Below are 55845 nucleotides of genomic sequence, written 5' to 3' on the forward strand. Positions count from 1 at the left end.
TCCGCCAGGTGGCGGCCGACCGGCAGGCCGGCTTCAGCGTCACCGGCGGGCGCCTGTTCGCGGCCCACCTGTTCCGGGGCACCGACGAGGCGCACCTGCTGCTCGCCGCCCACCACCTCGCCGTCGACGCGGTCTCCTGGCGGATCGTGGTCAACGACCTCAGCCGCTGCTACGACGAGCGCCGGGACGGCCGGCAACCGGGCCGGCCGTACCGGCCCACCGAGTTCGGCGCGTGGGCGGCCCGGCTGCGCCACCACGCCGGCGCGCTGCGCGACGACCTGCCCCGGTTCCCGTCGTCACCCGCCGTGGCGGGCGGGGACAACCCGGAGAAGCACGCCCAGGCGGTGTGGTTCGGGCTGTCCCGGGAGGAGACCCGGGCGCTGACCCGGGCGACCGGTGCCGTGCCGAACGCGGTGCTGCTCGGCGCGTTCGCCCAGGCGCTCGGTGACCGGGAGCTGGTGGCCGACGTGGAGAGTCACGGCCGGGCGACCTTCGACGAGTCGGTCGACGTGTCCCGGGTGGTGGGCTGGTTCACCTCCACCTATCCGGTGCGGCTGCCGGTCGCCGCGGACGTCGCGGCGACCGTGGCGGCCACCTCGGCGGCGCTGGACGACGTACCCCATCTCGGTGTCGCCTACGGCCTGCACGAGCAGCCCCGCCGGGCGGAGATCTGCTACAACTACCTCGGCGCGTTCGCCCTGCCCCGGACCGGTGGGTTGCGGGCGGAGGTCTCGGCGTACTCGGTGGGCCCGGTGCGCGGTCCGGAGAACGATCGGGTCTACCCGCTCAAACTGACCGGGCGCCTGCACGACGGGCAGCTGATCGCCGACCTGTCGTTCACCGCCGGACGGCACGACCCCGAGCAGATGCGCGCGCTCTGCCGGGCCACCCGGGCGCACCTGCTGAGCCTGGCCGGGCTGCCGGCCGGGCGGGCGCAGCTGGTGACCGAGCACGGGTCCAGCACCGGGCTGCTGCTGCAGGTGCCACCGGAGCTGCGGGACCTGACGCCGGTGGCCGAGCCCACCACCCGGGAGTACGCCTCCGTCGTGCTGACCGGGGCCACCGGCTTCATCGGCGTGCACCTGCTGCACCTGCTGCTGACCCGGACCCGCGCGCGGGTGCACTGCCTGGTCCGCGCGCACGCCGGTGGCTCGGCGGCGGACCGGCTGCGCCAGACGTACGCGTGGTATCTGCCGGGGGAGAACCTGGACCGGTACGCGGACCGGCTCGTCGTGCACACCACCGACCTGGCCGGTCCGGACCTGGGCCTGTCCCAGCGGGCGTACCGGACGCTCGCCGGGGAGGCGGAGGCGATCTACCACCTGGCCGCCGACACCCGGCTCTACGGCGACCGCGAGTCGTTCGCCCGGCAGAACACGTCGGTGGTCCGTGCCCTGGCCGGACTCGCCGCCACCGGCCGCCCCAAGCACCTGCACCACGTCTCCACCCTCGCGGTCTGCGGGACCGGGCCGGACGGCCCGCCGGTGGTCTTCTCCGAGGACAGCCTGGACGTGGGCCAGCGGTTCCTCAACGAGTACGAGCGCAGCAAGTTCGAAGCCGAACGCGTCGTCCACGAGTTCGCCGCGGCTGGCGGCGCCGGCTTCATCTACCGCTCCGGCAACGTCAGCGGGCACTCCCGGACCGGCCGGTTCCAGCGCAACGCCGGATCGAGCCGCCTGGTGCAGTTGCTGCGCGGCTGTGCCCACCTCGGCCGGGTGCCGGCGCTCGACGGGGAGGCCCTCACGCTCAGCCCGGTGGACGTGGTCGCCGAGGGCATCCTGGCGCTGTCCCGCAGCGCGGCGATCGAGGGCGGCACGTTCCACGTGGAGAGTCAGCACACGGTCACCTACCGGGAGCTGTTCGACGCGCTCCGGTCGGCCGGGTGCGTGCTGGCGGAGGACCCGGCGCCGAGCTTCGCGGCGCTGTTCCGCCGCCACGTCGCCGACGGCGACGAGCAGGCCGCCCTGGCCTACTTCTGGGCCGGTCGCCCGGAGCGCAACGTCCGGTACGAGCACCACCGGACACTGCGCACCCTGTCCCGGCTGGGCGTGACGTTTCCCGCGCCGACCCGCGAGTGGCTGACCGGATACATGGCAGGACTGATCGACGAAGGTGAGATTCCGGTGGTACGGCAGGCGGGAGTGGGACGTGACTGAGCAGCGGGTGGCGGTCGTCACCGGAGCATCGTCGGGTATCGGGCGGGCGATCGCCGTACGCTTCGCCCGGCAGGGCATCCGGGTGGTGGCGGCCGGGCGCAACGCCGACGAGCTGGCCAAGCTCGCCGGCGAGCTGCCGGAGCTGGTACGCCCGGTGTGCGGCGACGTGACCGACCCGGGTCACCCGGAGCGGCTGCTGGCCGCCGCCGAGAAGTGGGAGCCGGCCAGCATCCTGGTGGTGTCGGCGGGCCACGGGCTGCCCGGCACGGTGCTCGGCTCCGACCCGGACGGCTGGCGCGACCTGGTCGAGGTCAACTATCTGGCGGTACTGCGCCAGCTGCGGGTCGGCGGCGAGTACTTCACCGGCCAGGCCGAGCGCGACAACGGCCGCCGGGTGCGCGACATCGTGGTCATCGGCTCCACCGCCGGGCGCCAGGTCTCCGCCGCGAACCCGGTCTACGGCTCGACCAAGTTCGCGGTGCACTCGCTGGTGGAGGCGCTGCGCCAGGAAGTGTGCGCGCACAACATCCGGGTCACCCTGATCGAGCCCGGCTTCGTCCGCTCCGGTTTCCAGGAGACGGCCGGCTACGACATGGCCTGGTTCGACAAGGTCACCGAGGACAACGGCCCGCTGCTCACCCCGGACGACGTCGCCGAGACGGTCGGCTTCGTCGTCGACCGACCCGCCCACGTCCACCTCGACGACATCCGCCTGCGCCCGACCCGGCAACGTGTATGACTACGGGGCGATCCCCGTAGTCACCGTCGAGGAGGAACTTCTGATGGACGCCGTAGTCGAGAACCTGTTCTCGCTGAAAGGCCGCCGTGCCGTGGTCACCGGGGGCAGCTCCGGGATCGGCCGATCCATCGCGGACGCGCTGTGCCGGGTCGGCGCCGACGTGGTGATCGTCGCCCGCCGCGAGGAGCAGTTGCGCGAGGTGACCGAGGAGCTGCGGGCCATCGGCGGTGCGGCCGGCTGGATCGCCGGCGACCTCGGTGACCGGGCCGGCGTGCACCGCGTCGCCGACGAGATCGTGGCGCGGCACGGCTTCCCGGACATCCTGGTCAACTCGGCCGGCATCAACCTGCGGCCACCGCTGGGTGAGCTGTCCGAGCAGGACTGGGACCGCACCATGCGGGTCAACCTGGACGCCTCGTTCCTGCTGGGCCAGCGGTTCGGCCCGGCGATGGCCGAGGCCGGCTGGGGCCGCATCATCAACCTCGCCTCCCAGCAGTCGATCCGCGCCTTCGGCAACAGCGGGGCGTACGGCGTCTCCAAGGCCGCCGTCGCCGCGCTCACCCGGTCGCAGGCCGAGGCGTGGTCGCCGCGCGGCGTCTGCGCCAACGCGATCGCGCCGGGTTTCGTGCACACCCCGCTGACCGAGCCGGTCTTCCAGGACCCGGCCCGCGCCGAGGCGATGGCCCGGCGCACGATGATCGGCCGCAACGGCACGATGGCCGACTTCACCGGCGTCGCGATCTTCCTGGCCGGCGACGCGTCGGCGTACCTGACCGGGCAGACCATCTTCGTCGACGGCGGCTTCTCCGCGACCTGATCCACCCGACATCCCCACTGGAGGTCCGTTGTTCGTCGTCCTGGTCGACGCCTACACCTCGGGCAAGTACCTGCTGCCCGAGTTCACCGCGCTGGGTGCCGGCGTGGTGCACGTGCAGAGCACCGCCGAGTTCATGGCCTCGATGCCGGCACCGGACCTGAGTGGCTACGCGGCCCGGATCGTCCACCGGGACCTGGCCGGTACGGCCGCGTCGCTGCGGCCGTACGCCCCGGTCCGGGTGCTCGCCGGCCAGGAACCCGGCGTGCTGCTGGCCGACGCGCTCGCCCGGGAGCTGGGCCTGCCGATGAACGATCCGGACCGGTCCGAGGCTCGGCGCGACAAGTACCTGATGATCGACGCGGTGCGGTCCGCCGGGCTGCACTGCGCCGACCAGTTCACCAGCGGTGACCCGGCCGAACTGGCCGCCTGGCGGCCACCCGGCGGCTACCCCGTGGTGGTCAAGCCGCGGCGGTCGGCGGCCGGCGACAGCGTGTTCATCTGCGACACCGCGGACCAGGTGCGCGCCGCCGCGGCGGCGGTGCTCGGCTCCGCGACCATCTACGGCGAGGCCAATCCGCAGGCCCTGGTCCAGTCGTATCTGCGGGGCACCGAGTACGTCGTCGACATGGTCTCGCACGACGGGCACCGCTACGTCTGCGGCGTGTGGGAGTACCGGAAACGACTGCTGCCCTCGGGCCGCAACATCTACGACCGGGAACGCCTGCTCGCCCCGGACGAGGCGCCGGCCGCGGAGCTGATGGCCTACGTGGACCGGGCGCTGGACGCCCTCGGCATCCGGTTCGGCCCGACCCACGCCGAGGTCATCCTCACCCCGGACGGCCCGGCACTGGTCGAGGTCGGCTGCCGGCTCGCCGGGAACATGCATCCCGGTTTCCACGACCACTGTGCCGGCGGCAACCAGGCCACCCTGGCGGCCCTCGAGGTGGTGCGGCCGCGGGACTTCCTCGACCGCTACGCCGGCCGGCACTACGACAAGCGCGCCGAGGCGATCTGCTGCACCACCTCGACCACGCTCGACGGTGTCGTGGCGGAGGTCGACGAGGCGGTGGCCGCGGAGATCGCCGCGCTGGAGAGCGTCCACCGGTTCGACCTCAAGCTCGGGCCGGGCAGCCGGATCCGGCCCACTGTCGACCTCTACTCCAGCACCATGCGGATCTTCATGAGCGCCGCCGAGATGGCTGTCATCGACCGCGACTACCGCCGGATCGAGCAGCTCAAGGACCGGGTGTACCGGCTGCGGGAGGAGGTGGGCGCCCGATGAGCGTGGTCGCCATCACCGTCGTGGCCACCTCGGCCATCCGCCCCGCCGACCTGGCCCGGGCCTGCGACACCTGCCGGTGCGAGCCGGTCTTCCTCACCTCCGCCGGGCTCATGGACCCGGCCGAGCGCGACGAGTACCTGGCCTTCGGACCGGTGCTGGAGTACGACCCGGCCGATCCCGGCGAGGTGGTGCCCCGGCTGCGGGAACATCGCCCGGAGACCATCCTGACCTTCAGCGAGGCGGCCATCCCGGCCACCGCCGAGCTGGCCGAACGGCTCGGCCTGCCCTATCACGACCGGGAGACGGTCACCGTCCTCACCGACAAGTGGGCGCAGCGGCGCCGGCTGGCCGAGCGCGGCGTGGACGCGGTGTGGTCCGCCGTGGTGACCGACAGCGACCAGGCGCGGCGCGTGCTGGCCGCCCGGCCGGGCCCGGTCGTGGTGAAGCCGCGGCGCAGCCAGAGCAGCCGGGACACCTTTCTGGTCGAGACGGGTGAGCTGCCGCCCGGTGTGCGGCCCAGCCCGGACAGCCCGTTCGTGATCGAGGAGTTCCTGCCCGGCCGCGGCGGCACCGAGTTCGGTGACTACGTCTCGGTGGAGTCCCTGGTGTCCGGCGGCGAGCCGGTCACGATGGGGGTGACCGGCAAGTTCCCGCTGCTCCCGCCGTTCCGGGAACAGGGCCAGTTCGTCCCGGCGAACCTCGGGGAGAAGGAGGTCGCGGCGGCCGCCGACCTGGCCTCCGCCGCGGTCCGGGCGCTCGGCGTGCGGAGCGGCCTGACCCACACCGAGATCAAGCTGACCCCGGACGGTCCGCGCGTCATCGAGGTCAACGGGCGCATCGGTGGTTTCCTCGGTGACCTGTACCAGCGGGCCACCGGCCAGGACCTGCTGGCCCTCGGCCTGGCGGCGGCCTGCGGCCGGCCGGTCACGGCCGAGACCCCGCGGGTCACCGGCGGCGTCCACTTCCAGTACTCCAACCAGCCGCCGGTTTCCGGCGGCGTGCTGCGCGAGATCACCGGCGCCGATCTGGTCCGCCGGGAGAGCGGCGTCGCCGGATACACGGTCCGGTTCGGTCCGGGCACCGAGCGGCCCCCCGGCGTGATGACGTTCTTCGTCGACCTGCTGCGCGGCGAGGCCGCCGACCACCAGGCGATGCTCGCGCTCATCGACCGCTGCCTGAGCCACCTGCGGTTCACCTGGGAGCGTCCCGGCGGCACGGTCACCGATTGGCGGGCCGGCCGCGACGGCCTGTACCGCACACCTGAGAAGGGACAGCGATGAAGGGTTCGGTCAGCGTCAACCACCCGAGGATCCGGGCCGCCACGAACTGGATCTTCCTGCGCGCCGCCGGGGGAGCGAAGCGGCCGCGCATCATGGCCCCGCAGCAGTACTTCCCCGAGGTCCGGGCCCTGGAGGAGAAGTTCCCCGCCCTGCAGGCCGAGGTGGAGAGCCTGCTCGCCCGCCGCGAGATCCCCCGGTACGGCGCCTTCGACCCGGTCCGGGCCGCGCAGGTGTCGGAGGACTGGAAGCTGTTCTACGCGCTGATGTTCGGTCAGCCCAACGAACTGGCCCGCGCCGAATGCCCCACGCTGCTGGAGTTCGCCGAGTCCACCCCGACGGTGGTCAACGCCTTCATCTCGATCCTGGAACCCGGCGTGCCGCTGCCGCCGCACCGTGATCCCTACGCCGGCGTGCTGCGTTACCACCTCGCCATCCGGGTGCCGACCGACAAGCCGCCGCGCATCCGCCTCGAGGACGAGTACTACCAGTGGAAGGAGGGGGAGGGTGTGGTGCTCGACGTCAACCACGAGCACGAGGTGATCAACGAGAGCGGCCAGGCCCGGGTCATCGTCATCATCGACTTCCACCGCCCGCTCGGCCCGTTCGCCGGCCTGCTCAACCGCTTCATGCTGCGCCGCAAGCGCAAGTGGGCCCCGCAGTTCGTCGAGGCCTCCCGCTACGACGTCATGCACACCGTCTGAGATCACAACCGGTTTCCGGTACGCGTGGAGCACGGTGCCCCGCCCACGGGCGAGGCGCCGTGCCCGGCCCGGCGAGCCCGGCCGGGCGCCGCCGCGACGGTCAGCTCTGCACCAGCCGGATCAGCAGCAGGACGGCGAAGGCGAGCAGCGCCACGCCGGTGACCGCCTCGATGCCGCGGACCGCGGCCGGGCGAAGGGCCCGTCGCAATCCCGCGATGAGGCCGGCACAGACCAGGCACCACAGCAGCGAGGCACCCATGAAGCCGCCCAGGAACGCGGCGAGCTGCCGCAGCTCCGGCTCCTGACCCAGGGTGCCGGCGACGGCGCCGGCCGAACCGGCCCAGTAGACGATGTTCCACGGGTTGCCCAGCGACATGCCGGCGCCGGTCAGCATGGCGGACGACCGCCCGGCGTTCCCCGGCCCGGCCGGCCGGGTGTCCGGGACGGCCAGCGCGTTGCGGATGCCGGCCGCGCCGAGCCAGGCCAGGATCAGGCAGCCCACCACGGTCAACGGTGTCCGGACCGCGGGCAGCAGGAACAACGCGGCCACCCCGCTGAGGCCCAGAATCGCCCAGACCGCGTCGCCGACCAGGGAACCGATCTGGACGGCGAGGGCGGGGCGGAAGCCGCCGCGGACGCCACGGCGCAGCGACTCGGCGAAGACCGGCCCGGGGACGAGGTTGAACACCAGGCCGATCCCGAGTGCGGCCAGCAGGATCTGCGTCATCCGCCCAGCGTGCCGGTTCCCGCCGTACGGGTCTTGTCAGATGTTGACGCGCGGCGGAACTGCCCGGGCGTCATGCCGTACGCCGCCTGGAAATGCTTGTGGAAGTGCGCCTGGTCGGCGAAGCCGACGGCCGCGGCCGCCTCCGCGATCGGCATGCCCTCGCGCAGCAACCGCTGGCCGCGCGCGATCCGGGCCTGCAGATGCCAGGCGTAGGGCGAGCAGCCGACCGCGCGGCTGAACGACCTGATCAGCTGCTCCCGGCTGAGCCCGACGGTGGCGGCCACCTCGCTCAGGCAGATCGCCGTGGACAGGTCGTCGCGCAGCCGGTCGATCACCTGGGTGATCCGGGCGTCGCCGGGCGGCGGCCCGGCCGGGCGGGGTGCCTCGGCGCCGTGCCCGAGCACGTCGGTGACGATGGCGTCCAGGCCGGTCGGCGCGTCGAGATCGACGGTGAGGATCCGGCGCCGCAACTCAGGCAGGTCCAGCAGCGGCCGGCTGAACTCGACCGGGCTGCCACCGGTCAGCGCCAGCATGTCCGGGACCGGGACGTAGATGCTCACGCACGCCCAGGGGCGGTCGCCGCTGGTCTCCACCGTGCAGGACTGCACCTGACCGGGGTTGTAGACGGTGACCTCGTCGACGCCGACCTCGAACGAGTCGCGGTCGAGCTTGACCCTCTCCCAGCCGTGGAGGTTGGCGCTGATCACGAATTCCTCGTGGCTGTGCCGGGGGAACCCGCCCGGCTCGGGCGTCACCACCGCTATCCGCACCGGCCCCACTGTAGATCAGCGGCGGGACGGTCACCTCGATGGTCAGCACGCGAAGCCCACCGCGGACCGGTTGAGCGGGAGGACGGGGTGTTCGGGCATGGGGATCTCTGTTCTCCGCAATCGGGGGACCGGCGACGCTGCGCCCGGCGCCGGTGCCGGGTCATTCGCGGCGTGCTCACGCCCGGAGCGGGCCGGGGAATCCGGAGACGGCGTCGCCGAACACGCGGGTAAACGCATCCCCCGGATTCACATAAGGGCTCTTGAATGGCAGCGGGACCGGAGTTTCGGGCACGGTCGATCGCTACGGCCGGAAGCGTAATCGGATGATCACTTCGTCGGCAAGGCCGGTCGCTCCACGCTGTGGGCGTCCGTTGAAGCCCAGCTCAGAATGGGTTTCCGCGGGCGTGAGGCGCTCGCATAGATCTAGTGACATGCGTCACCGAGTGGGGACTGTTATCCACAGGAAATCCCAAGATTCCACCTGTTGGACACTCCCGAACGTGAATGGTTCGGCGCGTTCCCGCTGGCTGCGGCCCCATTCCGGGCGTGCCGACCGGCGGAACGCACCGGCGGCCGGGGAGCGGGGTTGACGGAATCCGCCGAGAGCCCGCAGGATTCGGGTCGCCGGAGGAGAAATTGTGCCTGCCACAGCGGACCCCCTCGGCATTCTCATACGTGAGGTCCTGCCTGGGCGGCGTTGCCCGCGGCCATTCACGTGACGTTCTAACGCAGGCCATTACCTCTTTCCCCGGAGGGTGGCCTGCCGTCTGTCCTGATCCCGATACGGAGGGAATCACTCGTGTCACTGGAGTCGGCCGTCGTCGAGCACCTGCGACAGAACGTCGATCAGGAGCAGCTCTGGCTGTCCCGCAAGAGCTTCTACGAGAGCGGCTTCGCCCTCGTTTCCTACCTGCTGCCGGACGAGATAAAACAGCAGATCGCCGCCGAGGTCCGCGACCTGCTCGACGAGCGCAGCATCCGTCGTGACCTGCACCTGGCGGAGACCAGCAACAGCCCGCGGTACATGCGTAACGTGACCGCCGCGGACATCCGGGCGCACGGTGGCGTCACGGTCGGGCTGTACGAGTCGGAGGCCTTCCGCGGCGCCCTCGGCAGCGTGGCCGGCGAGGCGGTGCTGGAGTGCCCGTACGAGCCCGAGCACTACGTCATCACCCACCTGGAGCGCAGCGGCGACACCCACGGCTGGCACTGGGACGATTACAGCTTCGGCGTGATCCTGGTCGTCGACTGCCCCGAGGTGGCCGGCGGCGGATTCGTCCAGACGGTGCCCAACACCTCCTGGGACAAGAGCAATCCCCAGGTCTTCAAACAGCTGGTGAACAACCCGATCAATTCCTACGAATTGCGGCCGGGCGATATCTACCTGCTCCGCACGGATACCACTCTGCACCGGGTCCACCCGCTGGAGCCGGGCGCGAAGCGCACCATCATCAACATGGCTTATGCGGCCGAGCGCGACTTCCAGAAAGAGATCTCCCACGAAACCATGGAAGACCTCTTCGCGGTCTGAAAACCGGTGCCCGCGTCCCGTTCGGCGGGACGCGGGCCGTTATCCGTGCATTGAGACAGGAGCGCCGGCAGTGCAGAAAAGCAACGGGACGGTAGTCATCGTCGACCCGTATTCGACCGGATCATATTTGGAGGCCGAATTCGCGGCGCGCGGCTGGTCCAGCGTCGCGGTCCTGAGTTCGCCGGCCGCCCCGAGTGTCTACGGCCCGCTGAAACACGCGGACCGGTATCGGGAGATCATCACCTTCGAAAGCGTCGACCAGGTGCTCGCCGCGCTCGCCCCGCACCGTCCGGACGCCATCATCCCGGGTACCGAGATCGGCGTCTCCCTGGCCGACGAACTCGCCGACCGCGCCGGGCTGGCCGGGAACGGCACCGCCCTGAGCCGCAGCCGCCGGGACAAGTTCGCGATGGTGGAGGCACTGCGGCGCAACGGGGTCCCGGCACCGGAGAGCATCGTCACCACCGACGCCGACGAGGTGGTGCGCTGGGCCACCGACCGGGACCTGTGGCCGATCGTCGTCAAGCCGGTCGACAGCGCGGGCTCCGACGGGGTCACCTTCTGCGACACCCCGGCCGAGGCCCGTGCCGCCTTCGCGCGCCTGCACGACCGTCCGCATCAGCTCGGCGGGCACAACGACGTCGTGCTCGCCCAGGAACTGCTGCGCGGGCAGCAGTTCTTCGTCAACACGGTGAGCGTCGACGGCCACCACTACGTCGCCGAGATCTGGAAGGACGTCCGGCGCCCGGTGCCCGGAGCCAGTCTCGCCTACGACCTCGAGGAGCTGATGGAGCCGGTCGGCGAGGTGCAGCGGGTGCTGACCGCGTACGTCTTCCGGGTCCTCGACGCGCTCGGCATCGCGTGGGGCCCGGCCCACTCGGAGATCATGCTCACCGACCGCGGGCCGGTGCTCATCGAGACCGCCTCCCGGATGCAGGGCACCATCCTGCCGGACAGCGTCCGCGCCGCCACCGGGCAGAACCACGTGACCCTGACCGTCGACTGCTACACCGACCCGGACCGGCTGCGCGCCCGGGCCGGCACGGCGTATCCGCTGCACCGGCACGTCCGGGTGGTCTCGCTGATCGCGCCGCACGACGGGCACCTGGCCGCCGGCGCCGCCGCCGAACTGGCGAACCTGCCCTCCACGCACGCCATCCTCGGCAGCATCGCGGCCGGCACCCCGGTGAAGCGGACCGTCGACCTGTTCACCTCGCCGGCGTCGCTGTACCTGATCGCCGACGAGGTGGCGGAGCTGACCCGCGACTACGCGCGGATCCGCGAACTCGAGAGGAGCGGGCTCTACGCCGACAGCTCGTACCACGGCAGCGGCGACGACCTCCGGTGACGCAGGTCGCGCAGCGCCCCGGGAACACCTACCTGGCGCCGCTGGCGATCAGCCAGCTGTTCACCGGCACGGCGTCCTGGTCGCTGCTGATCGGGATCCTCGGTTACGCCACCTACCAGCTGCGGGCCGAACCGTTGCAGGCCGGGCTGCTGGGGCTCGCCTGGGGACTGCCGGCCGTCTTCCTGGGTCCGCTCGCCGGCCGGCTCATCGACGGCCGCGGCCCCAAGCCGGTGGCGCTGGTGTCCGGGGCGTTCAGCATCGCGATCTCGCTGTGCCTGGCCCTGGCCCCCGGCTGGGAGCTGCTCCTGGCGCTGGTCCTGCTCGCCGGGGTGGGCCGGGCGTTCATGCAGCCGGCGATCGACGCCATGCCGACCTGGCTGGCCCGGCAGCCGGACGAGCGGGTCGCCAGCCTGTGGCTGGGCTTCGCGACGAACGTGCCCGTCGTGCTCGGACCGGTGGTCGCGGCCGGCACGCTCAGCGCCGGCGGGATGACGGCGATGTTCCTGGTGAACGCGAGCCTGCACGTGCTGTCGCTGCTGATCGTCGGCCCGCTGCCGGCGCGGACCCGGCCGGCCGGCGACGACGGTCCCGCCGGGGCGGCCGGGACCTGGTGGCTGCCGCGGTCACCGCGGACCCGGGCGATCCTGGTCATCTCGCTGCTGGTCTGGCTCTCCTACGGCTGCTACAGCGTGCTGGAGATCCTCTACGTCCGTGACGTGCTGGACTCGCCGGTGGAGACGTTCACCGTGCTCCAGATGATCTTCGGGACCGGGCTGCTGGTGACCAACCTGGTGCTGCTCCGGTTCCCGGACGCCCTGACCTCGTACCGGATCCTGCTCGCCTCGGTGGTCTTCATCGGCCTCGCGGAGATCGTCTACGTCGGCTCGTCGTCGGTCGTGGTATCGGCGATCGGCTCGCTGTGCTGGGGGCTCGGTGCGGCGGTCTTCGGACCCGCCTGCCGGGCCAGCCTGCTGGTGTCGGTGCCGCCCGACCAGCACGGCGCGATCATGGCGCTCTGGCGGTCCGTGCAGTCGGCCGGCAGCGTCGTCCCGCCGCTCCTGGTCGGGGTGGCCGGGCAGGCGCTCGGCACCCAGCTCACCATGATCGTCACCTCGGTGGTGGTGGTCCTCGCCGGCTCGGTCCCGGCTCTCTCCCGGGGAAGGCGTCCATGATCGACGAGATTCTCGACCGGTCCCGCCGCGCGGTACGACAGGGGCCGCCGGTCGGTGACGACGGCTATCGGCGGTACTGCCTGGCGTTCGCCGACGAGATCAAACAGGCCTGGCCGGCCGTGCTGGCGGCCAACGCCCAGGACGTCGCGGCCGCCGCCGGGCGCGGTCTCGCCGCGTCGCTGCTGGACCTGATCCGGCTGCGGCCCGGCGATCTGCCCTCGGTGATCGACTGCGCCGAGGCCGTGGCGGCGGAGGCGGCCGGCCTCGGCTCCACCACGGCCGAGGCGGGCGCCTGGGGGATCCGCCGCCGGTACCCGCGCCCGCTCGGCGTCATCCTGATGGTGCACGAGGCCCGGCCGCTGCTCACCGCCGAGGCCGCGCTGCTGCCGGTCGCCGCCGGCAACGCCGTCCTGGTGCACGGCGGTCCGGAGATCACCGGCACCGCCCGGGTGCTGGGCGAGGTGGCGCGCACCGCCCTCGCCGCGGCCGGGCTGCCCGCCGGCCTGGTCACCATGCTCGAGCCGGCCGACCGCGCCACCCTGCGGCACCTGCTGACCCGGGCGGACGCCGTGGACGCGGTACTGCCCCGGGAGAGCCGGGCGCTGATCGACTACTGCCGGTCCACCGCCCGGCCACCGGTGATCGCCAGCGGTCGCGGCTTCAACCACCTGTACGTGCACGGCAGCGCCGATCCGGTCCTGGCCGCCGCCATCGTGCTGGACAGCAAGGCGCCCAACCCGTCGATGTGCAACTCGCTGCAGGTGGTCCTGGCCGACCGGGCGATCGCGGCGGACCTGCTCGACGGCGTGCTGGCCACCGCCGACGCGAACCGGATGCCGATCACGGTGCGCGCCGATCCGGCTCTGGGCCGGCGCTCCGGCAGCGGCGGCTGGTGGCGGGTCGAGGAACTGACCGCATCCGACTTCGGCAGGGAGTTCCTGACCGCCACCGTCGGCTTCCAGCCGGTCGACGGGCTGGAGCAGGCGATCGAGCACATTCATCGGTACGGCTCGGCGCACACCGACGGGGTGGTCACCGGCGACGACACGGTCGCCCGCCGGTTCGTCGAGGCCGTCGACTCGGCGGCGGTCGTCGTCAACGGATCGCTGCGGATGCACGACGCGCCGACGCTGGGCTGGGGGCGCGAACTCACCCTCAGCTCCGGGCGCACGCACGTGCGCGGGCCGGTGACGATCGGCGCCCTGCTGACCCACAGCTGGGTCATCGAGGCAGGCGGGGGCCTGCGTGACGTACACCCGGCGGGGTCGTCCGCCGCCGCCGTGAGGAAGGAATAGCACCGTGCCCACCGGAACCGCCGATCGCGACACCGTCGCGGAGGCCGTCAAGAGGTTCGTCATCGCGGAGTCCCGGCTGTCGATCGGCACCGGTCAGGTCGGCGAGGACGAGCGGCTGACCGGGCCGCTGCTCAGCGTCACCTCGCTGGGCCTGCTCGGCATGCTGCTCCGGCTCGAGGACGACCTCGGGGTCACCCTGCCCGACGACCTGTTCGCCGGGCCGCCGCCCGGTACGGTGCGCGACCTCGTGGATCTCGTCCAGCGGGCCGCCCGATGAGCGACCCCGGTGCCGCGCTCGGCACCGTCCTCGCCGGCCTGCCCGCCGACCTGTTCGACTGCTTCCAGGTGAACCTGGCCCTGCTCGCCGATCTGCGGCACGGACCGGGCACCCACCTGCGGCTCGGCGCCGTCCTCGACTTCCGGCCCCGCCTCGACGGTGGCTGGTGGAGCGTCGAGCCGGTCCAGGACGCGCACCTGGAGCGCTCCGCCCGGCTCCTGGGACTCCAGGCCGGCCAGCGCTGGTCCGGCTGCCCGGCGGATCGGGTGCCGGAACTGCTCGGCCGCCGCGAGCCGCTCTACGTCGTCGCGGACGCGTACCACCTGCCGTGGCTGCCCTACGCCGGACACGAGCACATGCCGCACAGCTTCCTGGCCGGCGCCCACGACGGCGGGGTACGGGTGTGGGACGCCTACCGCAACGACACCCGGTACGGCCCGGCCGTCCCGGGCAGCTGGGACCTCACCGAGAAGGAGCTGGTCGCCGCGCTCGGCGACACCGCCGAGGTGATCGGCTTCACCGGGACGGCCCTGCCCGAGCCGCGCCCGGCCGTCACCCTCGACGACCCGGCCGCCTTCGTCGACGCCTACGCCGACGCGCCGGACCGTCCCGCCGCGTTCGCCCGGCTGACCCTGCAGACCTGGCTGCTCGCCCGCTCCCGCCGACTGCACGCCGCGTTCCGGGGCCTGGACCGGGCGGTTCCCGATCATCTGGCCGCGTGGCAGGGACTGGCGCAGCAGACGTACGTCGCCTGGCGGATGGTGCAGCGCGGCCGCCCGGCACCGCAGGCCCCGCTGCGGCGACTCGGTGAACTGCTGCGCCGCGACCGGACCGTCTTCGCGACCCGCGCGGCCGCCGGTGAGCCGTGGCGGCTCCCGGTCGCCGAGGCCGCGGCCTCCGTCCTCGGCCTCTCCGTGCCGGCCGTGCTCGGCGGCGCCCGATTCGACACCTCGGCGGCGTACGGCTCGCTGCGGATCGTCGAGATCATCGAGGAGATCGAGCGCTCGGTGGGCGTGGAACTGTCCGCCGACGACCTGGTGCCGGAGAACCTGCAGGACCTCGCCGGCCTCGGCCGCATCGTGGCCCGGGCCTGGGCGGGTCACGCATGACCCTGCTGCACGAGCTCTACGACGCGGCCGCCCGGCGGGCACCCGACGAGGTGGCCGTCACCGCCGGGACCGAGCGGATCACCTTCGCCGAGCTGGCCGCTCTGGGCCGGCGGATCGCGGCGGCCCTGTGCGACGCGGGTCTGCGCCGCGGCGACCGGCTGGTCGTCGTGGCACCGCCGTCGGTGGTCCTGCCCGCCGTGCTGTACGCCGCCGCCCGCACCGGCGTCGTCTTCGTGGTCCTGCACGAGCAGGTCCGCGGCGCCCCGCTGCGGCACGTGCTCGACGACTGCGAACCGGCGCTCGTGCTCAGCGACGACCCGGACGTGCGGGCCACGGCGGCCGCCGCCGGTACCGCCGCCGCCGACCTGAGCGGACTGCCCGGCCGGGCGCCGGCGGCCGGCCTGCCGCCGGGCGGTGAGCCGCTGACCGTCGACCCGGTGTGCCTGGTCTACACCTCCGGTTCCACAGCCCTGCCCAACGCGGTGGTCTGCACCCACGACCAGGTGCTGTTCGCCGTCGCGGCGATTCAGCGGGAGCTCGGCTACCGCCGTGGCGACGTGGTGTTCTGCCCGTCCCCGGCCTCCTTCGACTACGGGCTCTACCAGCTGTTCCTCGGCGCTCTCAGCGGCGCCCGGGTGCATCTGGCCGGGCTGGCCGCCACCGGACCCGGCCTGCTGGGCAGGCTGGCCGAGACCGGCGCGACGGTGCTGCCCGCTGTCCCGTCGACCGCCGAGACACTGGTCCGGCTGGTGTCCCGGGGTGGCCGGCCACCGGCGTTGCGACTGCTCACCACGACCGGCGCGGCGATGCCGGCCGACCTGCTGCGCGCCCTCCGGCAGTGCGTGCCGGGCCTGCGGATCCAGGTGATGTACGGCCTCACCGAATGCAAACGCGTGGCCATCATGCCGCCCGACGGCGACCTGGACCGGCCCGGATCGTGCGGCCGCCCGCTGGCCGGGACGGAGGTGTTCACCGTCGACGGCCGGGGCCGCCGGCAGCCCGCCGGCACCACCGGCGAACTGGTGGTCCGCGGTCCGCACGTGATGTCCGGCTACTGGCGCCGGCCGGAGCTGACCGCCGAGCGCTACCGGGTCGAGGAGGGCCGCGTCGTCCAGCTGCGCACCGGCGACCAGGGCCGGGTGGCGGCCGGCGGCTGGGTCTACGTCGACGGCCGCACCGACGACATCTACAAGGAACGCGGATACCGGGTGAGCGTCACCGAGGTGGAGGCGGCCGCCCGCCTGATCCCGCTGGTCAGCTCCGCCGCGGTGCTGCCGCCGCGCGACGGCCGCCGGTCGGTGCTGGTCGCGGTCACCGCCCTGGCCCCGGCCGAGGTGCTGCACCGGCTGCGCGAGCACCTGGAGGTCTTCAAGATCCCGCAGCGGTGCGCGGTGGTCGCCGGGCTGCCGCTCACCCGCAACGGCAAGGTGGACCGGGCCGCCCTCACCGCGCTGGTGGCCGGCGATGCTTGACGCGGCCCTGGCCAGGCAGGTCGCCGGCGTCGCCGGGACCCCGGCGTACGTGTACGACCTGGCCGCCGTCCGGGACAACCTCGCGGCCCTGCGCGCGGCCCTGCCGGCGGGCACCGACGCGTACTACTCGCTGAAGGCGAACCGTCATCCCCGGCTGCTGAGCGCGCTGTGCCGCGCGGGCAGCCGGGCCGAGGTCTGCTCACCGGGCGAGCTCGCCGCCGCGCTGGCCGCCGGCTGGGAGCCGGCCACCATCCTGTACGCCGGGCCCGGCAAACGCGACGTGGATCTGCGTACCGCCCTGGACGGCGGCGTGCGGTGGTTCTCCGTCGACTCGCCGTACGGCCTGGACCAGCTGGACCGATGCGCCGCGGCGGCCGGCGCGCCGGTGCGGTGCCTGCTGCGGATCAACGACGACGTGCCCGCCTCCCGGGCCGGCCTGACCATGACCGGGGTGCCGGGACCGTTCGGCGCTGACGCCCGCTGGGTGGCCACCGCCCCGGAGCTGTTCCGGCACCGGCCGCACGTCACCGTGGCCGGGCTGCACCTCTACATGGGCACCAACCTGCCCACCGTGGACGACCTGCTCGCCCAGTTCGCCCGCAGCCTGCGGACCGCCGCCGAGCTGCGCGAGGTGCTGCACGGTCAGGGCGTACGCCTGGAGGTGCTCGACCTCGGCGGTGGATTCGGCGCGCCGTTCGCCCGCCGGGGTGACCGCCTCGACCTGTCCGGGCTGCGCGAGCCGCTCACCGCCCTGCTGGACCGGGAGGCGCCCGGCTGGCGTACCGGCCGGCCGCGGATCGTCTTCGAGTCCGGCCGCTACCTGACCGGCACCGCGGGCACCCTGCTCACCAGGGTGCTGGACGCGAAGTGGTCGCACGGCGCCCATCACGTCGTCCTGGAGTCCGGCGTCAACCATCTGGGCGGGCTGTCCGGGTTGCGCCGGCTGCCGCCGCTGGTGCCGGCCCTGATCCCGGTGGACCGGGCGAGCCCGCCCGGCGACCCGGTGCCGACCACCGTGTGCGGACCGCTGTGCACGCCGCTGGACGTGTGGGCCCGGGCCGTCGAGCTGCCCCGGCTGCGGCCCGGTGACCTGCTGGCCGTACCCAATGTCGGCGCCTACGGCCTGGACGCGAGCCTGCTGACCTTCCTCGGTCATCCGGCACCGGCCGAGGTGGTCCTGGACACCACCGACCCGGCACCGGCCGGCTGGGACATCTCCCGGCAGGACCTGGTGCGTACCCCGATCGATCGAGGAGAGCTGTTGTGAGTCCGGACTTCGTCGCGATGCTGTCGCGGTTCCTCAAGTACGCCGAGCCGGGCCAGATCACCGCGGAGGCGTCGCTCAGCGATCTGGGTCTCGACTCGATGCAGTCCATCGAGCTGCTCTTCGCCATCGAGGACGACCTCGGGGTCAGCCTGCCGGACGAGGTGCTCACCGAGAGCACCTTCGCCACCGCCGGCAGTCTCTGGGCGGCGGTGTGCCACGCCGGCGGGGACCGCCCGTGACGGCCGTGGCGGCGCCGTCGCTCGACCTGTCCGCCCGGGTCGCCCGGGTCGCCGCGGTGGCCCTCGAGCACGCGCGGCGCACCGACGACGAGGCGGTCTTCCAGGTCGAGGCCCTGGCCGAGCTACGCGCCAGCGGGCTGCTGGGCCTGCTGGTGCCGGTCGCTCACGGCGGCCTGGGCGGCGGCCCGGCGGACCTGATCGACTGCGCGGAGTCGCTGGCCCGGGCCGACCTCTCGGTGGCGCTGATCTTCGCGATGCACTGCCAGCAGGTCGCGGTGCTGGCCCGGTACGGCGGCGAGGAGCTGCGCGACACCCTGCTGCCCCGCATCGCCGCGGGCGAGCGCTACCTCGCCTCGGTCACCACCGCCCCCGGCAGCGGCGGCCACCTGCTGTCCGCTGCCGCACCGCTGCGGGAGACCGGTGACGGCCTGCTCATCGAGCGGTTCGCGCCGATCGTCACCGGCGGCGCCCACGCCGACGGTTTCCTGCTCACGATGGGCAGCCCGGGCGGATCGGCGCCCGGACAGGTCTGCCTGGTCTACGCCGACCGCGCGCAACTGCTGATCACCGAGTCGGGGCAGTGGCAGCCGATGGGCATGCGGGCCAGCCACAGCGTGGCGCTGCGCCTGACCGGAACGGTCCCCGGGCACCAGCTGATCGGTGGCCCGCACGGATTCCGGGAGATCTCGCTGGCGCTCTTCTCGCCGCTGGCCCACCTGGGCTGGGCGGCCTGCTGGCTGGGCGCGGCCGCCGGTGCGCTGTCCCGGGTGGCCGCGCTGGTGCGCAGCCCGGCCGGCCGGCAACGGATCGACCACCGGTCCGAGCTGCTGCTGACCCGCCTGGCCCGGGCCCGGCACCGGATCGACGCGGTCCACGCCCTGCTACGGCACGCCCAGCACACCGTGGAACGGGGCGGCGACCTGTCCGCGGCGCCGGTGCAGATGCTGCTCAACGGTCTGAAGGTGACCGCGGCGGAATCCTGCCGGCAGGCGGTCGAGGAGCTGATCGACGCGGTCGGCCTGCGCCACGGCTACTTCAAGGACTCCGCCACCTACCTCGAACGGGTGCTGCGCGACCTGCGCTCGGCGGCGTTGAACTACCACAACGACCGGCTCGACCTGGCCGACGGGCGGCTCGTCCTGCTCGACCGGAGCGTGACCCATGTGGCCGGCTGAGCAGACCCTCGCGGATCCCGCACCGGTGGCCCGGGCCCTGGCCGGTGGCGGTCCGGTGTGGCCCGCCCTGGGCGCGGCCGGCCTGATCGCGCCGGTGTACGAGCCCGGCGGACGCCCGCACCCGGACCGGCTCGCCCGGCTGCTGGCCGCCGTCGACGAGCGGGCACCGTTCGGGGCGACGCTCGGCGTCTGCGTGCAGCTCGCCGCCGCGGTGCCGCTGCTGCGCGCCGCCGACCCGGACAATCCGCTGGTGGCCGCCACGACGGCCGGCCGGGCGGTGCTCGCGCTGGCGGCCACCGACAGCGGGCGCGGCTCGCAGCTGGACGAGCTGCGGACAACGGTCGAGACCGACGGTGACCACCTGACGCTGACCGGATCGAAGCGGTGGATCACCAACGCGCGGCTCGCGGACGCGTTCCTGGTGCTGGCCCGGCACGAGCCAGGACGGCACTTCACCGCGTTCAGCTTCGTGCTGGTGCCGGCCGGCGCGCCGGGGGTCACGGTGACCGCGGCCGATACCGACCTGTTCGACGGGGCCGGGCTCGGCGACGTGGCGTTCGACGGCGTCCGGCTCCCGGCGACCGCCCTGATCGGCGGGCGCGGCCGGGGGATGGCCCTGTTCGCCCGGCACATCGCCACCGAACGGCTGGCCGGCGGACTGTGGGCGGTCGCCCTGTGCCGGCGGGTGCTGGCCGACACCGTGCACGTCCTGCGCCGGCCCGGCGCTGGCGGCCGCGTCCTCTGGCAGGACCCGGGCGTCCGCCGGACCGTCGGTCACTGCCTGGCCCGGGTGCACGAGCTGCGGGCACTCTGCGCGACCGCCGGCCCACGGGTCGCCGGCCGCGCGGACCCGGCGGCCGCCGCCCTGGTCAAGACGGCCACCGCCGGCACCGTCGACCACGTGCTCGGGCACTGCGCGCGGCTGCACGGCGCGGACGGCTTCGCCGCCGGCGGGCTGCAGCGGCTGCGCGCCGAGGCGGCGGTGTTCGGCATCGGCGGCGGGGTCAGCGAGGTCGCCCAGGAGATCCTCGCCGGCCGGGCCGACGACCTGCTCCGCGAGCTCGCGTGGTGAGCGTGACCGAGGTCGGGGCCGGGGTGTGGGTGACGGCCGGGCCGTACCCGCCCGGCCCGGACCTGCCCCTCGACCGGGCGGCCGCATACGGCCTGGCGGGCGCCCGCGCCGCCGAGTTCCTGGCCGGCCGCCGCGCCCTGCGGGCGCTGCTGCGGGCGGTGCTGCCGGACGCTGCCGACACCCCGATCGTCAGCACCGGCCGGGGCCGGCCCACGCTGGCGGGCCGGCCCGCGACCGGGGTCAGCGTGTCGCACGACGCCGGCACGGTGGCCGTCGCCGCCGCGGTGAACCGCCGGGTCGGGGTGGACGTGCAGCATCCGCCGGACACCGTCGCGGCCGGTCTGTTGCGCCGCTGCCTGGGTCCGCGGGCCACCCTGCTGGCCGGGCTGCCGCCGGCCGACGCGGCGCGGGAGTTCGCCTGGGTGTGGACGGTGCAGGAGGCGTGCGTGAAGGCGGACGGCACCGGCCTGGCGGGACGGCCGTGGGCGGTCGAGGTGCCGCCGTACCCACGCGCCGGGCAGTGGCGCGGCTACCGCTGGCGCAGCCTGCGCGAGGTGTCCGACGTGCCGCTGGCTGTCGCGCACACCGAGGAGGAACGATGACGAGCTGGGCCGACCTCAGCTGTTACACCAGCAACCTGGCCGCCTACCTGGCGCCGGAACGGCCGCGGCTGCGAGCCGAGTTGGCCGGCGCGGTGCGGCTCGCGGTCCGGCCGGAGACCACCGCCGTCTCCCACCACCGGCGCATCGACGACGGCCGGCTGGCGTACCGCGGGGCGGACCACTGGCCGGACGCGGAGGCGGCCCTCGTCGCCGAGCAGGAGGCGTACGGCGCGGTCCTGGCGGTCGCGAACACCGCCCGGCTGCCCTGGTCGCCCGGGTACCGGACGGCCGCGGCGCCGCATTGGGTGCTGCTGACCGGCCGTCGCGGCGGCCGCTGGTCGGTGGCCGACCACTTCGCGGCGACGACCCCGCTGGGCGAGCACCCGCGGTACGCCGGGCAGGTGTCCGGCGCGGAGCTGGCAGCGCTGCTCGCTCCGGTGGGGACGGTGCCGGCCGAGGTGGCCAACCGGGACCGGTACGCACTCGGCGCCGCCGTCCCGGTGCCCCCGGCGTCGGCGTACCGATGGCTGACCCGGACCGGCGGCGCCGGCCTGCCGGCCGAGACCGGATGGCTCACCGGACCGGACGCGATCGCGCACCTCGCCGTGCTGGCCACCGAGCCGGCCCGGCTCGCCGCGCTGGTCGACGACCTGTGGGCGGCGAGCCGGCACCAGCTGTTCCGGTACCGGGTCCGGTCGGCCGACGGACTGACCGATCCGGCCGCCTCGGCCGCCGCCGAGGCGGCCTGGGCGGAGCTGCCGCGGGCGTTGCGGTTCGCCGTGCAGTCGGCGCGGCGCGGCCGGCCCCGCCCGGGTGTGGTGCGGGCGGCCTTCGACCGGATCGCCGCGGCGGAGGTGCCCGCGTGACCACCCTGTACGACTGGTTCGCCGCGTCCGCCGGTCGCCATCCGGACCGGACCGCGCTGGACTTCGGGCCGGTGCGGATCAGCTACGCCGACCTCGACGACCTGGCCGGGCGCATCGCGGCGGCGATCGTGCGCCGGCTCGGCGAACCGCCGCGGCGGCTGGGGCTGCTGGCCGCGCGCAGCGCCGGGGCGTACGCCGGATACCTGGCCGGATACCGGCTGGGCGCCACCGTCGTACCCCTGAATCCGGCCTATCCGCCCGCCCGGACCACCGCCATCGCGGCCGCTGCCGGAGTCGACGTGCTGCTCACCGATGCCGGCGGCGCCGTCGGCGCGGTCCCGGCGCTGTCCGTCGGCGATCACGCGCTGGCCGCCCTGCCGCCGGCCGGGGCGCTGCCCCCGGTCCCGGCCGACACCGGCCGGCCCGCGTACCTGATGTTCACCTCGGGATCGACCGGCACGCCGAAGGGTGTGCCGGTGACGCACGCCAACGTGCTCGCCTATCTGCGGGCGGTGGCCGGCCGCGCCGGCCTGACCGCCGACGCCCGGGTGTCGCAGATGTTCGACCTCACCTTCGACCCGTCGGTCTTCGACCTGTTCGCCACCTGGGGTGCCGGGGCGACGGTGGTGGTACCCGGACCGGGCGACCTGCTGGCCGCCGTGCGATACGTCCGGGACCGGGAGGTCACCCACTGGAGTTCGGTGCCCTCGGTGGTCGCCATCGCCCGGCGGCTGCGCCAGCTGGCCCCGGGCCGGATGCCGTCGCTGCGGTGGAGCATGTTCTGCGGCGAGCCGCTGCCCACCGAGGCCGCGGCCGCCTGGCGGGCCGCGGCACCCGGCAGCGTCGTGGAGAACATGTACGGCCCGACCGAACTCACCGTCACCTGTACCGGCTACCGGCTGCCGGTGTCGCCGGCCGACTGGCCGCGCACGTCGAACGGCACGGTGCCGATCGGCGAGCCGTATCCGGGTGCCGACTGGCTGCTGCTCGGCGACGACCTGCGTCCCGCCGCCGAGGGGGAGCTGTGCGTCCGCGGCCCGCAGCGGTTCCCCGGCTATCTCGATCCCGCCGACGACGACGGCCGGTTCGTCGCCGAGGCCGGCGGCCGCTACCTGATCCATCGCGGTACGCCGACCGCCGCCCACTGGTACCGCACCGGTGACCGGGTACGCCGCGAGGACGGCCGGCTGGTCCACCTGGGACGGGTGGACCACCAGGTCAAGGTCTCCGGCTACCGGGTCGAGCTGGGCGAGATCGAGGCGGTCGCCCGGCGCTGCCCCGGTGTGCTGCAGGCGGTCGCGCTGGCCCTGCCCGCGCCGGCCGGTGGCGTCGACCTGCACGTCGCCTACGAGGGCGCGGCCGATCAGGCGGCGGTCCTGGCCGAGCTGCGGTCCCGCCTGCCCGCCTTCATGGTGCCCCGGCACCTGCGGCACCACGAGTCGCTGCCGCTCACCCCCAACGGCAAGGTCGACCGGATCCGGCTCGGCCGCGCCCCGCAACCGGTGGAGGACCGATGAACTCTCCCGTCGTGGTCGTCGACCCGTTCTCGTCCGGCACCGAGGTGGCGCCGGCGTTCGCCGCCCACGGGGTGCCGGCCGTCGCGGTGCTCTCGGCACCCGGCCTGTCCGCCCAGCCCTGGCGGCCCGGCGACTTCGCCGAGGTGCTCGAGCACTCCCCGGCGGCGGTGCACCGGCTGCGCGAGCTGCGGCCGCGCTGCGTGCTGCCCGGCACCGAGAGCGGCGTCGCCCTGGCCGAGGAGCTCACCCGGCTGTTGACACCCCGGTTCGCGAACGAGCCGTCGCTCGCCGTGGCCCGCCGCAACAAGGGCGCCATGCAGGCGGCGCTGGCCGGTGCCGGCCTGCCGGCGATCCGCGGCGTCTGCACCGGCGACCCGGCGGTGGTCAGCCGATGGCTGGCCGGCAACGGACTGGACCGCGGCGACCTGATCGTCAAGCCCGCCGAGTCGGCCGGCACCGACGGCGTGACCCTGGTACCGGCCGGCACGCCCTGGCGGCCGGCGTTCGACCGCCTGGCGGGTGCGACCAACCGGCTCGGCCGGGTCAACGACGACGTCGTGGTCCAGGAGCTGCTGACCGGTACCGAGTACGCCGTCGACACCGTCACCGTCGACGGCCGGCACGTGCTGTGCGGGATCGGCAGGTACACCAAGCGCACCCTCGGCGGCAGCGCCGCGGTGTACGACTGCACCGACTTCATCCCGATGGACCCGGCCGTGCACGGGCCGATGGTCGCCTACACGTACGCGGCGCTGGACGCGCTCGGGGTGCGATGGGGTGCCGCCCACTCCGAGGTGATGATGACCGCCGGCGGGCCGCGCCTGATCGAGACCGGCATGCGGGCCCACGGCGGCGGTCATCCGGAGTACTCCCGGCTGGGCACCGGCAGCGGCCAGCTGGAGCGGCTCGCCGAGGCGTTCGCCGGCCCGGGACCGGTCACCGGCGACTATGTCCAGCACACCCGGGTACGGTCGGTCTTCCTGGCCGCGCCGCGCCGCGGCGTGCTGCGCGACCGGGAGTCGTTCACCGCCCTCCGCGGGCTGCGCAGCCACTACACCACCCGGATCGGGTACGCCGACGGCGACGTCGTGCCCCGCACCCGTGACCTGTACACGATCTTCGGCCTGGTGGTGCTCGCCCACCCCGACCCGGACGTGATCGAGGCCGACTACCGGCGGGTGCGGGAGGCCGAATCCGCGCTGCGCCTCATCGATGCCGACCCGCCGCACGAGGAGAAACCTTGACCACCATGGAACCCGGCATCCGCGACGTCGTGGGCATCGGCTTCGGGCCGTCCGGGCTGGCGCTCGCCATCGCCCTGCGGGAGCTCGGCAAGAGCGCGCCGGAGCACGCCGTCAGCGCGGCGTTCGTGGAACGGCAGGCCCGTTTCGGCTGGCACCGCGACATGCTGCTGCCCTCGGCCAAGATGCAGGTGTCGTTCCTCAAGGACCTGGTCACGTTCCGGAACCCGATGTCGCCGCACAGCTTCGTGGCGTACCTGCACGCGGCTGGCCGCCTGGCGCAGTTCGTGAACAACGACGACGTCCTGCCCACCCGCCGGGAGTTCCACAGCTATCTGGAGTGGGCCGCGGCCGGGTACGCCGGCAGTGTCGACTACGGCGTGGCGGCGACCGGCATCCGGCTGCCCGGCGGTGACCCGCGCGCCGGTCACCTGGAGATCGACGTGACCGACGGCGCCGGTAGCCGGCAGCTCCGGGCCGCCAACGTGGTGATCTCCACGGGCCTGGTGCCGGCCATGCCGGCCGGCATCGCGGCCGGCGATCGGGTCTGGCACAGCTCCACGTTCCTCAGCCGCTTCACCGCCGCCGACCCGGCCACGCTGCGCCGGATCGCGGTGCTCGGCGCCGGCCAGAGTGCCGCCGAGATCGTCCGGTTCCTCCGCACGGCACTGCCCGCCGCGACGGTGTACGCGATCCTCCCGTCCTACGGCTACGCGGTCGCCGACAGCACGCCCTTCGCCAACCAGGTCTTCGACCCGGGGGCGGTGGACGACTACCACGGGGCCGGTCCGGGTGGCCGGGACGCGTTCTGGCGGTACCACCGCAACACCAACTACGCCGTCGTCGACGACGAGGTGCTCCGCGACCTGCACCGGATGGCGTACGAGGACGAGGTGACCGGCGACCGGCGGCTGACCCTGCTGCGGCTGTCGCGGGTGCACGCCATCCGGCGCACGGCCGGGGGAGTCCGGCTGCGGCTGAGCTCCCAGCTCGACGCGGAGCACACGGAGCTGGACGCGGATCTGGCGATCTGCGCGACCGGGTACCGGCCCATGCAGCCGACCGGCCTGCTCGGCGACCTCGAGGGTCACCTGCGGCGCGACGAGGCCGGCCGCTACCTGGTCACCCGGGACCATCGGCTGGTCACCGGCGACGAGGTGCCGTGGGCCGTCTACCTGCAGGGCGGCACCGAACACACCCACGGCCTGTCGGCGTCGCTGCTGTCCAACGTGGCGGTCCGGGCCGGCGAGATCGCCGGCTCCATCCTCGGCCGGGTCCGGGTTCCCGCGTTCTGACGGCGAGGACCGGGGTCGCGCCGCGACGCTCCGGCGGCGCGCGGCGGGGTCAGTCGCGCGGGCCGGAGCCGTAGATCAGGCGCAGGAGCGCGTCGGTCAGGGTGTCTAGCAGCTCCTCCTCGTCGAAGGCGTCCGGATCGGCGTAGACCTCGGCGAACATCGCGCTGCGCAGGCTGACGGCCATCTTGGCGAGCAGGTCGGGCGGCCCGCCGACGGTCAGCCCGGCCCGGGCGTCGCGCTCGATGCGCCGGCTGAACAGGGTGCAGCCCTGGCCGACCAGGCGGTCGCGGATCTGCATCACGTCGGGGCCCGGGTCGGGGGCCAGGAACGCCTCGCGCAGCCACCGCCCGTCCACCTTCCACCGGGCCAGCCCCGCCGCCAGGCCGCGGCGCAGGCTGTCCCGGTCGTGCCCCGCGGAGCCGAGCCACTCGGCCATCTCCGAGTCCGCCTCGGCGATGCCCTGGTCGACGACGGCGGCGAGCAGCGCCTGCTTGGACTCGAAGTAGAAGTAGAACCCGGACCGGGTGATGCCGGCCGCCCCGGCCAGCTCGTCGATGGTCACCTGGCCGATCGGCTTGTCCCGGAAGACGGCCCGCGCGGCGTCGAGCAGGGCCTGCTCACGCTGGTCGCCCTTGGTGGGGGCACGGCGGCTCTTGATGGCTGACACGGTGCCGACTCTACAACCCATCAAATGTAATTGACGACGCATCTTTAGTTTTTGACACGGCGTTGAAAACTCTCGTCGGTCGGTCTACGTTCAGCGCATGTCCTTCAGAACGCGTCTGGCGCTGCCCGTCGCCTGCTATGTCGTGCTGCTCGTCTCCGCGCTGCAGACCCTGGTCGTCCCGGTCGTCGCCAACATCCGCGCCGACCTGGACGTCTCGACCAGCGCGGCCAGCTGGGTGGTCACCGCCAACCTGCTCGCCGCCGCGGTGCTCACCCCGATGCTCGGCCGGCTCGGCGACCTGTACGGTCGCCGCCCGGTGATGCTCGGCGTGCTGGCCGTGGTGCTGCTCGGCTCGGTGCTCGCCGCCACCACCTCCAGCCTTCCGCTGCTGCTCGTCGGCCGGGTCGCCCAGGCGGCCAGCTTCGGCCTGTTCCCGCTCTCCATCGGCGTGCTCCGGGAGGAGTTGCCGCCGCACCGCCTGACCGGCGCGATGGCCCTGGTCAGTGGCATGCTCTCGGTCGGCGCCGGGTTCGGCCTGGTGGTCACCGGCCTGCTGATGCGCCACGGCGGCGACTACCACCAGCTGTTCTGGCTGTCCACCACGCTGACCGCCGTCGGCCTGGCCGGGGTGTGGCTGCTGCCGGCTCGCCGGGGAGCCGCCACCGGCACCCTCGACGGGGCGGGCGCCGCGCTGCTCGGGCTCGGGCTGGTGCTGCTGATCCTGCCGCTGGAGGAGGGCAACGACTGGGGCTGGGCCTCGGCCCGGGTGCTCGGCTCGCTGGCCGCCGCGGCCGTCGTGCTGACCGTGTTCGTGCTGTTCGAGCGGCGGGTCACGCACCCGCTGGTCAGCACCCGGATGCTCAGCCACCGCCCGATCGTGGTGGCCAACGCGGCCGGCCTGTTCCTCGGCTTCGCGATGTTCGCCGTCTTCCTCGCCGTCTCCGCGCTGGTGCAGACGCCGCACGCGCTGGCCGGCTACGGCTTCGGCGCCTCGGTGCTCGCCGCCAGCCTGGTCTACCTGCTGCCCGGCACGGCCGGCGGGGTGATCACCGCGCCGCTCGGCGGCCGCCTGGTCGCCCGGTTCGGTGCCAAGACGACGCTGGTCATCGCGGCGCTGCTGGCCGGCGCCGGGTTCGTGCTGCTCGCGGTGCTGCACGCGGCCACCTGGCAGGTCATCGTCGGTGCGCTGGTGGTCAACACGGCTGTCACGTTCGGGTACGCCGCCCTGCCCGCCCTGCTGATCGCCCACGTCGAGCCCGCTGAGACCGGCATCGCGAACAGCGTCAACTCGATCGCCCGCTCGGTCGGCATGTCGCTGGGCACCGCGTTCGTGGTCACCATGCTGACCCGCAACCCGATCCCCGGGCCGCTGCCGCTGCCCCGCGAGGCGCAGTTCGTGACGATCTTCGTGATCGGCGCCGTGCTGGCCGCGCTCGCCGCCGTCACCGTCGCCTGGCTGCTGCCCCGCACCCGGCAGCCGAAGCTCACCGCGGCCGAGGTGGAGGCCGACGAGGTGCTCGGTGCCGCCGGGCTCGAGCTGCCGGTCCCGCGCTGAGCCGAGCCGCGGCGGCCAGGCGTCCGGGTCGAGGCGCCGCGCCGGGCCGCCGGGCGGGCCGGGGCGGCGTACCTGACCACGGCGCCGCTGTTCACCGGCGCCCCGACCGGGCTGCCGGCCGACGACGGCGACCACCCGAACGCGGCCGATCATCCGGCCGTCGCCCACATGCTGTACGGCGTCGCCGGCGCCGGTCAGTACCCTTCGCCGCATGGATGACACCAGTGAGACGCGGCGCGTCGCGACCGACTACGTGGACAGTCTGGAGCGGCGTGACTGGGAGCGGTTCGCGACATTGCTGGCCGAGGACGTGGTCTACGAGATGCCGCAGACCCGCGAGCGGATCCGGGGCCGGGCCGGGTACCTGCGGTTCAACGTGGAGTACCCGGGGGACTGGCACCTGACGACGCGCCGGGTGGTCGCCGACGGCAGGTTCGCCGCGCTGTGGCTGGACGTCCGGGTCGGCGCGGAGACGATGGACGCCTGCGTCTGGCTCGACCTGGACGAGCACGGTCTGGTGCGGCGGATCACCGACTTCTGGCCGGAGGCCTACGAGCCGCCGGCGGGCCGGGAGCATCTGGTCGAGCGCTGGTGACCCTCACTCACCCGAGCAGACCTCGAAGCCGGAGGCGAAGTCCTTGGTCCCGGTACGGATCTCCACCACGTTCCCCGCCTCGTCGAGGCCGAAGCCGAGCCAGCCCTGTGCGGCGCTGCCGTACACCAGGTAGCGACCGGACTCGTTCGTGCCCTGCTCGGCCGGGTCGGCGTAGGCGTCGCGGAGCTGCTCGTCCGAGGAGCCGACCGCCACCCCGCGGTCGGTGCGGGCGGCCGACGGCGGGTCGATGCCCAGCACCCGTCCCCGGTCGTCGAGGGTCACCTGCAGTTCACCGTACGGGTTGCGCCCGGCGGCTCGCGCGTCGGCGAGGAACGCGCATCCCGGTGCGTCGCCGTACTGCTCGAGCGGCACCGGGGTGGCGGCGAGCAACTCCGCCCGGGTCATCCCGGCCCGCAGCGGGCCGTACCCGCCGAATCCGATGGTCAGCTGAGCCGACGGCGCCGGTCCCGGGGGTGTCCCGGCCGAGCCGCAGCCGGCGGCCACGCAGATCACCGCCAGCCCGGCGGCAGCCAGCAGTGCCCTCATCACGCTGCTCCGTTCATCCGTGCCCGTTGCGGCGGGCCTCCTCGACGCGGCTCTGCACGCTGATCCGGATCGCCGCCTCGTTGCGCCGGTGAAAGACCCGGTCCAGCCAGTCCGGCACGAACGCGTTGGTCAGCCGGAACTGAAGGATCTTGTCCTGGAGGGCCCGCAGGTCCGCCTCGGACGGTGTCGCGGTGCCGCGCATGCCGTTCGCCCACAGGTCGGTGACCTTGCGTTCGGTGGACTCCTTGGACCGCGCGTTCTCGAAGTTGGCCCGGATCTGCTCGGCGATCTCCTTGACCGGCGAGAGAGCCGGCGCGATCACGGCGGTGATCAGGCCACCCCAGCCGAGGCCGGCGAGCAGCCCGCAGCCGATGGCGACGCCGGCCGCCAGCAGGCCCAGCGCGCTGAGGATCCACGCCCAGTAGCGGTGCATCGTGGCACCCCAGCCCAGGTTGGTGGCCTGGCAGATGAGCACGTCGTACGGCCGGTGCGTGCCTAGGGTGTCGTCGTACCAGTCGGCGTCCCGGTCGCCGCGATACCTCGAGGCGGCCTTGGCGATGCGGTTCGCCGGCGGCCGGTCCACCAGGAGTCCGTTCCAGCCGAGGCCGAAGACCCGGGTGTCGAACTCCTCCTGGACGGCGGCGGCCATCGTGCGCAGTCGTTTCTCCACGCTCCCGGTCACGAAGGAGACGGCCAGCAGGGCGATGCCGCCGCCGACGCCGACCACCGCGCGCAATCCCGGATAACGGACCGCTACCACGCCGGCGGCGATCGACAGCGCGATGACCACGCACAGCCGGGTCCCGGAGAAGATCTTGGTGTCCGAGTAGATCCGGGCCTGGGCGGCGACCAGCCGGCGGGCGTCGACGGTGTTCTGCGCCTCGAAGATGCGCGGCTGGGTGGTGCCGGTGGTGCTCATCCGGCCGGCCGCCACGTCACCGGTGCTGCTCGCACGGGTCTCCCTCCTGATCAGCAGACATGCTGGTAGGGCAGGTCGGGGCCGACGAACTGGGCCCACTCCGCCTCGGTCAGGTCCCGGCCGATGGCCGCGCAGGCGTTGGCCCGCCGGACTCCGGGCGCCATCGACCAGATGGCGATCTGCGCCGAGTTGAACTCGACGCTGGCGAACATCTCACCGGTGCGGTCGGCGGCCAGGTCGATCGTCGCCCCGGAGCGCCCCCACCCATGCGCGGAAACGTTCGCCCCGGTCCCCGTGTCGAAGACGCGGGAGCCACCGGAGCTGCCGACGACCACCTCCCGGCGCTGGGGAACCTCGGCGACCGCTGTCACATAGTTCATCTGTGGCGCGAGATCGGTGCGGATCTCGGTGAGGTCGGGTCGCAGGAAGACGACGGTCCCGGCACCGTAGGCGGCCACGATCCGTCCGTCGTGCAGCACGGTCAGATGCGCCAGCCCGGACGGGCCGCTGAGCACGCGCCGGTCGACGAGACGCAGCGACGACGCCTCCACGGTGAACACGGCGGGGGAGCCCTTGTCAGTGCGGCCGGACATCCCGGCCACGGTCCGGCCGTCCGCGGACGCGGCCAGGTCGAGGATCGGGTCGGTGTACCGGGCCTCGGCCCGCATGGTCCAGGAGCCGTTGCCGAAGCCGAAGACGCGCAGTGCTCCGTTGCCGTAGCCGACGTACAGCCGGTCGCCGACGAACTGCGCGACGATCGGGATGTCGCCGGCCGGCGTGGGCACGAACACCTCCTGCCGCGCGTGCAGGTTCCACACCGTCAGGCGCCTGAGGTGCGTGTCGTCGTCCAGGAACACCGCGGCGCCCCAGAGTCCGGTGCTGTCGCCGGCGAGCTGTTGAGGGACGCTGTGCTCGGGGCCGGGCAGGGTGAGCTGCCCGTTCAGGAACGGCTTGCTGGTCACCGAGCGCAGCAGGTAGACGCCGGTGTACGTGCGGACCAGCAGATCCGGGCCGGCCCAGCGGGCGCCGATCGCCCGGACGTCGTCAAGGGTGCGCATGGTCAGGAACGAGTCGAGGCCGTACGAGTGCAGCTCGGCCAGTCCGTCGTGGATCCAGACCAGCAGCCGCCCACCGGCCCACAGGTTGCCGCTCGCGCCGGCGTTGTAGCTCACGGTGCCGTCGTCGAGCGCCCACATGACGGCGTGCCCGGTCCGTTTGCCGGTCGAGGCCACCCGCCAGCCCCGGTACGAGTCGCTCACCCGGACGGTCTCGTACGGCCCGTCCTCGGCGATCGTCGAGCGGATGCCGTGCGCGCCGACGGTGACGAGCTTGGCGCCGATGGTGCCGGCCGCTACTCGCGTCTTGTCGACGACGCCGGAGCCGCGCAGGGTGACGCCGGCCGGCGCCCGCAGCACCGTCGTGCTCGCACAGCGGCGGGGGAAGGCGACGGTGACGACCCGGTCGGCGAGCGTCATCAGCAGGCCGGCGCCGGTCGCCTCGATCGACTGGACGTCCTCGCCGGCCGCGCACGTGATGAGGGTGTGCCGGGCGTCGAGGGAGTATCGCCGTACGCCGTGCCGCCCCGCCGCGTACAGGTAGCTCGCATCGCCGTCGAAGGCCAGCGCGGTGACCGCGCGTGAGCCGAACAGGCCGTCCTGGTCGGTGCCGGGCACGGTCAGCGGCGGGTCTTCGCGCCAGCCCTCCCGGGTCCGTTCCACCAGCAGGATCCGGCGATCGGAGAGCCCGATCGCGGCGATGCCGTCGTCGGTGACGGCGGCCGCGGTGGCGAACACCTGGCCGGGCGCGAACGTCATGCCCGGCGGCAGGTTCTTCGACCAGACGACCTCCCGGGTGCCTGTGTCGATCAGCCGGATCGTGCCGGCATCCCCGGTGAGCACGGCGAGCCTCCCGGACCCGGACAGGGTCGCGTCCCGGAAGGCGCCGGTGTCCGGACGGTAGATCTTGACGAGACTCCCGCGGTCCTGGCTCAGCCGGTCGAAGACGGAGGGGTGCCCGCCCGCCCGTGCCGCGATGTCGTCGCTGGCCATGGCCAGAAGCAGATCCTGGCCGTCGGTGCCGGGGCTGCTGCGGGCCGCGGCGGCGACCTTGTCGGCCAGCGCGGTGAGCCGGGTGTTCTCGGCGTCACGCGTGGCGCGCAGGTAGCCGTACCCGGTGAGGCCGGCGGCCAGCAGCACCGCTGTGGCCACCACGGCGAGCGTGCGGACCAAAGCCTTCCGGTCGCGGCGGCGCCCCCGGCGCAGCGCCTGCCGGACCGTCGCCACCGGCACGATGTCGGCCTGGTGCGGCACGTCGCCGAGTTTGCCGACGTCCTCGGCCGGGACGAGCGTCGCGAAGTGCGGATCGGCGTGCCGCAGCTTCTCCCGATAGCCGTCGACGCCGCGGACCAGCGCGCCGTCGACCCGGCCGATGGCGGTCGTCCGCGGTTGCAGGCGCTGCCACCGCAGCAGCTGCCGCAGCCGTTGCCGGCGGCGCACCAGCTCCGCCAGGACCAGCGTGAACGCCAGGCCGAGCGACCTGTCCGCCAGCCGCGGGACCGGTCCGTAGCGGCTCTCCACCGCCCAGGTGACGCCCGCGTCGAGCCGGTGCGCACGAGTCTGTGTCCAGGCGGCCTCCATCGCGTCCTGAAAATCCTGGTCCACGGTGCCGAGCGCCATCCGGGCCGGGTCGGGGACGAGCCGGTGGGGCAGCTCCGGGCGCAGCGCCACGCTGAGGGTCGCGGCCAGGCCCTGGCTCCCGGTCTTGAGCAGCACCGCGACCGCTGCCGTGTCGCCGGGCGGCGGCAGATGGCCGGACAGGTCGAGGATCATCGCGGTGACCAGGTGCGCGGCCGGCCCGGTCCGGGAGCCCAGCAGCGCGCGCAGGTCCTCCGGCACCGAGCGCGGCAGGGCCGGCACCGTCGCGTCGTTGGTGCGGGCGGTGGGGAACGCCCGCTGCGCCCAGCGCCCGGCCGCGTCCGGGTACTGCTCGTCGTCCGGGTGCAGGACCGCCAGCCCGGCCGCCGCCTGAGTGCGGATCGCGCTGATCAGCGCCGGTTCACCGGCCCGGAACGGCGGGCCGAGGCCGTCCGCGCCCGGCCCGTGCGTGGGCGCGGTCTCGGCCAGGAACTCGTGCAGCGGTGCGGTGTCCCGGTAGAGGGCGAGAAGCCGCTCGGTGTCGCCCTGCTCGACCAGCTGCCTGACGAACCGGCGCAGCTCCTGGTCGGGGCCGACGATCCAGCGACGCCATTCCTCCGCCGCGCGGATGTCCTCCGGTCCGGTGAGCCGGATCCGGGCGGCCGGGCGGGCGCCGACCTCGGTCACGGCATCTCGCCGAGTGCTGTCGCGACGGTCGTGGCCAGCGGGCTGCCCGGCGGCAGCGTGGCCGCGGCCCGCGCCCAGGCGTCCCGGCCCGGGCGATCGCTCATGTACCGGAACGGCAGCAGCGACGGCAGCACCTCCGCCGGGGTGAGCGCGGCCGCCTCGGCGAGCATCAGCGCGGGCTCGCTGACCGAGACCTGGTGACCACCGGTGATCTCGCGCAGTTCGAGCCGGCCGGCGAACCCGGCCAGCCGCCGGGTGACCGGGACGTGGAAGCGCCGGTTGTCACCGGGCCGGCTCAGATCGACCGGGAGGAAGACCGGCTCGGACAGCTCGGTGTCCGCCTCCACCAGGATCGTCAGGGTGCGGTAGTCCTCGTCGAGCCGGAGGGTGACGGTGAACGGCGGCACCCGCAGGGTCTCGAGCGACGCGCCGCCGGCCCGGTCGGTGGCCGCGACCGCCGGTGCCTCGCTGGACAGGCGTACCCGATCCAGCGGACCCGGCTGGTCCTCGGTCAGCAGCGCTGCCACGCGCCGGCCCCAGAAGCGATGAATCTCCTCCCGCCGGGCCAGCTCCCCGGCCAGCTCGGCCAGGCCGGTCCTGGTCGTCGCGGGGATCCGCGGCGCGTTCACGCGCTGGATCCGGCGCAGGAATCCGGCGGCGCCCAGCCGCGTCATCACCGGGTCGCCCCGGCGCACACCTTCGCCGAGCTGTTCCAGCGCGGCGGTGAACCGCGCGCCGACCGGGTTGAACCAGTGGCGCAGCCGGATCGCCGGCGCGGGCTCACCCTCGCGAAGCGCTCGCACCAGCTGAAGGACGAACTCGTCGAGCAGATCGGCCCAGGGCAACAGCCAGTAGACGTCGGGATCCGGGGTGCCCTCGCTGTCCAGCCGATCGACAAGCGCGTGCCGTACGGTGATGGACTCGGTGCTCAGCACCGCGTGCTGACGACTGGTGAACCGGTCAGGCGGCCAGGCCTCCTCGATCTCCCGGATCACCGTCAGAGCGCGGTGGCTCACCAGGATCGGCCGGCCGGTGTCGTCCAGCTCGATCACCGCCTGTGGCGGGGCCGCGCGGGTCAGGCCCAGCATCAAGGTCGGGGCGCCGGCCGCCGGGAAGCCGGCGCGCTGCCAGCCGTCGTGGAATCTGGCCAACCGGCGGGCATCCTCCCGGTCGGCGCCGTCGTTGATCGGCCCGAGTCCGCCGCCGTCCTCGACGGCCGTCGCGACCCAGTCGCTGAGCGGCCGGTGGCCGCTAGGCATCGAGTGCCTCCAGCAACAGGTCCCGCAGTCCGAGGTCGTCGCCGGCGAGCCGGATGACGGCGTCCCAGATCTGGCCGGAGCCGGCGCCGGTGAGGTGCCGGTCGGATCGGCGCCTGATCTCGCGCAGGGTCGCCGGGTCCACCGCCACCTGCCGTCCCACCCGGCACTGGGTGGCGGGCAGGAGAGGCCAGCGGATCAGCATCCGGACCGCGCGGAGCAGCACGTCCGCCCGGTCCGCGGGATCCTTCGGGCCGTCCACGGCGGCCAGCACGGGCTGGTCACCGCCGAGCAGGTCGGCGAGCCCGGCTCCGGTCGGATCCACTATCGTCCGGGTGCGACGGTCATAGAACAGACAGTTCACGGTCAGGTCGCGCCGAGTGACGTCCGCGCGCAGATCGCTGCCGGAGGCCGGAAACCGGAACCCGTCCTGGTGCAACGGCCGGTAGTCGATCATCGGTGGATCGCCGAGCCGGCCTCTGCGGATCGAGACGACTCCGGCGACGACCTTCGTCCGCAGATCACCCTTGCCGGCGCCCAGGCACGCCTGATCCGCTTGCTCGGCGAAATAGCCGACCGGCGTCGTCCCGGCCAGGTCGATGTCGTTCACCAGATCGTCGGCCGTGCCGAGCAGCAGGTCCCGGACGGCGCCACCGACCAGCCACACGTCGGTGCGGTCGGGCTGCCGCCGGGTGGGAAGCAGCGCTTCGGTGATGCCTGCCCAACCCCGGTCCGGGTCGCGCATCATCCGATCGACAGCGTCCGGGAAGCCCGGCGTGACGTCGGCTGCCGGCTTGACCCACTCGGCGCGGACCCGGCAGCCCTCGCCCGGCAGCGCCCCGGTCACTGCGGACACCGGCCGCCAGGGTGGCCGGTCACCGTCCGCGTCGGACGCGAAGAGCACGTGGTCGTCGTCGCGGGAGACGATCCCGCCGCTGGGCTGAAAGGTGAAACCCTTGATCGGGACGTCGTCGATCAGGTCACCGGCGAGCAGCGGCCCGTCGGCATCGGACGGCGGTGTGTCCACGTGCGGGTCCCTTCGGCCGGCTCGATGTCGAGTGAGGAGATCCTGCCGCACCGGCACGATCAACTAATTCCGGTGAACGGTCCTAATAGCTACCTGATCGGACCATGCCGCCGTGATCGGCCGTTCCCGCGCTGCCACCGCGACCCGGCCGGCCCCTCACGCCGGCGCGCCGGGCAGCAGGCCGGCGGCCGCCGCCGCGGCCTGCGCCTCCAGCAGCAGCAGACGCTCCGGCCGGCCGAGCCGGCGGGCCAGCGCGGCGACGTCCTCGAACTCCGGCATCACCTGCACTATCGTGCCGGCGTGCGAGCCGACCTTGACACTGACCTGGCCGCCGGCGACGGCCACCGGGACGAAGCAGCGGTCGAGGGGTGTCTTGCGCCGGGGTGACTCGCGAACGCCCAGCGTGCTGGTGTGCTCGAAGATGAACGTGCGCAGCGCCGGCGCGCGGTCCGGGGCGCAGAGCACGCCGAGGGTGTGCGCCGGGCGGCCCTTCTTCATCAGGATCGGGACCAGCCAGGCGTCGTCGGCGCCGTTGTCCAGCAGCCCGGCCAGCACGCCCGGCCACAGGCGCGGGTCCAGGTCGTCGACGTTGGCCTCCAGCAGCAGGGCGTCGTGCGGGGCGGCGGTCTCGTCGGTGCCGATCAGCACGCGTACGACGTTCGCGCGGTCCGGGCGGTCGCGCCCACCGGCGCCGACGCCGGCCGCGGTGAGTGTGGTCGCCGGCAGGTCCTCGCAGCTGGTGGCCAGGGTCCGCAGCAGGGCCATCCCGGTCGGGGTGGCCAGCTCGCCCGGGCCGCCGGCGAGCACCCGCCAGCCGAGGGCGAGTTCGGTGACGGCCGGGACCGGGACCGGGAGCAGGCCGTGCGCGCCGCGGACGTGACCCGAACCCACCGCCACCGGGCTCGCCGAGATCGAGGTGACGCCCAGGTCGTGCAGCGCGGCGCAGACGCCCACCACGTCGGCGATCGCGTCGAGGGCGCCGGCCTCGTGGAAGTGCACCCGCTCGGCGGGCACGCCGTGCACCCGGGCCTCGGCCTCGGCGAGCCGGGCGAACACGGCTGTCGCCCGATCGCGGACCGGTGGCGGCAGCCCGGCGGCGCCGAGCATCGTGCGGATCGACGCCCAGGTACGGTGCGGCGGGTCGGTGACCTGGACCTGGACGTGCGCCTTGCGGGCGCGCAGGCCGGCCCGGGTGACCTCGGTGGTGGTGATCAGCACCGCGCCGGGGACCACCGCGTCGACGGCGGCCCGCACCGAGGCCAGGGCGGCGCCGGCGTCCAGTAGCGCGCCGAGCAGCATGTCACCGGCGACGCCCGCCGACGCGTCGATCCAGGCGTGCCGGGCGGTGTCCGAGCCGTTCACGCCGGTGCCCCGGCGGCGATCTGGGCGGCCAGGTGGCCGGCGCCGTAGCCGTTGTCGATGTTGACGACGGCCACCCCGGGGGCGCAGGCGTTCAGCATGGACAGCAGGGGAGCGAGCCCGCCGAAGGCGGCACCGTAGCCCACCGAGGTGGGCAGGGCGACGACCGGCGCCGCGATCAGACCGGCGACCACGCTGGGCAGCGCGCCGTCCATCCCGGCGGCGACCACCACGACCCGGGCGCGCCGCAGCAGGTCCAGATGGCCGAGGATGCGGTGCAGCCCGGCCACGCCGACGTCGGCGATCAGCTCGGTGCGGCGGCCCAGGAAGCGGGCGGTCAGTTCGGCCTCGCGGGCGACCGGCAGGTCCGAGGTGCCGGCCGCGGCGATCACCACCAACCCGCCGGTGGCCGGCGGCGGGACCGGTGGCCAGGCGAGCAGGCCGGCGCCGGCGTCGTGCAGGGCGTCCGGCAGCTCGCCGAGGACCGCCGCGGCGTGCTCGGGCGCGGCGCGGGTGAACAGGGTGATCACATCCGGCCGGGAGCGTACGGTGGCGGCGATGCCGGCGACCTGCGCGGGCGTCTTGCCGGCGCAGAACACCGCCTCCGGATATCCGCGGCGGGCGGCCCGCTCCAGATCGAGGTCGGCGTAGGGGAGGGGATCGGTCACCGGCGGGTTCGGCTCAGCCACGTGCGGGTCCGGCTTGTTCACGCGCGGGCTCGGTTCGGTCACGGACGGGCTCGGATCAGTCACGTGTGGCCTCGACCAGCGGTCCGGTGAACGCGCCGGACTGGATGCCCGCCGCGTCGAACGCGGCGAACCGGAAACCGGCCGCCAGCATCGCGGCGTGCACCGCCTCCCGGGTGGGTGAGCTGACCGCCCGCGGCAGGTCCTCCGGCGGCAGCTCGATCCGGGCGACCTCGCCGTGGTGCCGCACCCGCAGCTCGGCGAAACCCAGCCCGCGCAGCGCCGCCTCGGCCCGCTCGACCTGGGCCAGCCGATGCGGCGTGACCTCGATGAAGTGCGGGATCCGGGAGGCCAGGCAGGGCGCGGCCGGCTTGTCGGCACTGGGCAGGCCGCACGCCCGGGCGAGCCGGCGCACCTCGGCCTTGTCCAGCCCGAGATCCACCAGCGGCCGCAGCACCCGGTGCTCGGTCGCCGCCCGGGCCCCCGGCCGGTCGAGGCGGCGGGCGTCGTCGGCGTTCTCCCCGTACGCCACGGCGGTCACCCGATGAACCGCCAGCACCTCGTCGCCGATCCGGGTGAACAGCTCGTCCTTGCAGTGGTAACACCGATCCGGGCCGTTGCGCCGGTAGTCCGGCCGCTCGCCCTCCGCGGTGACCACCTCGACCACCGGCACCCCGATGTGCCGGGCCACCTGGTGCGCGGCCGCACGCTCGTCCGCCGGCAGGCTCGCCGAGACGCCGAGCACGGCGAGCACCCGGTCCGCGCCCAGCGCCCGCGCCGCGAGGGCGAGCAGCAGCGAGGAGTCGACGCCGCCGGAGAACGCCACGGCGAGGCGATCGATTCCGGTCAGCAGCCCGCCGAGCTCGGTCACCACCTCGTCGACTGTCTTGCCGCTCATCGTGTTCCCTCCGTCCGCGGGTTACAGCTCACCGCAGGGCACCGGCGGTGGCAAGCGGTTGCCGCGCTGATCACGTCCCGGCCGTCCAGCGCCGCGCCGATCACAGCCCGGCCGTCCAGCGCCGCGCTGATCACGTCCCGGCCGTCCACTGTCAGCGCAGGCGGAACAGGACCTCGCCGGCCTGCGGGAGCACGAAGGTGCCCGGATCGGCGGCCAGCGCGTCCAGGTCGACCGCCGCCGGATCCAGGTAGCCGAGGTTCGCGGCCCGGACCACGTCCTCCGGGATGCCGGTGGCCAGGGTGACAGTGACCCGCGGCCGCTCGCCCTCGATCGGATCCCAGGTCCCGGCCCCGCGCAGGTGGGTGGAGTGGGCGAGCACTCCCCAGTGTTCGTCCTTGAACAGGTCCCACTGCTTCACGAAGTAGTCCCGGCAGTGGTAGCCGATCCGTTCGATCTCCGGGTGCATCGCCGCGATCCGGGTGATGTGCGGCGCGTAGATGATCACCTCACCACCGTCGGCGACGATCGGCTCGACCTTGTAGAACCCCTTCGCCCCGGTCCACATGTCCTCGTACTTGGCCGGGATGATCGACACCACCCGGGCGACCGGCGCCTCCAGGTACCGCACGTGCGTCACGGCGGAGACGTCCGCGCACGCCGCCCATGCCGCCTCCGGCTCCCCGAACGACATCGCGTGCAGCGCGCCGGTCCCGGACTCGACCACCAGGCAGAGGGCGAGCCGCCGGGCCGGGATCATCGCCGCCGCCTCGTCGATCAGCGCGCGCACCGGCGTGATGCCCCGCGTCCCGATGATCTCGGCGCTGCTGATCAGCGCGCCCAGCCAGTGGGAGAAGTCGATGATCTCCTGGCCGGCGATGCCGGGGAAGAAGTACTTGTTGCCGCCGGAGAAGCCGACCACCTCGTGCGGGAAGACCGGCCCGATCACCAGGCAGACGTCGTGCTCGACGACCGCCCGGTTGAGGGTCACGTCGATCGACTCCGCCATCCGCCCCTCGGACAGCTCCGCCACCCGCGAGGCGCCGATCCGCCCGAGCGAGACGAGGCGTTCCGGCAGCCACCACTCGTGGTTGCGGATCTCGAACCCCGGGTACGGCCCGCCCAGGTGCCCGGCCAGCTGGGCGTCCGACATCGGGGCGTGCGTGCCGAGCGCGATCAGCACGGTCACCGCGGCGGCCCGTCCGTGCAGCGCCTCGTGCACCGCCCCGAGCAGCAGGGGAAGCGGGCAGCTGCGGGTCGCGTCCGGCACGATCACGCACACCCGGCGTCCGTCGAGGTCCTCGGCGGCGAGCCGGCCCAGGACGAACGCGCGGATGTCGGCGGCATCGAGAACGTGCCCGGCGGCACCGATCAGGTCAGTCATACCGGCACACTGCGCCACCGGCCCGCCCGCCGGCAACCGGTGCGTACGGCGTCCCGGGAGACGCCGTACGAGAACCGGTCAGGCCCGGCGGCCCCGGACCACCAGGATGGTGCCGGCGACGGCGAGCGCGCCCGCCACCGCGAGGTCGACCGGGGGCAGTGCGCGGCGCACCCGCGGCCGGTTGCTCACGTCGGCGAGCTTGTCGCCCGCTGTGCTCTTGGCCTCGGCGAGCTTGTCACCGGCCGTGGTCTTGGCCACCGCGAGCTTGTCGCCGGCTGTGGTCTTGGCCTCGGCGAGCTTGTCGCCCGCCGTGCTCTTGACCTCGGCCAGCTTGTCGCCGGCCGTGCTCGCGGCCTGGGCCACCCGCTCCTTGGCGGTTTCCACCTCCTCGCGGACGCGGCGCTGCGCCCGGCCCTTCACGTCGGTCTTGGCCGCCAGCGCCTCGACCGTCTCGCCGAGCTCCGCGCGGGTCTGCTCGATCTCCGAACGAAGCTGGTCCGGGTCGGGGGAAGGGTTCGTCTCAGTCATACGTGCCGTCCTCGTTGCGCTGCGGTCTTGATGGTCTGCACGTCGGCCTCCACGCCGGCGATCGCGTCGGAGGGCACCGGCGGGGTCGCTGCCGCGAGCTTCTTCTTGCCGAGCAACGCGGCGACGCCGGCCGCGGCGAACACGACGACCATGACGACCAGCAGGGCCAGCCACAGCGGCCAGGCCAGGTTGAGCAGGACCACGGCCAGGGCGAGCAGCAGGCCCAGCCCGTACAGGCCGAGGACCGCGGCGCCGCCGAACAGCCCGCCGCCGACACCGGCGCGCTTGCCCTTCTCGGTCAGCTCCAGTTTGGCCAGGGTCAGTTCGTCGCGCACCAGCGTGGAGATCTGGGCGGCCGCCTGACTGACCAGGTCCGCTGTCGACGCGGAATCCGCCGGGCGGGGTTGGGGGGTTTGATTCGCCGTCACGGGGTGCACCTCCTTACCTTGTTCCCTCGGTGGTGCCCCCGGCCCGCGTTCGCGAAACAGCGGAGTTGGGTCGACACCCCGACAGGCACCTCCGATGATGACCTTCGGTCCTGGTATGACTACTCAGAGTTGCGTCGATTTGCATGGCGTTTCGGGTGTGCGGGAACATGCGGCGAGTGGCCGACGAGGGCCGCGTCGCGTCGTTCGTGGACGGCGCGGTTCATCTCCGTATCGGTGATCCGAGAGCGAGGCGGTGACGTGCTCGATGAGTACCTTGACGGCTCACTTCGACTTGCCACTGGACAGTACGGCGCCCGGCTGGGCGCGCAGCGCGGTGACAGCGGTGCTCGGCGGGTGGGGGCTGCGCGACCGCGCGTGGCTGGACGACGTGGCGGCGGTGGTCAGCGAGCTGGTCACCAACGCCGTCCGGCACGGCGGCGGTGCGGTGGTCGTCGACGTGGAGGCCTACGGGGGGCAAGTGATCGTCTCGGTGGCTGACGGGTCCTCCGTGGTACCGCGGCCACGCCGGCCGGACGGCACCGGAGGGCTGGGCCTGCGGATCATCGACGCGCTGACCGCGCGGTGGTTCGTGGAGTCGTACGAGGGTGGCAAGCGAGTGCGCGCCGAGATGCCGTTGTTTCCCGGCCGTGGGGTGTCCGCGACCGGTACGAGCAGAGTGGAGCCGGCATGAGAATCGTGTGTCACGACGGCCCCGAGGTCACCCGTCTCGTGCTGACCGGGGACCTGGACATGGCGACCACCGAGGACCTGGACGAGCACGTCGCCGACGTCCTGGACGGCACCCGCCCGCGCCTGCTGGTCGTGGACGTGGCAGGGCTCAGCTTCTGCGACTCCTCCGGGATCCACGCGCTGCTGAGCGCCCAGGAGAGCGCCCAGCGCCGAGGCGTGTCGTTCGTGGTCTCCAACCCGGTCGGGATCCTGCGCCGGGCCCTGCGGGTCACCGGCCTGTGGGAGGTGCTGACCACGCCGAGCACGGTCCCGTGACCGGCGTGCCGGCCCCGAGGCGGAGGCCGGCCGGTAGCCGCACCGGCGCCGCCGCCGGGATGCCCTCAGGCACACCGGAGACGGCAGCCGGCTCACCCTCGGACGGCGGCCGATGTCGTAGCCGGCCGAGTTACCGCCCCTCGTCCGACCAGGCGCACACCCGTGCCGCTTTCGCGTACCGCTGAGGCCGCCGCGAACTGCTGCAGCGGACCAGCGGACGGATCGATCGGACGTTCAGGGCGAGGCATGCTCAGCGATTTCCGTTCGGTGGGGCCGGACGAGAACTGAGGGCGAACCGCATATATGTGTGCGAGGTCCGAGACACCGACCTCGGGCGGTGGTCCCGAGGACGACGACCGTCGACGCGACGAGTCCGGCAGCCTCCGCGACGGGCGGGCGAGCGGTGCACGCCGGCGACGGCTCACGCTCAGCCGCCCCGAGCAGCGCTATCTGGAGTCCCGCGCCGCCCGGCTCCGGAACAGATAGTTGTTGGTGTGGGCGCAGACCCGCTCGGCCGGCGTCCAGCCCCGCTGCCAGGTGTACATCGTGTAGCCGCGCGCCGCGAGCCACTCGACCACGTCGCCGGGGGAGTAGGCGTACCGTTCGGTGTGCCGGGCCTCGATCTCGATGAACATCGCCGGCCGGAACCGTTCCAGTGTCGCCGTCGCGCCGTGCAGCACGTGCAGCTCGCCGCCCTCGACATCGATCTTCACGAAGTCCAGCCGGTCCAGCCGCTCCCGCGCGACGAGCTCGTCGACGGTGCTGACCTCGACGAGCACGTCCTCGTGCCGGTCGAACTCCGCGTTGGAACCCAAGCCCCGGCTCTGCCAGTCGAGGAAGGACCGGCTGGTCGCCGGCCCGCCCGCGGTGTAGGGCACCCGCATCGCCGCCCGCCCCGGCCGCGCGCCGAGGGCTACCGCGTGGTGCCGGACGTTGCCGCGCCGCCGCGCGCCCAGCACCCGTGACCAGAACGGGTGCCCGAAGCTGAGCGGTTCCACGCTGTGCACCAGGCCGGTCGGGCCGACCAGGTCGGACAGCGTCCGGCTGTAGAGGCCGGCGGCCGATCCGACGTCCAGGCACACGTCGCCGGGCCGCACCAGCCCGCCGATCGTGTGCAGCTCGTTGTCCAGGTACCGGGTGTGCCGCGACAGGGTGCTCGCGACTGCGTTGAGGATGGTCACGGCGGAAAAGGTAGGCGGTGGCCGGGGCTCGCGAATCGGCCCGCGGGATTACGCCCCCGGGCTGACCAACCCCATCTCGTACGCGATGATCACCAGCTGAACGCGGTCGCGCGCGTCGAGTTTGGTGAACAGCCGGGCCAGGTGCGCCTTCGCCGTCGCCGGGCTGATGTGCAGCTCGGTGGCGATCTCGGTGTTCGACCGGCCCAGCCCGACCAGGGTCAGCACCTCCCGTTCCCGCTCGGTGATCCCGTCCGACGACCGGTAGGCCGGCGCCGGGACGGCGGGCCGGCCGGCGAACTGCTCGATCAGGCGCCGGGTCACGCTCGGGGCGATCAGCGCGTCGCCGCCCGCGACCACCCGCACGGCGTTCAGGATGTCGTCCAGCGCCATGTCCTTGACCAGGAAACCGCTGGCCCCGGCACGCAGCGCGGCGTACACGTACTCGTCGTCGTCGAACGTGGTCAGCATCAGCACCTTCGCCGGCTCGGGCGCGGACAGGATGTGCCGGGTGGCCTCGATCCCGTCCATGACCGGCATCCGGATGTCCATCACCACCACGTCCGGCCGGTGCTCGCGGGCCAGCCGGACCGCCTCGGCGCCGTTGCCGGCCTCGCCCACCACGGTCAGGTCGTCGGCGTCGTTGATCAGCACCCGCAGCCCGTTACGGATCAGCGGCTGGTCGTCCGCGAGCACCACTCGCACGCTCATGCGCCGGCACCCGGCAGCGGGATGCGGGCGTGCACCCGGAACCCGCCGGACGCGCGCGGACCCGCGCTGAAGTCACCGCCGAGCAGGCTGACCCGCTCACGCATCCCGGCGATCCCGTACCCGTGGTCGCTGAGGCCGGCGCCACCGCGCCCGCCGTCGGTCACCTCGATCGTCAACTCCTGATCATCCTGCTCGATCACCACGTCGCACCGATCGGTGCCCGCGTGCCGGATCACGTTGGTCATCGCCTCCTGGACGATACGGAAGGCGGACAGATCGATGTCCGCCGGCAGCGACGCCGGCGTTCCGCTGCGCAGCAGGCCGACCCGCAGACCCGCCTTTTCGGTACGCGCGATCAGGCTCTCCAGGTCGCCCAGGCCGGGTGCCGGTTCCCGGGCCGCCGGACCGGACTCCACGTCGTTGCGGCGCAGCGTGCCGAGCATCCGGCGCAGCGCCGCGGCGGTGTCCCGGCTGGTCTCCTCGATGGCCGCGAGGGCGTTGCGCGCCTCGGCCGGCTGGGTGTCGATGACCCGGCGGCCCATCCCGGCCTGCACCGAGATCACCCCGATGCTGTGCGCGATCATGTCGTGCAGCTCCCGGGCGATCCGCAGCCGCTCCGCCTGCACCGCCCGCACCTCGGCCTCGGCCCGCTGCGCGACGGCGTACTGGCGGCGCTGCCGGACCGAGTTGCCGATCAGCCAGGCGGTGACGACCGCGAGCAACTCGACGGTCCAGACGGTGACCAGGCCGGTCGGGTTGTCGACGGCGGCGAGCGCCATCTGCACGGCGACGGTCACCAGGGCCGCGGGGATCGACCGCCAGCGCGACGTCGAGGCGGCGACGTTGCCCACCATGATGTCGGCCAGCACCAGCAGCGGGATCAGCATGGCCCGGCCGGCGAACATGTTGTGCACGGCCGGCACGAAGACCGCCCCGCTGACCAGCACCACGATCAGGGCCGACAGCGCGTGCCGGCGCATCAGCCCCACCGGCAGGGCCAGCGTCAGGAGCAGCGCGGCGACCCACAGCGCGGTGGCGCCGATCGGCATGAACGCGACCAGCAGCAGGGCGATCGGGAACAGCAGCGCGAGGCTCCAGCGCGACGGGGCACCCAGGCGTTCGAACATGGCCGTGATCGTATCGGCGCTGGTCACGGCGTACATCGGCTCGCGGGCGTAAGCCCGTGGGCTACCCGCCGCGGACCGCGATGTGATCCACCGGCCGATGTGTGTCGATGCCCGCGCCCAGCAGATTGTCGGCCATGAAGAAGAACGTCCTGCTGGCCGTCCTCGCCATGATCGTGACGCCGTCCGCGAGTACCCTGCTCGCGCCGCCGGCGACCGCCCCGCCCACCGTGATCACCCGCCCGCCCGGCGTGTATCTGACGTTCGACACCCGAGGGCAGGGGCGGGTCGCCCAGGTGTTCGGCGACCTGGCGACCGCGCGGCGCATCGCGATCCTGGTGCCCGGCATGTCGAACCGGCTGGCGAACTTCTGGTGCGGCGTCGGCGGTAGGCGCTATCGGTCACCGGCGACCCAGGCCGCCGATCTGCGCGCGGCGATGGGCCCCGGCGAGCACGCGGTGATCGCCTGGCTCGGCTACGACACCCCGCGGAACCTGAAACAGGCCGGCCGCGAGGACCTGGCCGCCGCCGGCGCCGACGCCCTGGTCACGTTCGTCGACGAGCTGACCGCCGCGCACCCGGCGGCGACGATCACGCTGCTCGGGCACAGCTACGGGTCCACAGTGATCGGCCTGGCCGCGTCCCGGCTGCCGGCGCGGGTCACCGACATCGCGGTGTTCGGCAGCCCGGGGATGGGCGTCGACAACGTCGCCGAGCTGGGCACCGCCGCCCGGGTCTGGGCCGGGCAGAGCGCCGGTGACTGGGTCCGCTGGGTGCCCGGTCTCCGCTGGTTCGGCATCGGCCACGGCACCAAGCCGGCCGACCCGGCCTTCGGCGCCCGGCCGTTCGACACCGCCGATGTCGGCGACCACGACCACTATCTGGCGCCGGGCACCGACTCGCTCGCCGCGCTGGCCCGGATCGCCGGAGGGGTGCGATGAGCTTCGAGGAGCGCGACCGTACGATCGACGCCCTGCGCGCCGTGGCCGTCCTCGGCGTCGTCCTCGGTCACTGGCTGGTGTCGGCCCTGGTCAGCGACCCTGCCCAGCCGGCGGCGTGGCACGGCGCGAGCCCGCTCGCCGAGCATCCGGCCCTGGTGCCGGCGACCTGGCTGTTCCAGACGCTGGGCCTGTTCTTCTTCGCCGGTGGTTTCGCGGCGGCCCGCGGCCTGCGCGGTCGCGCCACGTGGCCCTGGCTGACCAGCCGGGTCACCCGCCTGCTCCGGCCGATCGCGGTGCTCGCCGCGGTCTGGCTGCCCGCGCTGGGCCTGCTGAGACTCGCCGGTGCGCCGGAGAGCACCCGGCACGCGGTGTGGTCCCTGGTCACCCACCCGATGTGGTTCCTGATCGTCTACGTCGTGCTGCTCGCCGCGACCCCGCTGCTGCGCGCCGCCGTGATCCGTTTCGGTCTCTGGGCACCGCTGGTGCCGGTGGCGCTGATCGCGGCCGCCGACCTGTGCCGTCACCTCGGCGCGGACTCGCCGCTGCTCCTGCTGGCCGCGCCGGTCGGGTGGGCGGCCCCCTACCTGCTGGGGATCGCCCACTCCGAACGCCCGCTGTCCCGCCCGCCCGCTCTCGTCCTGGCGATCGGCGGCGTGGTCACCGGCGCGGTCCTGGTCGTCGCGGCCGGATACCCGGCGAGCGCGGTCGGCGTGCCCGGCGACAACTGGTCCAACCTCGACCCGCCGTCACTGTTCGCCCTGGCGCTGGCCGCCGCGCAGCTCGGCGGCCTGCTGCTGCTGCGGCCACGCCTCGAGGCCTGGCTGCGGCGGCCGGGACTCTGGCTGCCGGTCGTCGTGCTCAACCTCGCCGCGATGACGCTGTTCTGCTGGCATCAGACCGCCCTGCTCCTGGTCAGCTTCGCCGGCCTGCCGGCCGGACCGCTGCCCGGCCTGCTCGACGCGCCGGACGGCGGGTGGCCGCTGTACCGCCTGCTGTGGCTACCGGTGTTCGCCCTGGTCCTGGCCGGCCTGTGCGTCGTCTTCAGACCGTCAGGACAAGCTTTCCGCGTACGTGTCCCTGCTCCAGCAGGCGCTGCGCCTCCGCCGCCTCCGCCAGCGGGAACTCCCGGGCGACCTCGACGCGCAGCCGGCCGGCGTCGGCCAGGCCGGCCAGCGAACCCAGCTGGTCACCGTCGGGGCGGACGAACACGTACCGTCCGCCCTGGTCCTTGACCTGCGGGTCGACGACCGAAGCGTGCCGGGCGGGGGAGCGGACCAGCCGTGGCGACTGGGCCAGCGCGGCACCGCCGACGAAGTCCAGCACCGCGTCGACCCGCCCGTCGCCGCCGACCAGGCCGGCCAGCCGGTCCGGCAGGTCGTCGCCGTACTCGATGGGCTCGCAGCCCAGGCCGCGCAGAAAGTCGTGGTTGCCCGCCGAGGCGGTGCCGATCACCCGGGCCGCGCCGAGTGCCCGCGCCAGCTGGACCGCGAGGTGCCCGACGCCACCGGCGGCCGCGTGCACCAGGACGACGTCGCCGGGGCCGGTGTCCACGGCGAGAAGCATCTGCAGCGCGGTCAGCCCGGCCAGCGGCAGGCCGCCGGCCTGCGCGAAACTCAGCGAGGCCGGTTTGCGGGCGACGGCGCTCTCGGTGACCGAGACCAGTTCGGCGTACGTGCCGTGCTGCACCGTGTCCTTGCGCGCGTACGCCATCACCTCGTCCCCGGCGGCGAACCCGGTGACCGCGGGCCCGACCGCGTCGACCACCCCGGCCACGTCCCAGCCGGGGACGAGCGGGGTGTGATGCGGGAAGGCGCCACGCAGGTAGCCCTGGCGGATCTTGTAGTCCACCGGATTGAGGCCGGCGCCGCGCACCCGGATCCGGACGACGTCCGGCCCCACCGGGGGATCCGGCAATTCCCGCAGCTCCAGTACGTCGGCGTCACCGTAGTCGTCCAGCGCGATAGCTTTCATGCCGCCCGGATTTCCCACTACCACCCCGGATAATCTCCCGGCGTCTCCCGCTTCGGCGTCCCCCACCTTCGCGCCGCCGCCGGATCGCCTGCGAATTTCACCGGCATACCGTCGGATCCGGGGCGAGTCGTTCGTAGCACAGACGAGAGGCGGTCACCGAGGCCGCCGGGACGAAGGAGTCATCCGATGACGCGGTACCTGGTCTCGTTCAATGACGGCGCGATGGACCACATCCCCGCCGAGGAGATGCCGGACGTGGCCAAGGCCTCGCACGCGGTGGTCCAGGAGGCCATGGATGCCGGCGTGTGGGTCTACGGCGCCGGACTCGAACGCCAGCGGGCCACCGTCGTGGGCACGGACGGGATGGTGACCGACGGCCCCTACCCGGAGACCAAGGAGGTCATCGGCGGGTTCGCGGTCATCGAGGCGGCCACCCGGCAGGAGGCGGAGGCGTGGGCCGCCAGGATCGCCGCGAGTTGCCGCTGCGCGCAGGAGGTCCGGGAGATCCTGCCCGACCCCATGCAGGACGAGATGTTCCGCCGCGCCGGCCGCAATTGGTGAGCTGACGCCGCGGGGCCGGGCCCGGACCGGGCCCGGCCCGCGCTCACGCGTGGGTGCCGCCCTCCGGCTCCGGCCGCCGGTCGCTGCCGTCCGGTGTCGCGTCGTCCGGCGGCGGCCCGGCCCGGAACAGCCGGCCGATCTGGTCGTCGAGGATCCGCGACGCCGCCGCCCCGTCGCGCTGGCCGCCCAGCACGCTCGACCCCAGCCCATTGGTCAGCGCGAGCAGCGCCGCGGCGGCCAGCGCCGGGTCGACGTCCGCCGCGACGTCCCCGGCCTCCTGAGCCTCGGCGATGTACCGCGCGAGCAGCGACTCCAGCCTGTCGGGATAGGTGGCGCCGTGCCGCGCGCCCAGCTCCGGCTCGCTGAAGATCAACGTATAGAAGCCGGTGTACGCCCGGGTCAGCCGCACACTCTCCTCGTCGGTCGGCAGCACTGCCGTGAGCGTGCCGTAGACGATGCTGCGCGGGGTGGCCGGGCCGAGCGCCCGGATGCTCGCCCGCACCCGCTCGGTGAGCTGCTCGCCGAGGTACGCCAGCGCCGCCAGCAGCAACTCCTCCTTGGTGTGGAAGTAGTACTGCACGAGCCGCAGTGAGACGCCCGCCTCCGCCGCCACCTCGCGCATCGTCGCCGACTGCAGGCCACGCGTGCTCGCGATCCGCAGCAGCGCCTCGCCGATCTGCCGCCGGCGCTCCTCGTGGTCCACCCGTTTCGGCACGGGTTGATGATACGCTCGTATCAAAACGAGGACGGAGGCCACCATGCCCGTCGGCGAATTCCGCAACGACCAGGCCCGCGCCCGCTTCTTCACCGCCTACGACGACCTCACCGCCCGGCTCTGGCCGTCGTCGTCGGTCGACTCCGATGTGGCCACCAGCTTCGGTACGACCCGGGTGCACCGCCTCGGCTCCGGCGACCAGACCCCGTTCGTGCTCCTGCCCGGCTCGGGCGGCCCGGCCGTGATGTGGCACGCCTACGTCGGCGGCCTCGCCGCCTCCCGTCCGGTGATCGCTGTCGACCCGGTCGGCGAGCCCGGCCCGTCCGTCCAGACCCGCCCGATCGGCAGCGGCGACGACTGGTCCCGATGGCTCGGCGAGACCCTCACCGCCCTCGGCGTCAGCCGCGCCCATCTGGTCGGCACCTCGTACGGCGGATGGATCGCCCTCAGCCACGCCCTGCGCTCCCCGCGCTCCGTCGCGAGCCTCGCGCTGCTCGACCCCGGCGGCTTCGGCAAGGTCAGCCCGAGGTTCCTGGCCTGGGTCATCGCCTGTGGACTGGCCACCTTCACGCCCAGGCCGGTCCGGCACGCCGCGGCCCGCTCCCTGCGCAACGTGACACTGCGCGACGACGACGCCGTGCGCCTGGTCAAGGCCACCTTCGGCTTCCGCCGCCGGCACATCATGCCCACCCCGCTGAGCGACGCCGAGCTGGCCCGGATCGCCGCACCCACGCTGGTCCTGCTGGGTGGCCACAGCCAGCTGTACGACGCCCGCGAGGTCGCTGCCCGGGTCACCACCCACATGCCGGACGCCGTCGCCGAGATCGTCCCCGAGGCCAGCCACGACCTGGCCCTGTGGCGTCCCGCCGAGCTGGCCGCCCGCATCGCCACCTTCGCCGCCGGCACCCCGGCCCACGCCTGACGCTGAGGCGCTGCCGCCGCTTCGAGGGCCCGCGGTCCGTCGTCTTCAGAGCCGCCTGGCCGCGCCGAGCGTTCGTGTCGGCCAGTTCGAGATCCGTACACGCGATCATGGGCATCTCCCAGCACGAATGCTTGCGGGGGTGCGGGGGTGCGGGGGACGGCCGAGGATCGGCGCCGTTCAGCCGTTGCGCCCAGGCCGGTCTGACGGCAGGTGGCTGGCGAGCGTGTGCACCGCGCCGGCGTAGACGCTCCAGAGGTCGCGGGAAAGGAAGTGGCCGGCCCCCGGCACGATACGCAGGCGTGCGGCGGGCACGGCTGCGGCGATGTCCCGGGCGGCGCGCACGCGGATCAGCGGGTCCCGTTCGCCGTGCAGTACCTGGGTCGGTGCGGTTATCCGGCTCAGCGGGCCACCGGACCAGGTGGCGCCGATCTGGCGACTCTGAGCCTTGTCGTCGCGGAAGCTGGCGACGTGGTGCGTGGCTTCTTTGGCGACGAATTCGCGTACGTCGTGTTCGGTGATGTCGTGGCCGGGTGCGGCGAGGATGCGGGCGATGGCCACGGCGAGGTCCAGTTCGCCGTCCGGGGTGGCGGGGTAGTGCAGGCGTGCGAACCTGACCAGCGGCGCGAGGTACAGGTAGCGCAGGATGCGCAGGCCGCGGGCGTCGCTGGGGATGGCGGCGGAGGTGGTCATGGTGAGGACCCGGTCCGGGTGGCGGATCGCCACGCGCTGAGCGAGGAGACCGCCCATCGAATGGCCGAAAAGGTGCGCGCGCTGCCAGCCGAGGGTGTCGAGGACGGCGACCGCGTCATCGGTGAGGTCTTCGGCGGTGTATGCCGGCGTCGAGCGGCGCAGCAGGGCTGCGATCGGCGGGCCGGCATGCCGGGCGGCGGGCAGGTGGGTGGACTGTCCTGAGTCGCGCTGGTCGTAGGCGGCGACGTGGAAGCCGCGACGGACCAGGTCGGCGACGAGGCCGCCGGGCCACCAGAAGCGTGACGTGCCCAAGCCCATCACCAGGAGCAGTGGAGAGCCCCCGGAGCCGCCGAGGTCCTCGACGGCGATCCGGATGCCGTCGTTGTGTGCGTACCGCGTCGTCATGGCCGGCCTCCCGCAGTTTGCGAACGGTGTACGCGAACATCGTATGCGAACATGGCGGGAAAGGACATGGCGTACGGAAGGAGCCGTCACGTGGGGACGAACTCAGAACCGGTGATCTGGCTGCGCCCGGAGCGCGCCTCGGGCGGGAGGCCGGCCGAACGCAGCCGTGCCGAGATCACCGCGGTCGCGGTGCGGCTGGCCGACCAGGAGGGCTTGGACGCGGTCTCGATGCGCCGCGTCGCCGGCCTGCTCGGCACCGGGGCGGCCTCCCTGTACCGCTACGTCGCCACCCGCGACGACCTTCTCGACCTCATGATCGACAGCACCGCCACCGAGTACCGGCTGGCCGCGGCGAGCGGTGACTGGCGGACCGACTTGCTGGCGCTCGCCTGCCAGGCCCGCGACATCATGCGCCGGCACCGATGGCTGCCCGCCCTGGTGATCGGCCGTCCGGCGCTCGGACCGCACGGCACCGACCTGCTCGAACACGTCCTCGAGATCCTCGACGGCCATCCGGCCCCGCCGGCCCGCAAAGTGGAGGCGTTCGCCATCCTCACCGGACTGGCCGCGTTGTTCGTCGAGACCGAGACGGCCGCCGCGGGCGCCGCACGCCACGGCGCGTACCTCAGGCATGTCGCCGCAGCCGGACACCACCCCCGTATCGCCGCCATGATCGCCGCCGCCCCGACCGTGTCACAGGCCTCTGACCCGTTCGCCGCCGTGCTCTCCGGCGCCCTGGCCGCTGTGCTCGGCTGAGAGACGAATCGAGCCCGGCCAGGAATGCCACCGTTCAGCGCCGTACGCATCGCAAACCAACTCACCCGACTCTGGGCCTTCGCACTCCGGCATGTCCGGACTTCAACGGATCTGTCTGCCGTCATGCCGAGCAATCACGAGAGCGGCGTCGGGAGGTGGTGGAGCCGATACTTCGACTATCTGTGAGCAGCAAATAAGCATGAACGTTGGGCACCGACATGCCGCTATCCCGCTCACCCCTAACAAGCAGGGCATTCTGGACATCATCGCCACCTGTCGTGCGATGAGCGGCATTGGCCGGCGGACGAGCGCAGAGGGCCGGGCCCACAACGCGCGCGCCAGAAATCGCCTCCGCCGAGTCAAGTTGAGGGAGGCCAGGTCGACAAGGAGCGGGAACTGCGAACCAATAGCGGTAGTCTCCCGGCGTGGGCCTTGATGTCGAGCTTTTCACGTTCGAGCAGGAGCCCCCGGCCACGCCGGTGTGTCGAACTGGCGGTGGTCGGCGATACGCGTTTCCGATTCGCGCAGGCTGTCGAACGTGCGCAGCACCACGGGTCGACGCCGATGCTTGACCGTATCGACCCGTACGGAACTCTGGAACTCTTCTCGGATGAGATGCCGCAGTTCCTGAGCGAGTTGGACCACATGCTTGCCAGGACTGTCGACAACGGCGAACGCCAGGTGATCGAGGCAGTGCGCAGCCTTGCGGAACGGTGCCGCGAGGATCGTCATCTGGCCCTCCGGCTGGTCGGCGACTGAGCCCGTCAAGCAGGGGATCACACGCACTGAACTGCCGCAAGCTGCGCGTTACGAATGGTCCCTCCGCCCCTCGGCTGACAGGCACTTGCCGGTGCGAGTGTCATTGACGGCTACACGCCTAGGATGCGGAGTGTGCCGAACCTCGTAGTGGCCGCTGACCAAGACTGGCTGGCTTGTCTCGGCGTTCCACCCGATACAGAAGAAGTGTCGGGTGACGAGTACGTGCGTGAGGTGCGGGTTCCCGTCTCGGAGGCTGAAGAATTCCAGCTCACGTGGGACGTCACCGACGACAGCGTTCGGGTGCGTCACCACCGAGACGGCAGAATCGTGACCGACCTTTTCCGCGAAATGGCGACCCTGTTGACCGTGGTCAGAACGGGGTCCGCCGCAGAAGTCATCATCGAATACGGCTCCAACCACTGGTCTGGCCGCGCACGTATCCAGGTTCTTCCCGCGGTACTCATCAAGGACACACTGCTGCGGTCCTGAGGCGCACTCTCCTAACAGTTCTGTCAGCCTGCAAGTGCGGGATGGCTCCAATAGCGGCTGGCGGATAAGCGCAGGGCCGGCGTGCCGTGATGTTGAGAGCAGGCGGCCGTCGAGGAGAGGGCGCGGTGTCGGGCGGGATGACGCGGCCATCCGTTACCGTTCGAGCGTGATCACGTCTTCGCGTTTGGCGGTCGTATCCGGTGGCGCGACGGGCATTGGCCGGGAGGTTGCCCGCAGGTTCGCCGAGCACGGAGACCGGGTGGTCATCATCGGCCGTCGAGCGAACCTGCTGCATCGGGCCAGCGATGAGATCAACCGGGCTGTCGCGTCCGACCGGGTGGTGCCCATCAATGCCGATCTGGCCGATCCGGTCCAGGTGCAACGCGCTGCGGACCAGATCGTTGAGCTGGGCAACGTCGACGTGCTGGTGAACAATGCCGGCGCGATCATCACACCTCCGGCAAGCGAAGGCCTCGACGCATTGGCCGCTTCCTGGCGTCATGACTTGGACGTCAACCTCATCACTGCGGTACTGCTCACGAACGCGCTGATGGATCATCTGAGACGGCCGGGTGGCCGCCTCATCATGGTCAGCTCCGCAGCCGCTCAACGGGGGGCTCCGGCTCGCACTCAGCCGGGTCGTATGCGGCGGCGAAGGCGGCGCTGCACGGATGGGCACTCGGATTGGCCAGGCAACTCGGCAAAGAGGGCATTACGGTGAACGTCCTGGCGCCCGGCTACGTCCAGGACACCGACATCTTCCACGGCCAGGACACCGCGGACTTCGGGGCGGCAAAGGTTGCCGACACCCTGGTCGGCCGGCCCGGTACTCCAGCCGACGTCGCTGCGGCCATCAGCTACATCGCCTCTGCCGACGCCGGGTATCTGACCGGCCAGATCATCGGTCTCAACGGCGGTGCAGTACTCGGCCGATAGACGACCGGCGAGAGTGCGCTCAGGCAGGTGAGAGGGAGTGTTGCGGCGCTGTCCGAGGTGACGGTGGCACGGTGGCGGCTGCGCCGAAGGAGACAAGACCGACCAGGGCGTAGACCCAGAGCTGACCGCCGGCGCTGCCGCCGATCCCCTCGATGATGAACAAGCCGATACCGGTCAGGCCCCAGGCGCCGAGGTTGGCCAGCCAGACGGGGCGGACAGCGAGCATCCGTAGTCCCACCCAGCCAACCAGGGGTACGACCGCCAGGTAGACGGCCAGGCTGTTGAGCCACACCCCGGTGAGGTCCGGTTCCGAGTACGGCAGAGCCGCGCGCCGCTCCTGCTGGTACTGCGCGATGATCGGCCACGCGAGGGCGAGCGCCACCACGGTGCCGAGTGCGGCACCCTTCGCGGCTCGCTGGAGCATGCCCGGTGCGTGATCTCGGCCGGCACGGCGGACGCAGACCCCCGCGAAGGTCAGCGCAGCACAGAAGGGCACAACGAGCATCGCAACATCCACGGGCGCAGGATAGGCGCCGTCCTCAAGTCGCCCGGTAGCCGGCAGTCTTGTCGCGGCGGCCACGACCAGGGCACCGATGATGACGACCGCGTCCCGGCCACCCCGTCCCCGGGGCGCCACCTCGCTGGAGGTGGCCAGCTGGATCAGGTCACCGCAGCCACGGGGTGTCGGCCAGGGCCCGGATCCCGGCCACCGTCTCGTGCACCTGGGCGGTGGGCGCCGGCCGGGACAGGATCGCCTCGGCCACCGCCGCGAGCTGACGGCCGGGCAGCGGAACGCCGGCGAGGTCGTGCAACGGCAGACCGTGCCACTGGTCCTCGCCGACCGGGCGCAGGTACAGCACCGGAACCTCGCCGGCTGCTCGCTGAGCCGTGCCGTACACCGGTGTGGTGGTGCCGGACGTGTAGTACTGGCCGTGGTAGGTGCCGGACGTGTGGCGGGTGCCGGTCTGGACCCGATGGTTGGTCACCGCCGGGCGCCAGCCGAAGCCGACCTCCGCGGTGGCCAGGTCGTAGCGCAGCGTCCGCCGTGGAGCTTCCAGCACCACGCTGGTGCCCTCCAGGTAGGCGGTGGTGCCGGCCGTGCTCGCCCGCATGATGAACAGCATCGACCGCCCGACCAGCGCGACGATGCCGGCCAGGACGACCACGACGACGACCGCCCAGAGGTAGTCCGTCATGCTCGGATCCTCGGGAAGCGTGTAGACGACCATGACGCCCGCCGCACCGAATCCGATCACCACCATGAGCATGGGCACCACGAAGCCGGTGCCGAAGCCGAACCTCCGCGGCACCGCCGCCGGATTCTCGCCGATGTCCAGTGGGATACGGGCCTGAGTGGGCATGGCCGGTAACGTAGCCGAAGATCTCGGAGCCGCGCAGCCCGTGGCACGATGCCCGACCGCGCGGCGTGACGCTTCCGGCGTACGGGAAACCGGCCGCAACCGTGGGTGAAGCGGACCGGGACCGGTCAGCGGGGGTAGACGGACAGGGCCCACTCGGCGTCGCAGTCCGGGGGGACGGCGGTGGGCCGGCCTCGGACGGTAGCCGT

At 73.2% G+C, this 55845-nt stretch carries 55 protein-coding genes and 2 pseudogenes (2 of these 57 cut by a window edge); 33 read left to right on the forward strand and 24 right to left on the reverse strand.

Annotation, left to right across the window (positions count from 1 at the left end; translation table 11 throughout):
* The 6 genes in view from Actob_RS17470 to Actob_RS17495 are tightly spaced (at most 43 nt apart) and all read left to right on the forward strand, a layout consistent with a single transcriptional unit that may run on beyond the window.
* On the forward strand, window positions 1-2156 hold the 3' portion of the coding sequence (locus Actob_RS17470) for an amino acid adenylation domain-containing protein (protein ID WP_284921268.1). 2050 nt of this gene lie to the left of the window's left edge; only the last 2156 of its 4206 coding nucleotides appear in the window; its start codon lies beyond the left edge, outside the window; it ends in the stop codon at window positions 2154-2156.
* The gene (locus tag Actob_RS17475; protein ID WP_284921269.1) at window positions 2149-2895 is read left to right on the forward strand and encodes an SDR family oxidoreductase; all 747 of its coding nucleotides are present in this window, start codon (window positions 2149-2151) and stop codon (window positions 2893-2895) included. Before Actob_RS17470 ends, Actob_RS17475 begins: the two co-directional genes overlap by 8 nt.
* 43 nt (window positions 2896-2938) lie before the next feature.
* Entirely contained in the window at window positions 2939-3712 is a 774-nt protein-coding gene (locus tag Actob_RS17480) for an SDR family NAD(P)-dependent oxidoreductase (protein ID WP_284921270.1), read from the forward strand.
* 28 nt (window positions 3713-3740) lie between these two features.
* Complete coding sequence (locus tag Actob_RS17485; protein ID WP_284921271.1) at window positions 3741-4994, forward strand: ATP-grasp domain-containing protein; 1254 nt, start codon at window positions 3741-3743, stop codon at window positions 4992-4994.
* A complete protein-coding gene (locus tag Actob_RS17490; protein ID WP_284921272.1) occupies window positions 4991-6274 on the forward strand; it encodes an ATP-grasp domain-containing protein in 1284 nt (427 codons plus the stop codon). The genes Actob_RS17485 and Actob_RS17490 overlap by 4 nt, the downstream gene beginning before the upstream one ends.
* Window positions 6271-6975, forward strand: a complete 705-nt coding sequence (locus Actob_RS17495; RefSeq protein ID WP_284921273.1) for an aspartyl/asparaginyl beta-hydroxylase domain-containing protein — start codon at window positions 6271-6273, stop codon at window positions 6973-6975. The genes Actob_RS17490 and Actob_RS17495 overlap by 4 nt, the downstream gene beginning before the upstream one ends.
* Before the next feature lie 100 nt (window positions 6976-7075).
* Here Actob_RS17495 and Actob_RS17500 read toward each other — a convergent pair whose 3' ends face one another.
* Complete coding sequence (locus Actob_RS17500) at window positions 7076-7702, reverse strand: LysE family transporter (RefSeq protein ID WP_284921274.1); 627 nt, start codon at window positions 7700-7702, stop codon at window positions 7076-7078.
* Window positions 7699-8472 (reverse strand): helix-turn-helix domain-containing protein, encoded by a 774-nt coding sequence (locus Actob_RS17505; RefSeq protein ID WP_284921275.1) that lies wholly within the window; start codon window positions 8470-8472, stop codon window positions 7699-7701. Before Actob_RS17505 ends, Actob_RS17500 begins: the two co-directional genes overlap by 4 nt.
* Window positions 8473-9271: 799 nt before the next feature.
* Between Actob_RS17505 and Actob_RS17510 the strand changes: the two genes are divergently transcribed.
* From Actob_RS17510 to Actob_RS17585, 16 genes are all read left to right on the forward strand, one after another.
* Window positions 9272-10003: a HalD/BesD family halogenase gene (locus Actob_RS17510; protein ID WP_284921276.1), complete on the forward strand. Its 732-nt coding sequence runs from the start codon at window positions 9272-9274 to the stop codon at window positions 10001-10003.
* 70 nt (window positions 10004-10073) lie between these two features.
* The gene (locus Actob_RS17515) at window positions 10074-11351 is read left to right on the forward strand and encodes an ATP-grasp domain-containing protein (protein ID WP_284921277.1); all 1278 of its coding nucleotides are present in this window, start codon (window positions 10074-10076) and stop codon (window positions 11349-11351) included.
* Window positions 11348-12523: an MFS transporter gene (locus tag Actob_RS17520; protein ID WP_284921278.1), complete on the forward strand. Its 1176-nt coding sequence runs from the start codon at window positions 11348-11350 to the stop codon at window positions 12521-12523. Before Actob_RS17515 ends, Actob_RS17520 begins: the two co-directional genes overlap by 4 nt.
* Window positions 12520-13818, forward strand: coding sequence for a glutamate-5-semialdehyde dehydrogenase (locus tag Actob_RS17525; RefSeq protein ID WP_284921279.1), 1299 nt, complete (start codon window positions 12520-12522; stop codon window positions 13816-13818). The genes Actob_RS17520 and Actob_RS17525 overlap by 4 nt, the downstream gene beginning before the upstream one ends.
* A 4-nt stretch (window positions 13819-13822) precedes the next feature.
* Window positions 13823-14095 carry an acyl carrier protein gene (locus tag Actob_RS17530; protein ID WP_284921280.1) on the forward strand — a complete coding sequence of 91 codons (273 nt, stop codon included), beginning with the start codon at window positions 13823-13825 and terminating at the stop codon, window positions 14093-14095.
* The gene (locus Actob_RS17535) at window positions 14092-15204 is read left to right on the forward strand and encodes a hypothetical protein (protein ID WP_284921281.1); all 1113 of its coding nucleotides are present in this window, start codon (window positions 14092-14094) and stop codon (window positions 15202-15204) included. Before Actob_RS17530 ends, Actob_RS17535 begins: the two co-directional genes overlap by 4 nt.
* Window positions 15201-16676, forward strand: coding sequence for a class I adenylate-forming enzyme family protein (locus tag Actob_RS17540; protein WP_284921282.1), 1476 nt, complete (start codon window positions 15201-15203; stop codon window positions 16674-16676). The genes Actob_RS17535 and Actob_RS17540 overlap by 4 nt, the downstream gene beginning before the upstream one ends.
* Window positions 16669-17943, forward strand: coding sequence for an alanine racemase (locus Actob_RS17545; RefSeq protein ID WP_284921283.1), 1275 nt, complete (start codon window positions 16669-16671; stop codon window positions 17941-17943). The genes Actob_RS17540 and Actob_RS17545 overlap by 8 nt, the downstream gene beginning before the upstream one ends.
* Window positions 17940-18182, forward strand: coding sequence for an acyl carrier protein (locus Actob_RS17550; RefSeq protein WP_284921284.1), 243 nt, complete (start codon window positions 17940-17942; stop codon window positions 18180-18182). The genes Actob_RS17545 and Actob_RS17550 overlap by 4 nt, the downstream gene beginning before the upstream one ends.
* Window positions 18179-19357, forward strand: coding sequence for an acyl-CoA dehydrogenase family protein (locus Actob_RS17555; RefSeq protein WP_284921285.1), 1179 nt, complete (start codon window positions 18179-18181; stop codon window positions 19355-19357). The genes Actob_RS17550 and Actob_RS17555 overlap by 4 nt, the downstream gene beginning before the upstream one ends.
* Window positions 19344-20429: an acyl-CoA dehydrogenase family protein gene (locus Actob_RS17560; protein WP_284921286.1), complete on the forward strand. Its 1086-nt coding sequence runs from the start codon at window positions 19344-19346 to the stop codon at window positions 20427-20429. Before Actob_RS17555 ends, Actob_RS17560 begins: the two co-directional genes overlap by 14 nt.
* A 2-nt stretch (window positions 20430-20431) precedes the next feature.
* Entirely contained in the window at window positions 20432-21031 is a 600-nt protein-coding gene (locus tag Actob_RS17565) for a 4'-phosphopantetheinyl transferase family protein (protein WP_284921287.1), read from the forward strand.
* Window positions 21028-21897, forward strand: a complete 870-nt coding sequence (locus Actob_RS17570) for a hypothetical protein (protein ID WP_284921288.1) — start codon at window positions 21028-21030, stop codon at window positions 21895-21897. Before Actob_RS17565 ends, Actob_RS17570 begins: the two co-directional genes overlap by 4 nt.
* Window positions 21894-23414 (forward strand): amino acid adenylation domain-containing protein, encoded by a 1521-nt coding sequence (locus Actob_RS17575; protein WP_284921289.1) that lies wholly within the window; start codon window positions 21894-21896, stop codon window positions 23412-23414. The genes Actob_RS17570 and Actob_RS17575 overlap by 4 nt, the downstream gene beginning before the upstream one ends.
* Window positions 23411-24658, forward strand: coding sequence for an ATP-grasp domain-containing protein (locus Actob_RS17580; protein ID WP_284921290.1), 1248 nt, complete (start codon window positions 23411-23413; stop codon window positions 24656-24658). Before Actob_RS17575 ends, Actob_RS17580 begins: the two co-directional genes overlap by 4 nt.
* Before the next feature lie 5 nt (window positions 24659-24663).
* A complete protein-coding gene (locus Actob_RS17585; protein ID WP_284922334.1) occupies window positions 24664-25950 on the forward strand; it encodes a lysine N(6)-hydroxylase/L-ornithine N(5)-oxygenase family protein in 1287 nt (428 codons plus the stop codon).
* Between the two features lie 49 nt (window positions 25951-25999).
* Here Actob_RS17585 and Actob_RS17590 read toward each other — a convergent pair whose 3' ends face one another.
* The gene (locus Actob_RS17590; protein WP_284921291.1) at window positions 26000-26617 is read right to left on the reverse strand and encodes a TetR/AcrR family transcriptional regulator; all 618 of its coding nucleotides are present in this window, start codon (window positions 26615-26617) and stop codon (window positions 26000-26002) included.
* A 97-nt stretch (window positions 26618-26714) separates the two neighbouring features.
* Here Actob_RS17590 and Actob_RS17595 point away from each other — a divergent pair, with 97 nt between their 5' ends.
* Both Actob_RS17595 and Actob_RS17600 read left to right on the forward strand, forming a co-directional pair.
* On the forward strand, window positions 26715-28172 hold the full coding sequence (locus Actob_RS17595; RefSeq protein WP_284921292.1) for an MFS transporter: 1458 nt from the start codon (window positions 26715-26717) through the stop codon (window positions 28170-28172).
* Window positions 28173-28383: 211 nt separating this feature from the next.
* On the forward strand, window positions 28384-28767 hold the full coding sequence (locus Actob_RS17600) for a nuclear transport factor 2 family protein (RefSeq protein WP_284921293.1): 384 nt from the start codon (window positions 28384-28386) through the stop codon (window positions 28765-28767).
* 3 nt (window positions 28768-28770) lie between these two features.
* Here Actob_RS17600 and Actob_RS17605 read toward each other — a convergent pair whose 3' ends face one another.
* From Actob_RS17605 to Actob_RS17655, 11 genes are all read right to left on the reverse strand, one after another.
* Window positions 28771-29313, reverse strand: coding sequence for a hypothetical protein (locus Actob_RS17605; RefSeq protein WP_284921294.1), 543 nt, complete (start codon window positions 29311-29313; stop codon window positions 28771-28773).
* A 13-nt stretch (window positions 29314-29326) separates the two neighbouring features.
* A complete protein-coding gene (locus tag Actob_RS17610; protein WP_284921295.1) occupies window positions 29327-30232 on the reverse strand; it encodes an S-4TM family putative pore-forming effector in 906 nt (301 codons plus the stop codon).
* A gap of 50 nt (window positions 30233-30282) precedes the next feature.
* Window positions 30283-33552: a lactonase family protein gene (locus Actob_RS17615; protein WP_284921296.1), complete on the reverse strand. Its 3270-nt coding sequence runs from the start codon at window positions 33550-33552 to the stop codon at window positions 30283-30285.
* Entirely contained in the window at window positions 33549-34811 is a 1263-nt protein-coding gene (locus Actob_RS17620; protein WP_284921297.1) for a hypothetical protein, read from the reverse strand. Before Actob_RS17620 ends, Actob_RS17615 begins: the two co-directional genes overlap by 4 nt.
* Complete coding sequence (locus tag Actob_RS17625; RefSeq protein ID WP_284921298.1) at window positions 34804-35835, reverse strand: nucleotidyltransferase family protein; 1032 nt, start codon at window positions 35833-35835, stop codon at window positions 34804-34806. Before Actob_RS17625 ends, Actob_RS17620 begins: the two co-directional genes overlap by 8 nt.
* Before the next feature lie 156 nt (window positions 35836-35991).
* Window positions 35992-37197 carry a nickel pincer cofactor biosynthesis protein LarC gene (gene larC, locus Actob_RS17630; RefSeq protein ID WP_284921299.1) on the reverse strand — a complete coding sequence of 402 codons (1206 nt, stop codon included), beginning with the start codon at window positions 37195-37197 and terminating at the stop codon, window positions 35992-35994.
* Window positions 37194-37904 (reverse strand): nickel pincer cofactor biosynthesis protein LarB, encoded by a 711-nt coding sequence (larB, locus tag Actob_RS17635; protein ID WP_284921300.1) that lies wholly within the window; start codon window positions 37902-37904, stop codon window positions 37194-37196. Before larB ends, larC begins: the two co-directional genes overlap by 4 nt.
* A gap of 34 nt (window positions 37905-37938) precedes the next feature.
* A complete protein-coding gene (larE, locus tag Actob_RS17640) occupies window positions 37939-38778 on the reverse strand; it encodes an ATP-dependent sacrificial sulfur transferase LarE (RefSeq protein ID WP_284921301.1) in 840 nt (279 codons plus the stop codon).
* Between the two features lie 151 nt (window positions 38779-38929).
* Window positions 38930-40159: a lactate racemase domain-containing protein gene (locus Actob_RS17645; protein WP_284921302.1), complete on the reverse strand. Its 1230-nt coding sequence runs from the start codon at window positions 40157-40159 to the stop codon at window positions 38930-38932.
* Window positions 40160-40237: 78 nt separating this feature from the next.
* Window positions 40238-40687 (reverse strand): DUF3618 domain-containing protein, encoded by a 450-nt coding sequence (locus Actob_RS17650; RefSeq protein WP_284921303.1) that lies wholly within the window; start codon window positions 40685-40687, stop codon window positions 40238-40240.
* Window positions 40684-41124 (reverse strand): phage holin family protein, encoded by a 441-nt coding sequence (locus tag Actob_RS17655; protein WP_407653666.1) that lies wholly within the window; start codon window positions 41122-41124, stop codon window positions 40684-40686. Before Actob_RS17655 ends, Actob_RS17650 begins: the two co-directional genes overlap by 4 nt.
* 256 nt (window positions 41125-41380) lie before the next feature.
* Here Actob_RS17655 and Actob_RS17660 point away from each other — a divergent pair, with 256 nt between their 5' ends.
* Both Actob_RS17660 and Actob_RS17665 read left to right on the forward strand, forming a co-directional pair.
* Window positions 41381-41806 (forward strand): ATP-binding protein, encoded by a 426-nt coding sequence (locus Actob_RS17660; RefSeq protein ID WP_284921305.1) that lies wholly within the window; start codon window positions 41381-41383, stop codon window positions 41804-41806.
* Window positions 41803-42120, forward strand: coding sequence for an STAS domain-containing protein (locus tag Actob_RS17665; protein WP_284921306.1), 318 nt, complete (start codon window positions 41803-41805; stop codon window positions 42118-42120). The genes Actob_RS17660 and Actob_RS17665 overlap by 4 nt, the downstream gene beginning before the upstream one ends.
* 446 nt (window positions 42121-42566) lie before the next feature.
* Here the strand turns inward: Actob_RS17665 and Actob_RS17670 are convergent, their stop codons facing one another.
* Genes Actob_RS17670 through Actob_RS17680 form a run of 3 tightly spaced genes read right to left on the reverse strand, consistent with a single transcriptional unit; the run spans window position 42567 to window position 45136 of the window.
* Window positions 42567-43301, reverse strand: coding sequence for an FkbM family methyltransferase (locus Actob_RS17670; protein ID WP_284921307.1), 735 nt, complete (start codon window positions 43299-43301; stop codon window positions 42567-42569).
* 48 nt (window positions 43302-43349) lie between these two features.
* Window positions 43350-44009, reverse strand: a complete 660-nt coding sequence (locus tag Actob_RS17675; protein ID WP_284921308.1) for a response regulator — start codon at window positions 44007-44009, stop codon at window positions 43350-43352.
* Window positions 44006-45136, reverse strand: coding sequence for a sensor histidine kinase (locus Actob_RS17680; protein ID WP_284921309.1), 1131 nt, complete (start codon window positions 45134-45136; stop codon window positions 44006-44008). The genes Actob_RS17675 and Actob_RS17680 overlap by 4 nt, the downstream gene beginning before the upstream one ends.
* Before the next feature lie 134 nt (window positions 45137-45270).
* Between Actob_RS17680 and Actob_RS17685 the strand changes: the two genes are divergently transcribed.
* Together Actob_RS17685 and Actob_RS17690 are read left to right on the forward strand one after the other, a co-directional pair.
* The gene (locus tag Actob_RS17685) at window positions 45271-46074 is read left to right on the forward strand and encodes an alpha/beta fold hydrolase (protein WP_284921310.1); all 804 of its coding nucleotides are present in this window, start codon (window positions 45271-45273) and stop codon (window positions 46072-46074) included.
* Window positions 46071-47051: pseudogene (locus Actob_RS17690) on the forward strand (acyltransferase family protein); the annotation flags it as partial. The gene Actob_RS17685 and the pseudogene Actob_RS17690, both read left to right, overlap by 4 nt.
* 64 nt (window positions 47052-47115) lie before the next feature.
* On the opposite strand, the gene Actob_RS17695 reads toward Actob_RS17690, so the two are convergent.
* The gene (locus Actob_RS17695) at window positions 47116-48045 is read right to left on the reverse strand and encodes an NADP-dependent oxidoreductase (RefSeq protein WP_284921311.1); all 930 of its coding nucleotides are present in this window, start codon (window positions 48043-48045) and stop codon (window positions 47116-47118) included.
* Between the two features lie 186 nt (window positions 48046-48231).
* Here Actob_RS17695 and Actob_RS17700 point away from each other — a divergent pair, with 186 nt between their 5' ends.
* Window positions 48232-48606 carry a YciI family protein gene (locus Actob_RS17700; protein ID WP_284921312.1) on the forward strand — a complete coding sequence of 125 codons (375 nt, stop codon included), beginning with the start codon at window positions 48232-48234 and terminating at the stop codon, window positions 48604-48606.
* A gap of 43 nt (window positions 48607-48649) precedes the next feature.
* Here Actob_RS17700 and Actob_RS17705 read toward each other — a convergent pair whose 3' ends face one another.
* Window positions 48650-49321: a TetR/AcrR family transcriptional regulator gene (locus tag Actob_RS17705; RefSeq protein ID WP_284921313.1), complete on the reverse strand. Its 672-nt coding sequence runs from the start codon at window positions 49319-49321 to the stop codon at window positions 48650-48652.
* Window positions 49322-49364: 43 nt separating this feature from the next.
* On the opposite strand from Actob_RS17705, the gene Actob_RS17710 reads away from it, so the two are divergent.
* Window positions 49365-50243: an alpha/beta fold hydrolase gene (locus Actob_RS17710; RefSeq protein ID WP_284921315.1), complete on the forward strand. Its 879-nt coding sequence runs from the start codon at window positions 49365-49367 to the stop codon at window positions 50241-50243.
* Between the two features lie 177 nt (window positions 50244-50420).
* Here Actob_RS17710 and Actob_RS17715 read toward each other — a convergent pair whose 3' ends face one another.
* Window positions 50421-51338 (reverse strand): alpha/beta fold hydrolase, encoded by a 918-nt coding sequence (locus tag Actob_RS17715; RefSeq protein WP_284921317.1) that lies wholly within the window; start codon window positions 51336-51338, stop codon window positions 50421-50423.
* A 90-nt stretch (window positions 51339-51428) separates the two neighbouring features.
* Here Actob_RS17715 and Actob_RS17720 point away from each other — a divergent pair, with 90 nt between their 5' ends.
* On the forward strand, window positions 51429-52094 hold the full coding sequence (locus Actob_RS17720) for a TetR/AcrR family transcriptional regulator (protein WP_284921318.1): 666 nt from the start codon (window positions 51429-51431) through the stop codon (window positions 52092-52094).
* 447 nt (window positions 52095-52541) lie between these two features.
* Here the strand turns inward: Actob_RS17720 and Actob_RS17725 are convergent, their stop codons facing one another.
* Window positions 52542-52826, reverse strand: coding sequence for a hypothetical protein (locus Actob_RS17725; protein ID WP_284921320.1), 285 nt, complete (start codon window positions 52824-52826; stop codon window positions 52542-52544).
* A 159-nt stretch (window positions 52827-52985) separates the two neighbouring features.
* Between Actob_RS17725 and Actob_RS17730 the strand changes: the two genes are divergently transcribed.
* Window positions 52986-53342, forward strand: coding sequence for a hypothetical protein (locus Actob_RS17730; protein WP_284921321.1), 357 nt, complete (start codon window positions 52986-52988; stop codon window positions 53340-53342).
* Between the two features lie 169 nt (window positions 53343-53511).
* Window positions 53512-54278 (forward strand): annotated as a pseudogene (locus Actob_RS17735) (SDR family NAD(P)-dependent oxidoreductase).
* Window positions 54279-54297: 19 nt separating this feature from the next.
* Here Actob_RS17735 and Actob_RS17745 read toward each other — a convergent pair.
* The 3 genes from Actob_RS17745 to Actob_RS17755 form a co-directional block, all read right to left on the reverse strand.
* Window positions 54298-54702 (reverse strand): hypothetical protein, encoded by a 405-nt coding sequence (locus Actob_RS17745; RefSeq protein ID WP_284921324.1) that lies wholly within the window; start codon window positions 54700-54702, stop codon window positions 54298-54300.
* A gap of 241 nt (window positions 54703-54943) precedes the next feature.
* Complete coding sequence (locus Actob_RS17750; protein WP_284921325.1) at window positions 54944-55639, reverse strand: hypothetical protein; 696 nt, start codon at window positions 55637-55639, stop codon at window positions 54944-54946.
* A 125-nt stretch (window positions 55640-55764) separates the two neighbouring features.
* A protein-coding gene (locus tag Actob_RS17755; RefSeq protein WP_284921327.1) for a hypothetical protein crosses the window boundary here: on the reverse strand, window positions 55765-55845 show its end. The gene runs 381 nt beyond the window's last position; the window shows 81 of its 462 coding nt (coding positions 382-462); its start codon lies off the right edge, out of view; the stop codon is at window positions 55765-55767.

The organism is Actinoplanes oblitus (assembly GCF_030252345.1).
Taxonomy (GTDB): domain Bacteria; phylum Actinomycetota; class Actinomycetes; order Mycobacteriales; family Micromonosporaceae; genus Actinoplanes; species Actinoplanes oblitus.

What these genes read in the sequence shown, in the direction of transcription:
- Actob_RS17745 (WP_284921324.1), bottom strand. Translation starts at nt 54,702, where the DNA reads ATGCTCCAGCGAGCCGCGAAGGGTGCCGCACTCGGCACCGTGGTGGCG.
- Actob_RS17535 (WP_284921281.1), top strand. Translation starts at nt 14,092, where the DNA reads ATGAGCGACCCCGGTGCCGCGCTCGGCACCGTCCTCGCCGGCCTGCCC.
- larE (WP_284921301.1), bottom strand. Translation starts at nt 38,778, where the DNA reads ATGAGCGGCAAGACAGTCGACGAGGTGGTGACCGAGCTCGGCGGGCTG.
- Actob_RS17620 (WP_284921297.1), bottom strand. Translation starts at nt 34,811, where the DNA reads ATGCCTAGCGGCCACCGGCCGCTCAGCGACTGGGTCGCGACGGCCGTC.
- Actob_RS17660 (WP_284921305.1), top strand. Translation starts at nt 41,381, where the DNA reads ATGAGTACCTTGACGGCTCACTTCGACTTGCCACTGGACAGTACGGCG.
- Actob_RS17675 (WP_284921308.1), bottom strand. Translation starts at nt 44,009, where the DNA reads ATGAGCGTGCGAGTGGTGCTCGCGGACGACCAGCCGCTGATCCGTAAC.
- Actob_RS17750 (WP_284921325.1), bottom strand. Translation starts at nt 55,639, where the DNA reads ATGCCCACTCAGGCCCGTATCCCACTGGACATCGGCGAGAATCCGGCG.
- Actob_RS17600 (WP_284921293.1), top strand. Translation starts at nt 28,384, where the DNA reads ATGGATGACACCAGTGAGACGCGGCGCGTCGCGACCGACTACGTGGAC.
- Actob_RS17685 (WP_284921310.1), top strand. Translation starts at nt 45,271, where the DNA reads ATGAAGAAGAACGTCCTGCTGGCCGTCCTCGCCATGATCGTGACGCCG.
- Actob_RS17595 (WP_284921292.1), top strand. Translation starts at nt 26,715, where the DNA reads ATGTCCTTCAGAACGCGTCTGGCGCTGCCCGTCGCCTGCTATGTCGTG.
- Actob_RS17610 (WP_284921295.1), bottom strand. Translation starts at nt 30,232, where the DNA reads ATGAGCACCACCGGCACCACCCAGCCGCGCATCTTCGAGGCGCAGAAC.
- Actob_RS17500 (WP_284921274.1), bottom strand. Translation starts at nt 7,702, where the DNA reads ATGACGCAGATCCTGCTGGCCGCACTCGGGATCGGCCTGGTGTTCAAC.
- Actob_RS17725 (WP_284921320.1), bottom strand. Translation starts at nt 52,826, where the DNA reads ATGACGATCCTCGCGGCACCGTTCCGCAAGGCTGCGCACTGCCTCGAT.
- Actob_RS17710 (WP_284921315.1), top strand. Translation starts at nt 49,365, where the DNA reads ATGCCCGTCGGCGAATTCCGCAACGACCAGGCCCGCGCCCGCTTCTTC.
- Actob_RS17580 (WP_284921290.1), top strand. Translation starts at nt 23,411, where the DNA reads ATGAACTCTCCCGTCGTGGTCGTCGACCCGTTCTCGTCCGGCACCGAG.
- Actob_RS17650 (WP_284921303.1), bottom strand. Translation starts at nt 40,687, where the DNA reads ATGACTGAGACGAACCCTTCCCCCGACCCGGACCAGCTTCGTTCGGAG.
- Actob_RS17545 (WP_284921283.1), top strand. Translation starts at nt 16,669, where the DNA reads ATGCTTGACGCGGCCCTGGCCAGGCAGGTCGCCGGCGTCGCCGGGACC.
- Actob_RS17490 (WP_284921272.1), top strand. Translation starts at nt 4,991, where the DNA reads ATGAGCGTGGTCGCCATCACCGTCGTGGCCACCTCGGCCATCCGCCCC.
- Actob_RS17525 (WP_284921279.1), top strand. Translation starts at nt 12,520, where the DNA reads ATGATCGACGAGATTCTCGACCGGTCCCGCCGCGCGGTACGACAGGGG.
- Actob_RS17570 (WP_284921288.1), top strand. Translation starts at nt 21,028, where the DNA reads ATGACGAGCTGGGCCGACCTCAGCTGTTACACCAGCAACCTGGCCGCC.
- Actob_RS17645 (WP_284921302.1), bottom strand. Translation starts at nt 40,159, where the DNA reads ATGACTGACCTGATCGGTGCCGCCGGGCACGTTCTCGATGCCGCCGAC.
- Actob_RS17585 (WP_284922334.1), top strand. Translation starts at nt 24,664, where the DNA reads ATGGAACCCGGCATCCGCGACGTCGTGGGCATCGGCTTCGGGCCGTCC.
- Actob_RS17695 (WP_284921311.1), bottom strand. Translation starts at nt 48,045, where the DNA reads ATGAAAGCTATCGCGCTGGACGACTACGGTGACGCCGACGTACTGGAG.
- Actob_RS17715 (WP_284921317.1), bottom strand. Translation starts at nt 51,338, where the DNA reads ATGACGACGCGGTACGCACACAACGACGGCATCCGGATCGCCGTCGAG.
- Actob_RS17540 (WP_284921282.1), top strand. Translation starts at nt 15,201, where the DNA reads ATGACCCTGCTGCACGAGCTCTACGACGCGGCCGCCCGGCGGGCACCC.
- Actob_RS17680 (WP_284921309.1), bottom strand. Translation starts at nt 45,136, where the DNA reads ATGTTCGAACGCCTGGGTGCCCCGTCGCGCTGGAGCCTCGCGCTGCTG.
- Actob_RS17495 (WP_284921273.1), top strand. Translation starts at nt 6,271, where the DNA reads ATGAAGGGTTCGGTCAGCGTCAACCACCCGAGGATCCGGGCCGCCACG.
- Actob_RS17700 (WP_284921312.1), top strand. Translation starts at nt 48,232, where the DNA reads ATGACGCGGTACCTGGTCTCGTTCAATGACGGCGCGATGGACCACATC.
- Actob_RS17605 (WP_284921294.1), bottom strand. Translation starts at nt 29,313, where the DNA reads ATGAGGGCACTGCTGGCTGCCGCCGGGCTGGCGGTGATCTGCGTGGCC.
- Actob_RS17560 (WP_284921286.1), top strand. Translation starts at nt 19,344, where the DNA reads ATGTGGCCGGCTGAGCAGACCCTCGCGGATCCCGCACCGGTGGCCCGG.
- Actob_RS17480 (WP_284921270.1), top strand. Translation starts at nt 2,939, where the DNA reads ATGGACGCCGTAGTCGAGAACCTGTTCTCGCTGAAAGGCCGCCGTGCC.
- Actob_RS17665 (WP_284921306.1), top strand. Translation starts at nt 41,803, where the DNA reads ATGAGAATCGTGTGTCACGACGGCCCCGAGGTCACCCGTCTCGTGCTG.